This is a genomic window from Streptomyces aurantiogriseus (genome assembly GCF_014649375.1).
Taxonomy (GTDB): domain Bacteria; phylum Actinomycetota; class Actinomycetes; order Streptomycetales; family Streptomycetaceae; genus Streptomyces; species Streptomyces aurantiogriseus.
Genome location: NZ_BMSX01000015.1, coordinates 227,653 through 284,126, shown reverse-complemented (window position 1 = coordinate 284,126; position 56,474 = coordinate 227,653). Strand labels below are relative to the sequence as shown.

The window sequence follows — 56,474 nt, the reverse complement described above, 5'->3', positions numbered from 1 at the left end:
AGGGTCCAGGTGGCGAGGGTGCTGTGCGGGTTTTGGGCCGCGAAGGCGTCGAACTGGACGCCGGCGTCGGCTTGGAGGGTTTCCCAGCGGATCCATCGTCCGTCGACGGTGTGCCTCCAGCCCGCGTCGGTGAGGGGACGGGTGGCTTCGGTGACGGTCTTCTCGGTGGCGGGGCTGCCGATGGCGGTCTCCCAGGCGTCTCCCTCGGCGAGCCTGTTCAGCAGGGTCTGGAGGACGGGTGCTGGGGTGGCGCCGGAGAGGGTGAGGTGCCACATCCGGTCGGAGACGGGGGTCTCGTAGGCGGCGATGGTCCAGGCAGTCTCGCGGGGATCGGCTTCGTGGACGAGTTCGGCTCGCAGGGTCTGTTCTTCGTGGATGGCGTGGGTGGTGTCGTCGGACCAGGTGCGCCACTTCTCCCACTCGTCGTGCTCGGCAAGGAACTGGTCGAGGATGGTGTCGTGGTCGCCGGGGGCGGCGGCGTAGGCGGGAACCGTTTCCGTTCTCTGGACGGGCTGTTCGGTCTTTACGGCGGCCGGTACGCCAAACGTGGCACGGGTTTCGGCGGTCTGGCGTTCGGTGTCGGTCATGGGTGCGGGACCGGGGCGCATGGTGTCGCCGTGGAGACGTTCAAAGGCTGCGAGGGCCTGGGCGGGTGAGTCGAAGGTGTCGGCGATCTGCCGCAGGTGGTTCTCGCCGTGGAGGTAGACGCTCTTGCCGCTGTCGCGGTAGGTGCCGACGGCGACGGTGGTGCCGCTGTCGTCGGCGTGGACGTGGATGATGAGCCGGCCGTGGCGGATGTCGTCGTGGATCTTCTGGGCTTCGTTGGAGACCTCCCGGATCTCCGTCCGGGTGCACCAGGGCATCGGGTAGTTGGCCCAGGTCCACTCCTCGTCGATCGCTTCGTGGAGCCGGGGGGTGATCTCGGTCGTGAAGCCGTCTGCGGTCAGGGCCTGTGCGGCCTTCTCGGCCCAGTGGGGCTCCTCGTGGTCGATGCGGGCCATGACCAGGGTGTCTTCGTCGAGGGCTTCGAAGCCGCGGGCGATGAGCAGAGCGCGGGCCGGCTCCTGTTGAGGGCCGGTGATCGTGGCGGTCACGGCGCTGGTGTGCGTGGGGTGGGTGTCGAGGCGGACGTGGGCGTCGGCGGAGGGGGTCGTCACGAAGGGGTGCTCGCTTCTGCCGGTGGCCGGACCCTTTCAGGTCCGGCCACCGGCGGGTTCGGGGTCAGCGGGAGATACGCGCGGCGGGTGGAGCCGTGGTCCGCGGCGGGCCCGCTCGGGGCGATGCCGTGGCCCTGGTGCGCGCGGGCGTGGTGGTCGGCGCCGGTGAGGTGGCGTGGTTCCAGCGGGTGCGCACGGCGGACAGGTCGGCGAGCGCGCGGCGGCTGCCGACGACGAGTTGATACGGGGTGGCCGCCGGGTCGTAGGTGAACGCCTCGATGCGGCGGCCCACTTGATGGGCGGTCGCGAGGACGGATCGCTGGAGGATCCGCTCGCCCCAGTGCTGCGGGGAACCGGCAGGTGTTCCAAGGAGGTTGAGCAGCTCGGTCGGCTCGGCCCCGGATGCGAGGAGGCCGCGATGCTGGGCCTCCCATAGGACCGTGACCGGGTCGACGGGGGCACGGCGCCGGGTCAGTGCGTGCAGGCACTGCCACAGCCCGGCGTGCACGGGGTGGGTGAAGTCGTCGGTGCTCAGCCACTGCATCTGCTCGACGTCAGCTGCGTGCGCCGTCGCGGTCGCGAGCAGCAGCCGTTCCTCGTCGACCGCTTCGTCGGCGTTGTAGGGGGACGCGCTCGGTGTGGGTGTCGGGGTGCGGGGCAGGGAGGCAGAGTGCGGGGGGAACCGTGCGGCGATGTCGTCCACGGCGCTGGCGAGGGCGTCGGCTGCGGCGAGGGTGGTGGGCACGGGGTGTGGGAGCGTGACGTCCGTCGCGGTCTGCGCGAGGCGCTCGGCGTGGGCGCGCAGGGTGCGGCGGGCGTGCTCGGTCTCGATCATCCGGGCGTAGGCGGACGCGTGCCTGGGCCACGGGCAGACCTGGATCAGCGTGTGGAGGTACGAGGCGGTCAGCCCCCGGGCCTGCTCGCGTGCGGCGGCGAGCACCGCGTTCAGCCAGCTGGTGTCCTGTGCGTGCTGGACCGGGTCGGGGGCCGGCAGATCGCGGATCGCGGCGAACAGGGCCCCGTGCGCGTAGTTGGAGAACGAGTCGGGCTCAACCCCGACGACGTCGTCGAGGCGGTGGGGCTCGAGGAGGAGGGCGCCGAGGAGTGCCTGCTCGGCGTAATACACGAGCTGCGGCGGATGCGTGTCGGGCAGGTCGTCGAGGTCCTCGTCCTCGTCGGGGTTGGGGGTGCGGGGCATCAGGCTGCCAGGGTGAAGTCGTCGGGGTTGAGGGGCACGCACAGGTGCGGGGCGAGGAGGTGTCCGGCGAGCAGCGGGGGCACGGCGTTGCCGATCTGGGAGAACTGCTGGCCTTTGTTGCCCTGCCACGGGTAGTCGGCGGGGAACGTCTGGAGGACACCGGCCTCGCGCGCGGTGATCCGGATCGGCTCCGGCGCGGCCTCGGTTCCGTTCTCCGGCTGTGTGCTGGCGGGTTCGGCGATCCAGGTGCATTCATTCGCGCGGTGCCCGAAGAACAGCGTGCCGGCCGGCTCTGCGATCGATCTGACGGTGGCGTTGGCCTGGTTGTTGCTGCGCAGGGACCAGGACCAGCGGTGGGCTTCCGCGGTGAAGGTCGGCGCTGGGGCGTCGGCGGGTCGGTTGTCCCGTGCGCCGTACAGAGCGGCCCAGCCTGCTCCTTCCCGGCGGGAGTGCAGGACGATCCCGTCGGCGCGGGGTGTCCAGGTGCCTCGGTCTCGGGCGTCGGAGAGGGTCTTGCGTGAGCCGGAGGGGAAGGGCTCGGGGCCGCCTCCTGGGCCGCCGCCGGCACACACGGTGGGGACGGGTCGGTCGGTGGCGCCCCAGCCGAGGGCCTCGGCCATGCTGACCCATCGGGCGCGGCCTGGCCCGAACAGCGACTCGGGTTCGGCGATCTGAGCGTGGGTGGGAGCGGGTGGTTCGGCCGTACGGACCCGGGAGGCGAGCAGGATCGCGCGCTTTCTCGTCTGCGGTACGCCGTAGTCGGCGGCGTTGAGGATGCCGGTCCACACGGAGAATCCCCACCGGCGGAGGATGGCCGCGTACTGCCGCCATAGCGGCAGAACGTCGGGGACCTCTTCCATGGCGACCCACTCCGGTTCGCCCACCGTGTTCAGAGCGTGGAGGTAGCGCATGGGCTCGGCGGCCAGCAGACTGCGCTCGTCCCGGCAGGCCGCTAGCAGCTGCTCGCGGGTGTCGCGCCCGGCGGCGAGGTCCGCGACCGCCTGGTGGACCAGAGGTTGGTCCACCAGGCCGAGGCGCTTGCCGGCCATCGACCATGCCTGGCAGGGCGGGCTCGCGATGAGCCCGACGGTTTGTCCGAGGAAAGGCCGGACGGGATACAGCGCTACGTCTGTGCGAATGGTCAACTGCCCTGCTGCCGCACGGGTCTTGCAGGCCCATTCGTCCCATTCCAGGCCCACGTCCCGTACGCCGAGGACGGTCAGAGCGTGGCTCCAACCACCCGGCCCCGAGAACAGGTCCAGGATTATCAAGAGGCCAGTCCGAAGTCGTCCTGTACGGGCTCGACTTCACTTCGGCAGGCCCATGGGGAGCAGCCGTCGATGACGCCCTGCTCAAGGTCCGCCAGGTCCGGCCCAGTGTCGGTGAGTTCCTGCTGCATCGCCGCCCATTCGGCGGCGGTGATGTGGTCGATCGGAGCTTCGCTGAGAGGGACACGGGAGCGGTGGAGAAACGCTTCGCCGAGCAGCTTGTTGCCGGTGGCGTTGGCGCGGGCGTTTCCCTGGCGGATGGCGGCGTCGAACTCCACCACGTCCTGCCATTCCTCTGGGGAGTTGTCGCGGATGTGGCGCCATTGGGCGTTTCCGTGGAACGGGCATCCGAGGCAACTCGATTTCGGGGTGTCGGCCAGTCCGAGCGAGGTCAGGTAGCGGACGCAGTCGGATCGCGACCAGCCCATCTCGATGAGAGGATGCCGATTGCGCATGTAGCGGACGTCGGCGTCCTTGGCTCGGTGGAATTCGTCGGTGGAAATGCCGACCCACTGCTCGACGAATATACTCTTGGGGATGCGTGCCGGGTAGGGGTAGCCGAGGAGTTCTCGGACTTTCTTTTTGATCGGTTTTATTTTGTATTCCCCTGTGCATTGGCGTCGGGTCATCCCGGGTTTGCCGTCCTTGTTGAGGACGTAGAGAGGCATGGACGCGAAGCGGTGTTCCGGGTCCAGGGCGTCCTTGCGGATGTTGCCGGAGGAGACACGGAGGACAGGTATTCCCGCGGGTTCGGCTACCTCGCGTTCCAGGCGGTCCAGGTGCGCATAGACAGCCCTGGGCTCCCATCCCGTGTCGGCGAAAATGGCATAGTCGACCTTCGGGAGAATCCGTCCCGCCGACAGGGCAAGCATGGCGCTGGACTGAATCCCCGCGCCTAGTGAAATTGCTCGGAAATAGGGGAGTTCGGAAATGAGGGATCCTTGGTGAGGTGAGGGCGGGGCTTTGGCCCGGCGGCAAGGCGGGCGATGCGGGCGCTGATGAGCGCGGGGTGGCGGATGGGCAGGGCGTGCGTGGTGCGGGGGACGATTTCCAGGCGGGCGGCGGGCAAGCGGTGGGCCAGCTGCTTGGTGTGGGCGGCGGGGATGTGCTGGTCGTCCGCGCCGGCGATCAGCAGCAGCCGCCCGCCGAGCTGCTCCAGCACGGCCAGGCGGCGGGCCCGGTAGCCGCGCAGGGACTGCCAGAGCGCTGCGAGATCCGCGGTGGGCGTGTGGCGTACGGCGTGCCGACACGGCGGCGGTCCGTCGTCCGCCCCGGTGGCAGTGCGGGGTATGAGGGTGTAGCGGTGGGTGTCGGGCAGCAGGCGCCGCACCCGGTCCACGGCCCGGGGCGCGTGGGTGCAGGCCAGGGCGAACAGACTGCGTCCGGCGGCCAGAAGCAGGGCGCGCGGGCCGCGGCCGGGCAGCACGCTCGCCCCGTGTGCGGTGGCCGACAGCAGCACCATGCCCCGGATCCGGGACAGGAGCTGGGGACGTAGGGCGGCGAGTTCCTGCAGGACGAGTGCGCCCAGGGAATGGCCGGCGAGCACCAGCGGCCCGGTGGGGGCGAGGGCGCGCAGGATCTGGCTCAGGTCGTCGGCGAGCTGCTCGATGGTCATCGGCGCATCGCCGCGCGGAGTGCGGCCGTGCGCGCGGTGGTCGTAGCGCAGGACTCTGAAGCCAAGGCCGGTCAGATGCCGGGCGTGGAGGCGCCACAGGTCCGCGGTGACCGACGCGCCGTGCACCAGCACGATCGTCGCGCCGTCGGACCGCGGGCGGGCCGGGGTGTCGAGGTAGACGGCCAACGGGGTGCCGTCAGCGGCGGATGCCGACAACACCTCAGTGGCAGAACGCGAATTGAGCACAGGGGGACTCCGGAGGGGATGCGTAGGGTGCAGCCGTGCGCTGTCCAGACAGCGCTGGCGATGCCAGCCGTTCGGCCCGTACTGCGGGCGGCCCACCTGATGAGGGCGGCCGGACGCCCAGTAGCGGCCTGGGCACTCGGGCGGTCAGCGGCGACGGGCACGGGGTCCCCGGACCTCTGGGACGCTGGGGGGTGAGGTGAAATGCGCTGGTGGAGCGGGTGGCCAGAGTTCGGTCGCCGTGGACGGGTACGTGGCCCGGGCGAGGTGGTTGAGGACGGCCAGGCCCTTGGGGGTCAGTGCCAGGCGCTGACCCATGAGGGACGCGGGGTGGGCGGTGTGATCGCGGTAGGCCAGGCCCTTGCGTTCCAGCGCGTGCCACGTTGTGATCGCGATGTGCGACGAGGTTTGGGTGTCCACAAAGTGCGAGCCGTTGCTCCGCTGTCGCACTCGACTGGGCGTCCGTGCGAGAACCCGCAGGGCGGCGCGCTGCTGCCAGGTCAGACGCCGTATGGACGACAGCTCGGGCGTGGAGAACGGCAGTTCGGCAGGACCGGAGGGCTGGGGGGCCTTGTGCCGCGTGGAACGAGACGGTGGGTTGGTGCCGGTCATCGCGTGTGTCCCGGGGACTGCTTTGTCGCAGGAGGCGTTGCGGCCGCTGCTGGTGCGGGGGCCGTGGTGTGCTTGTGCTGGGCGAGGGCACGATGGCCTTCGGCGGTGGCGTGAAGGTGCTGGCCCTGGTGCAGGGACGTCGTGGTGTTCACCTCGACGAGTCCTCGTTTGATCAGGGCGCTGAGGGTGGCGACGTTCACGGTGGCCCGGTCCTTATCGATGGCCTTGAGCACGCCGTAACGGCTGATCACGTAGCGGGTGCCGCCACCTACGGACAGTCGGGCGAGGACTGCGTACTGGCTGTCCGTGATCTTCGGCGCCGGTGTCGCCTGGTTCTGTTCGGCGTGCTGCTTCAAGTCCCGGGTGATGCCGCTCGCGAGGTAGTAGCAGCCGGTGTAGGCGAGGTCGAGCTGGTGGGCGGCGTTCGCGAGGTGTTCCGCCATGGCGGGGACCGCCTCCGCGTGCCGCGCCGTGCGCACGGCTGCTTCATCGGCCGGCGAGCTGGGGAACGGGGCGCCCGGAGGGCCGGGGAAGGGGGCGCCCTCCAGTGGGTTGGCCTCCAGCGCGCAGGCCAAGTCGCATGCGGCGAAACTGGCGGCGGAGACGACGGAGGCGAGTAGTTCCAGAGCCGGGCGGCTGCCGGGTACGGCGGTGTACTCGCTGCCGTCGAGGGCGTCGAGGCGTTCTATGGCACGTTGGACCAGCTCGTGCGTGGCCAGGACCTTCGAGGTGAGCTGCTGCCGGGCATCGGTGCCGGGCGTCAGGGCGAGCGAGCGAATCTCGCTGTGCAAGTTCTCGAAGTCACCGCCGAGTTGCCGCAGTCGGGCGATCTCGGCGTGCAGGTCGATCTGACGCATGGTGCTGTGCTCCGGGTGAGGGGGACAGTGGTCAGCGGCTGCGCCGCTGCACCTGTGTGGTGGGCGGTGATGCGGGCTCAGCACCGGGGCGGGATGGTGCCGGTGGGATGTCCTGCGTGGTCGCGATGCCGAGGTCGATACGCACGCTGATGCCGTCGGCGTAGAGGTGGGCCTCGGCGCGGACAACGGCGCTGAGTGCGTCGCGTTCACCGAGCCTGGGCGGTAGGCCGTACTGGCGCTTCGCCCCCGCTGACGTGAAGCCATGCCGGACGAGGATGGCGGCGGCCTGGTCCGTGGCCGCGGTCGCGGTGACCTTGTCGTCGGTGAAGCTGATGGACACGTCGGGCTGGGCTGCCGGGCTTGCGTCGTGCTGGCGTGTGGTCCAAGCGAGGTCGACGAGATCCAGGGTGTAGGCCATCAACCCGTAGGCCGAGACGCCAGCGCGCTCGTGCGCGTCCTCAGCAGTCTCGGGCGGCAGGAGGAAGAGCATGCGGCCCTGGTGCTCGCGAGCGGTGAACCCCGCCCCGGTCAGGATGCGGGCGGCGTTGCGGATACGGCGGTTGAGGACGACGAAGGTCCATCCGTCGCCGGTCGAGCCGATGAAGACGTCGTGGTGGTCGGTTAGAGCCATGGTGCTCCAGGGGGTCAGGGGCGGTGAGCGCGATCCGTGCGCGTGGCGCCGCCCGGTCAGGCAGCCGTGCCGTAGTCGCCCTGCCCGGGCGCGTGCTTGGCGACGGCGCGGGCGGTGATGGCCTTCGAGGCGCGGGCGGAGGCGGCGGACAGTTCGTCGGCGCCGGGCTCCAGGTACCAGGGGCGCAGGTCGAGCATGGCGGCGCGCATGCCGGTGGCGAAGCACAGGGCGGTGCCCTTGGGCAGGGCGCGGATCGCGTCGGCGGGCAGGATCCGCTCCTGGCGCATCGACACGGAGGTCGATTTGCCGGATTCGGAGTGGGAGGTGGAGGTGGTCTCCACGTCGTGGTCGCCGATCAGCCGGGAGAGTTTGTCGGCGAAGTCCGGGTCGTCGATGCCGGAGCCGATGACCTTCACGGTCGAGGCGGACCACATGGCGTCCATGCCGGCGTCGCCCCAGACTTTCTGGCCCTGGCGGTAGGACTGGAGGATGGTGATGGGGATGATCCCGCGGCTGCCGAGGTGGGAGTACAGGTCCGGCAAGTCGCTGATCTTGCAGACGTTGGCGGCCTCGTCGAGGATCGCGAGCATCGGCGGATCGAGCCGTCCGCCGGCGCGCTCGGCCTGTGTGGTCGCGGCCCGCATCACGGAGTCCGCGCACGCGGCAATCAGCGCTGAGGCGCCGCCTCCGCCGTCCTTCGACAGCAGGTAGAGCGTGTCGGTGGAGGTGACGAACTGCGACGGGCGGAATTCGGGGACGTCCTTTTGCGGGGTGACCCACGCGGCGATCTGGGAGTTCAGCAGGGCGGCTGCGTACTGGCGGGCCGTCTCGTAGATGCCGTCCCTCGTCTCGGGCGGGCCCTCCACGGTGCCCTTGAGCTGCGCGGCGACGGCCGTGAAGTCGTGGTCACGGAGGATGTCGAGCGGGGTGCGGTCGGCGGGGAAGGCGAGCCATTGCATGACGTCCGTGATCGGGCGTTCGTCGAGGGCGGCGGCGAGGAAGAGCTGGGAGAGGATGTTGGATCCGGCTTTGGACCAGAAGTCGCCCTGCTGGCTCGCGTCGACGCTCGCGGCGAGGAAGTGGCCGGCCAACCGGCCGGCGCCGTCCAGGGTCTTGGCGTCGGCGAGGGGGTTCCACCACATCTGGCGGGCGGCGTGCGCGATCTGCTGGGGGTCCATCGACCAGACCCGGCCCGCCTCAGAGCGGGCGTCGAGGGTGGCGGTGTAGGCGTCGCCGGCGGCCTTGTTGGAGGTCAGCAGGACCGGCCCGGGTGCAGCCAGGATCGAGGGGATCGCGAGGCTGGTGGTCTTGCCGGATCGTGGTGCCATGATCGCGACCGCGACGTCCTCGTACCCCATACGGACCTCGTGTCTCGTCCCCTGAAGGTTGCCGAGGAGGACGCCGGTGTCCTTGGCGTCGATGTGCTTGGCGGTCTTCAGGCTCGGGCGCAGGGAGCGGGCCTTGGCGGTGATCGCCTTGGCCATCAGGGGCTCGATGTCCTTCGGCTTGGCCATCCCGGCGATCTTCTTCTTCCGGCCGCCGCCACTCGTCTTGTGGCGGGAGGCCAGAACCCCGACCACGGCGCCGAGCGCGAGCAGCGCTGCGATCGGGACGATCCGGGCGCCTACCAGCAGGGACGTTTCTCCGGCCGTCGGCCAGAGCTGGTCGGGGTGGAGCAGGGCGGCGGTCGGCTGGTAGGGCGCCAAGTCGTGGCCGGTCAGCCAGGCGGTGACATTGCCGGACAGCCAGGCGAGGTGGGACAGGGGGATGACGACGGCGAGCACCCCGAGGAAGAGGCGGAAGGCGATGTCGTACCCGTCGGATGAGCTGTTGGTGGGAGGAGGCAAGGGCGGTGTGCGCTTCTGGGAGGGAGCGGGCGGCGGAGATCAGCGGGTGCGGCCAGGGCCGGTCGGAGGACGTCGCGGGGTCGGCGTGTTCGTCTGCGGGGCAGCTCGTCGGGCGGCGAGCGACCGGACGCGGCCCTCCAGCGCGGAGGCGACCTGGGCGGCGGGCAGTTCCCGGAAAGTGCGGGTGATGAGCTTGGTGCCGTAGGCGGGGATGCTGAGCGGGCTGCCGGTGCGCGGGAGTGGGCTTGGGTCGGCGAGGGCGCGGGTGAACGCAGTGATCAAACGTGGCGGGGCGTGCTCGCCGAAGCGGGCCTGCCACACCGGGCCCTGGGTCTCGCTGAGCGTGGTGGTGGCCCACCAGCAGTCGGACGTGGCGCTGACGTAGTGCTCGACGTGGGCCTTGCCATCGGGTGAGACGAGCCTGTCCTTGTCGGGAGCGGGCGTCCAGCCGGCCATCATGAGCGGTTCGTACGGGTCGGTTTCTGAGGCGGGGGCGTAGCTCGGGTCGGTCAGGGCGTCGGTGACGGCAGCGATGATCTCGACCGGGGTGCGGGCGCCGAAGCTCGCGTACCAGGCGGGCCGGTCCGGCTCGGGGGCGTGCTGCAGGTTCCACCACTGCCTTTCGGGGGCGGGCTCCAGACGCAGGAGGCCCTTCTGGTCGGGGCTGGAGAGGATGACGCGTGGCATCAGGGGGTCGTGGCTGTAGCTCCAGCCGCAGGCGCGGTGCAGGGGGACGGTGACCCATGCGGGATCGCCGCCGCCTGCCAGGTGACGCGGGGCGACGAAGCCGACCTCCACGGTCTCGGGGGTCTTGGGCACCGTCAGCTCCGTACCTTGCCGGCCCGGCCGGTCGAGGGGGCTGCAGTCGCGGTCGGCGGCGGGGCCAGGGGCGAGGGGGCGTGCCGGGCGGCGGCGTTGATGTCACGGATGGCGTGACCGTGGGTGGCCCAGTCGTCGAGGGAACTCCACGCTTCGGCGTGGTGCACGGCGAGCGCGTCGTCGAACGTCTCGGTGCCGGGGCGGGCGTCAGCAGGGAGACTGTCGCGGGTCTGCAACCACTTCTCGTGCAGGGCGTCGAGGCGGTCGAGCGCCTCGTGCAGGACGCCCAGTTGCCACACCCAGCGGTTCTGCACCGTGTGGGCAGGCAGGTGCGTGAGCTGGGTCTGGGCAGTGGCCAGGAGATGGTGCGCGCCGTCGCGGACGTTCTCGAACGCCTCGGCGGTGGCGGCGTCGCGCAGGCTGGCGCGGCGGCCGTAGGCGTCATCGTCGTAGGGCCACCCGTCGAGGTCAGTGGCCTCGTCGGAGTACGCGTTCCAGGAGTCGAGGATCTTCTGGCTGTCGCGCAGGAAGCGGCCGAGATGGTTGAGCAACGCGCGGTGGGAGTCGGGAGGTGTGGGAATGGCGGGTTCCTTGTAGGAGGCGGGGGCTTGAGCCGACTGCGGCCGGTTGGTCAGCGCCGGAGGGGAGATGCCGAGGTCGTGGGCGACGGCGCCAGGGCCTTGTTGGTGGCTGGCTGCTTACGGCGGCGAGCGGCGCGTGCCTGGGTGCGGAGAGCGTCGAGCCGGGTGGTGTGCGCGTCGACCACCTGCTGTGTGGTCAGCGGGCTCGGCTCCTGCACGGCGCTGTAGTGAGCGGTGCGGTCGTACATGCCGCGCTGGAGCGGGGTGGTGTCGGCGAGCGCGGTGACGAATGCGCTGACCAGGTGTGAGGGTGTGTGGTGGTCGAACCAGGCGTGCCAGATGCGGGGGCCCACGGGATGGCCGTGGCCCTGTTCGCGCGTCTCGATGTGCCAGGACGGCGTATCCCGGTCGCCGAGGGGACGCAGCTCGATATGGCACTTGGCGTCCGGCGAGTGGGCGCTGTTGTGTGCGTCGAGCAGCCAGCCGGCCGAGGACAGCGTCTGCCAGGGATCAGGACGCCCGGTGCGCGGTGGGCAGACGAGGGCGTCGGTGACGCTGCTGAGGATCTCGGCGGGCACGAGTTCACCGAACTCGGCGTACCAGCCCCGTTTTGTGTCTGTGGCCTCGGCCCGCAACCGCCACCAGGCGGAGGTGGCGGACTGCGGGTCGAACTGCAGGCTGTGACGGCCATCGGGGCTGCGCAGGACGATTTCCGCGCTCAGGAGGTCGGAGGTGCGGGTCCATCCGACTGCGGCGAGGCCGTGGGTGACCTGGCGGGCGTCGCCGGGGCCGGCGAGGTGGCGGGGACTGGTGTCGAACGGGATCCGCCAGGCGTGCTTGTCGGCGAACTCGGCGAGCTGCCGGTCGCTCACCGGCATCGGCTGCACTCCGGCATGTTCGGCGAGTTGTTCGCGAGCAGGGTGCGCAGGTCGTCGAGGACGTAGTGGAGGGTGTGCTGGTCGGTCTGCTCCCACGCGGCGGTGCGCAGCTCGTCGACCAGGCCGTGCAGGTTGGGGGAGCGCAGTGTGTCCGGGTGGTCGACCACGGCGCGGGCGAGGGCGCGCAAAGTGTCGCCGAGCTGGACGGGGATGCCGGTGTACTCGTCGAGCAGCGGCTCGACCAGGGCGAGCGCCTCGCTGGGGTCGGGGTCGTCGCGCAAGTAGTCGGTGAGCCGGGACAGGGTCTCGGTGGCGGCGTGGATGTCGTCCGGGGTCAGTGCGGGCACAGGGCTCCTTGGGAACGGTTCGGTTGGTCAGCGGCGCGCGCGGGCGTGGCTGGCGGTGGCGTGGGGGCGGGCTGTGGTGCGGGGCCCGTTCGTCGTCCAGGTGCGGGCCCAGGTGGCGGCGCGGGCGGCGGAGACGCGGGCCTGCTGCCAGGCGCTGAGCTGGGAGGGGAGAACGGAGACGGAGGTGGTGCGGATCTGCGTGCTGTGCGGGACGCGGCCGCGGGGCCGCATCACGGGTTCGGGGCTGGCGAGCGCGGTGGAGAAGGCCTGCACGAGGTGCATGGGGGTGGAGGCGGTGAACATCGCGGTCCAGCCGTTGCCCTGCTGGTCGTGTGCTCCGGACCACCACATGGCGTGGCCGGGCTGGTCCTCGCGGAACTGCATCCACGCAGTCCCGTCCGGGCTCCGTGCGGTGAAGTGCTCTGCGTCGCGGGTGGTGTCCCAGTGCTGTTCCTGAAGCGGGGCCCAGACGTTGGGGGCGTGCGCGGAGCGGGGACGGGTGAGGGCGTCGGTCAGCCCGGCGACGATCTCCACGGGCGTGTGCCGGCCCAAGGACACGGTCCATTCGTCCTGGTGTGCCGTAGCCTTGCTGTGGATCGTCCAACCGCCCGGCTGGACATAGGGGTTGTATCCGATCCGTATGGTGCGGTCGGGGCTGTCGAGGACGAGCGGGCCATTGCGTTTGGACTTGTCCTGCCATCCGCAGGCGCGCAGGAACTCCGAGACATGTCTCAGGTCGCCGCCTCCGGCGAGGGAACGGGGCTCAACGAGGTAGTGCTGCTCCGCCTGCTCACCGGGTCCCCAGCCCTGCCAGTGTTTCCTCTTCACCGGCGCCGCCGTACGACGAGCGGGGCAGCGGTCGGGGGCTTCGCGGTGGTGGTGGGGCGTGTGCTGAGTTCGGTGAGGGCGCCGGCGTGTTCATCGAGGTCCAGGCCGATGTCATGGAGTTCGTTCGCGGCCCGGCCGAGGGCGAGCCACACCTCCGCTGGCAGGGCGCCGTGTTCGGCCTGGGTCTTGGCGAAGACGCTGCCGGTGGCCATGAGGCCGGTGAATCGGCCGAGGATTCCCTCCTCGGGGTCGAGCACGCGCGCGAGGGCCCGCATGGTTGCTTCTGGCGAAAGGCCGGGCTGGGCGAGGTACTCGGTGAGGTCGCTGAGCTGGCGGCCGATGCTGTCGGTGAGGGAATCGGCGTAGGTCTTCTGGTGGGCGCGGGGCATGGTCCTCCTGGGCGGGGCCGGGGCCGGGGTCAGTGGTGGTGGCGGTGGCCGATCCGCTGGGCCTCGTCGAGCGCGCTCTCGGGGCGTGCGCCGGACAGCGGTGCGCTCCGGTCAGGGCCGGTGGCGATGCAGGCGCGCAGGTAGTGGCGGAACAGGGCAGTTGCCAGGCGCGGTTTGAAGCGGCGGGACATGGGCGGTGGTGTGCGGGGGGTTACGGGTTTCTCCGGTGGGCGGTGCGGTCTGGGGGGTGGCCCCGGCGGGCGCCGGGGCCACCGTTCGGGCTTACGCCGTGTGTCGAGGCGAAGCGTTGGCTGAGGTTGCTGGGGCGGGGGGTGTGGGCCTAGGGACCTGGGGCCGGGAGTGCCGGGCACATCAGGGCGTGCGCGGCCGCGGTGGTCTTGAGGCGCTGCTCCTGGGCGTGCAGACCGTGCGGAAGACAGTGGTAGTCGCTGCGCGGGCCAGGCGCGTTGAGGAATCCCCCGGCCGTCTGCAGGATGCCGGCTGCTTGCTCGGTGCCGCCGAGCGCGACGACCAGCCCGGTCCGTGCGTCCTTGGTGATGGTGATGTACTCCAGCACCCCCGAAGTCGGGCTCGGAGCTGTCCTGCCTCATCGGCTCCGCGCGGTGGAGGTGCGGGTCTGGGGCGGCAACGCCGCCGACGCGGAGGCCGTGGGAGCGAACCGGCCCGAGGGGTGCTGGAGCGCGGTGGCGATGCCCTGGGCCGCGAGCTGCGCGCCGGCCCCGCGGACGGCTCGCGCCTGGGCTGCGGTGTCGTCGCCGCTCAGCCGATAGACATCGGTGTGCTGGTCGTGGACGAACCCGTTGGCGATCAGGACAGCGGCGGCCGTGTCGCTGGCGGGGGCGGTGGTGAGACTGCCGTCGGCCTGCCAGGTCAGGACGACCCGCTCCGGCTGGGACGGCCGTGTGGTGGTGGGCTCCTCGGACAGGTCCGTGGCGTTCTGGCGGACCTGGGCGAGCGCGGCGTCGTACCGGGCCAGCAGGTCGCCGGCGACCGCCTCGGCGCTCAGAAACGGATCGTCGCTCAAAGAGATCCCGTCCGGCTCCCGTATCCCCCGGAACGCCTCCCCGGGGACATCACGCGGGGCGACGGCGGCGATGAGAAAGCCGTCCCGCTCGTCGTGGCGGTCGAGGAGGACGAGCTGGGCGCCGTCCTCGCGGGTCAGGACGGCTCCGTGTTCCAGCGGGTGTTCGACAAGGGACTCGGCGACGAGATCCATGTCCCAGACCTGGTCGCCAAGTTCGGCGAGGTCGTCCTTGTGCTCCGGCGGGTGGTAGGTGCTGCTCCAGGCACCGGGCAGTTCCCCGGCGAGTACGTCGGCGAACGACGCGAGGCGGCCGGGATCGTAGTCGTGGTCGTGCATGTCTTCCTTCGCAAGGTGGGAGGGGTCAGCGGCGCGGGCCGGTGACGGCAGGGGGCGGGACCGGCACGGTGCGCGGCAGCGGAGGGCAGGCGCACACGGCCGAGGCTTCGCGCTGCGCGCCGGAAACGTCCCGCGTGCAGGCGCCGCGGCCGGGGTGTGGGGCATGCCGGTCGGCGAGCGCGTTGCGCGTATTGGCGAGGTCGCCGCGAATGACGCCGAGGCGCTCGTCGGCGAGGTAGCGCAGGCGCCGGGCGACATAGGTGTCGGCCGGGTCGCCGAGACCGTCGTGGAAGTCGGCGGTCGCGGTGAGGACCGCCTCGATGCCCGCGAGGATGCCGTCGTGGGAGGCGGTCAGCTCGGTGAGTACCTCGACCGCTTCCTCGGTCGTGGTGACCTCACGGATGCGGTCGGCGAGCTGGGCGGCCTGGGCGCCGAGGGGTAGATAGCGGGGCGGGTGCCGGTCGGTGTCGAACTGTGGGTCGCAGTCGACGTGATAGCCGGCGGCCCGCAGCCGGGCCACGGCGTCGGTGGCGAGGCGGATTTCCTCGGCCTCGGCGAGATCCACGGGTGCCCGGTGGTGGGTCTCATGGACACGGACTTCGGGCACGAAGCCGCAGCGCTGGAGAATGCTGTGGGCCTCGGGGGCTCCGCCGCGGGCGAGGACCTCGCCGGAGTGGGGATCGCGGTGGACGCCCAGAAAGCGATCGGCGAGAGGCAAAGAGCGTGTCTCCTACGGTGATGGCCGAGCGGCGTTCCGCGGGGCCGGCGGCGTTGCCGGGACGCCAGGTCGGCCGGGCGCGGGGTCGAGCTGGGCGGCGGCGTCGTCGAGGTCCTGCTGGATCCCGTGGAGGCGGCGGGCGATCAGCTCCAGGCGGTGCGAGGAGTCGGGGCCGACGGCTCCCGGCAGCCGCGCGAGGCGGTGGGCGGCGTGCTCGACGAGCCCGCGAACTGTGGCCAGCGGCCCGGACCGCTCGTCGGCGAGCTGGGCCAGGACTGTCGCGAGCTGAGCCGACGCGCACGGGGCAGGGGCGGCGGCGCTGACGCGGCGCTGTGGAGTGGTGCGCACGGGGATGAGGCGGAGATCCGTCTCGATGCGCCTGGCCTCGGCAGCGACCCGGCGTGCAAGGTTGGGGTGCCGGGGCTGCCAGGTCCCGTCGCGGCGTATGAGGTTGGCGATCAGATCGATGCGGCCGGGCTGGGCCTGGACGGCGATCCACCGGCAGCCGTTGTCGTCCCCCGGCTGGTCGATGCCGGCCGCGCGGGCAAGCCGCCGGACGATCTCGGCCCATTCGGGTCCGGTCAGGGCGCGGTCGCCGAGGTGAAGCCGGACGTCGAGGTGGAAGATCGCGTGTCTGTCGCCCAGGGTGCTTGCGGTGAAGGGGTGTTCGACGAGCGGGTCGTCGAGATGCTCGGCCCACTGAGCCGACGTCCACACCGCCTGTTCGTCGTCCAGCGTGTAGAAGTCCAGCGGGGGCGAGTAGGCGACGATCGTGTGGTCGGTCAGCCCCTCCTGGTCGGAGACGGCGCGGCCGAGGGCACTCTCCAGGGCCTCGCGAGCCTCGGCGCAGCGCGGGCGAAGGTACGGGATCACCTTGGGACGCCTCCGCCGGTTCGTGCGTGCTGGTCCAGGTCGCCGACGGCGGCGATGAGAGAGCGCTCGCGGACTAGATCGGCGTGCACCGATACATCGCCCGGCGGCAGAAGGTCCAGGGCGCGGTCGATCGCCTCGAGTCCGTCGTTGTACCGGCCGAGCTGACGCAGCGCGTCGGCCTCCCTGAAGAGCACGAGCGGATCCGTACGGTCGGCGAACGGCGGGCGGGCGGCGAGGTCGAGAATGCGCGCGGCGCGCTGGGGCAGGCGCTGGCCGAGCCACAGGCCGTGCAGCAGCACATGCAGGGTCTTGACGTGCTCCCCGGCCTGGTCGAGGACCTCGTCCATGAGGGCCAGGCCCTCGGCGCGGGACTGGCCCAGCAGCGCGAAGGCGTACAGGGCGCGGCTGTAGCAGTCCAGCTCCGCGCGTGCTGTCGGGGGGAGTTGCTCGATGAGCGCCTGCAAGGTGGGGCAGCGGAAGTCGTAGCGCAGGGCGCTCAGGCAGAGGTGCCGGTATGTGCGGGCGGCGACCGGGTCCGAGTCGGCAGCGGTGACCTGGTCGGGACGCAGCAGACCGAGAACGCTGTGTCCGGAGGCCCGGGCCGCCCAGGCGGCATCCGCGCAGACCTCCGCCGACTCCCGCCAGTCTGCGTCGAGTTCACGTAGATCGGCTGCCAGGCGGGCGGGCCAGCGCGGGTCTGCCGGCGTCAGGGCGGCCCGGGTCCGGGCACGGACGAGGGCCAGGGCGCGGCCGGGGCGGCGGGTGGGGAGACTCACCGGCCGCCCCGGGCGTCGTTGACGTGCACGAGCTGGCCGAGGGCCGTGGTGGTGTACCAGCCGCAGTCGACCACGTGGTCACTGGCTGGGTACTTCGGCAGGAGGTAGTCGCCCATCGCGCGTACGTAGATCATGCAGTCCGGGCACGGGCGGGAGAGGTGGGCAAGGTAGCGAGGGTGGGCCGTGATGTAGGTCTGCCGGCCGCCGTCCGGGTCACGCAGCCGCCAGCCATCCTCGTCGGTAGGGGTGTGCCAGGACGGGGTGACGACGCGCATCGAGTCGCCCCACAGATCGCCCCCGACAACGCCCTTGAGGACGACGACCTGCTCACCAGGCCGGAAATGCCGGTGGGTGATGTCCCGTTCAGGCGTGAGTGGGTCGGGCGTCGGCGCGACGACGGTCGGTGTGGTCGGGGGCCGGGAGGGCTCGGTCATGCAGGTCCTTCCACGCAGAGCGGGCGGCAGTGGGAGGATCAATGGTCCGCAGGATCGCCGGTTTGGCTAACCGGCGATCGTCGGCTATGTTCCGGCCGCTTGTCAGTGGAACGGGTTCTCCGTCCCGCGGTCGGACTCGCTGGCGGCGTCGAGGAGTTCGACCAGGTCAGAGCCCTCTGCGTCCCGTTGGTCGATCCACCATCCGGCCCGGGTGATTGCGCGGGCCTTCTCTTCCAGCTCGGCCCAGTCCGCCTCGTCCCAGGTGCCTTCGGCGACGAGGGCGGTGTGCGCGGCGGTCACCAGCTGGTGGCGGGAGCGCTCACCCCAGTCCAGCGCCTTCTCGGGTCCTTCCAGCGGCGGCATGTCGAACTTCTCGGCCCACTCGGCTGCGGCGTGCTGCTCCTCGGCGCGCTTGGCCGCGAGCCACTGCTCCTTGGACACGGTGTCGGCGTCGCGGGCGGCCTTCCAGCAGTCGGTGCAGTCCCGGCCAGCCAGCCAGCGGGCGAAGCCCGCCCGCTTGTCGGCGGGGCGGTCGGACAGATTGTGGACGATCTCATGGCCACACAGGTGTTCGATAGTCCACTTCGTGCGGACTGCCATAGATGAATCTCCTCAAGTAGACGGACGCGGGGTGAGGTTGGGGTTGTGCTTCAGCGCTGGCGCGCGGGTGTCGAGCCACGGGCAGGGGGCGTGGGAGGTGTCGTGTCCAGGGCCGGGCGCGGGCGGATCCGTGGCCTGGGGGTGCGGTGCGGCGGCAGGACGGCGACGGTCGCGCCGAGGTCTTCGGCCGCCTCGTGCACTTCGCGGGTGAGGAAGTCGATCTGTCGGCCGAGCGCGGCGAGCCGGGCGGCGATCTGCTGGCCGCGCACAGTTTCCAGGGCCTGGGCGAACTGGCCGGCCGTGTCGAGGAGTTCCTGGAGGCGGACCAGTGGTCCCGCGTCGTAGCCGTGCTGGGCGGCGGTGAACAGGGCTTCGGAGACGTCACCGGCGCCCTGGGCCTCGGTGACGTCCCGGATCAGCTCCTGCAGCGACACCTCGGGCGCGGGCTCCGGGCGGTTGAACCGGGAGACGTCCGGCCGCAGCACGCCGGGCGGGACCGCGGACGGCAGTGCCTGCCCGGCGACGTATTCGTTGGCATAGTGCCCGATCACCTGCCAGCCCGGTGCATCCGGATCGCCGGACAGAGCGATCACGGTCGAGGCGTCGTCCTCGATCAGGTGGGCGAGCGTGATCGGCCGGCCGTCGGCGGCGTACCACGACTCGATCAGATCCAGCTCGCCGCGGCGCTGCGCCGCCCGAGCCGTGTCGGTCCACATCTGCTGTTCCTCGGCGGTCAGCGGGATCTCGGGCTGGTGGCGCTGGTCGGCGAGATCGGTGGCGAGATAGCTGTGGTCCGCCCAGAAGGCGAGGTGCGGCCACACTGCCGTTTGCTGCTCACGCTCGGCGGTAGAGCCAGAGACGGCGGGCCGGCCGAGGACCCTTGCGATCTCCGTGTGGGAGACGGCGAGGTCCTCGAGCAGGGTTCGCCATCCGGCGGTGTGCCGGGCAAGAGGGAGCTCGTCGAGGGCGCGGCGGGCAGCGGCGAGCAGTTCGTCGGCGTGCGGGACCAAGTAGGTGGCGTACGCCTGGAGGGCTGCCTGGTTGCGGTGGGCGCGGGCTGCGACTGCGGCGTGATGGTGGACGGTCCGTCCGTGGCGGTCCCGGGTGGTGTCGAGCGCAGCCTCGACCTCACGGCCGATGTCAATCATGCGCAGCCGGAAGTCACGTGCTTTCCAGGCGAGTTCGCTCGCGGCAGGAGTCGGCGTGTTGGGGATCGGTTGCTCCTGGCGGTTGAGGTCAGTGGTGCGTCCGGCGTCCTGCCGGTGGTGCCTGCGCGGTCATCGCCGGTCGGTGTTTCGGGGCGGACGGGGCGGATTGGCCGGGGCGCGAGACACGGAGGTCGGGGTCGAGGCGCACCGGGTAGCGGGCGGCGGCCAGCATCTCGGCAGCCCAGCTCGCGTGCTCGTTCTCCCAGGCGCGGCCAAGGTCGAACGGGAGGCGGATCCAGTGGCCGCGCAGCGACGGTTCGAACAGGAATCCCGCCCGGCGTAGGACCTCTGCGGCGAAGACGTCGTACGGTCCTTCGACTTCGACCTCACCACCCTCACCGCGGGTGATGCGGATCGGCTTACTGGTCGTGTTCACCGGCCCCGCCCCCGCTGCGCGTCCGCAGCACCGACAGTGCGCGGCGCTGCCGTCGATGGGGCGGTGGCCAGGGCGCTGATGCGGGAGGGACGTACGGCGGCGGCCTGCGCGATGCGGGAGCGCCGTTCAGCCTGGTCGTTGCTGGTCGGCGGCTGGGGCGGAGCCGGTGCGTGGGCGGGGTCGAGCGTGTTGTCGGCTTGCACTCGGTAGCCGAGGCTGCGGATGTCGTGGACGGCTTGGCGGGTGCGGCGCAGCCCGTCGCGTTCCGGCTCGGTGAGCCGGTACAGGCCCGGCGAGAAGGGGACGGGCTCGAATTGCTCGCGGACGAGGAACCATTCGGCCAGGTGGGGGGTAAAGCTCGGGTCGGCGGTGGCGACGAAGCCGTGTTCGGGATGGGTGCGGAAGCGGAAGTGGTCGGACAGAGAGGGATCCTTTCTGCTGGTCAGCGGCGAGGGGTCGGTGGGTGGGAGGGGCGGGGTACGGCGGACTGGGCGGAGGGAATGAGCTCGTCGGCGTGCGGCCGGGCGGGGCCGCCGGGCTGGGCGGAACGGGCAATGCGTACGAAGGCACCGCGCTGGGCGAGCCAGGTCTCGATGGCCGGTACCGCCTCAAGTCCGAGCCGGGTGCGCACCTCGGCCGGCGGCAGCAGGCGGGCGGAAGGCTGGGCGGTGGCGGGGTTCTGGCTGTGCCGCCAGGCATCGAGTGCCGCCTGGCTGGAGGCGAGAGCCTCGCTCAGCTGGGCCACGATGTCTGCGTCGGCGGTACGGTCCGCGACCGCGGCACCGCACTGTTGCAGCAGGCCCGGCGCGTGGGTGAGGACGGCCCGGAAGGTGCGCCAGGCGCGCTCGGCGAAGGTCCTGCTTGCCTCCATCACACCGCGACCGTCGAGGAGGGTGCCGTCGCTGGATCGGCCGGATACCCAGATTGCCGTCAAGTCGTCGTAGTCGGCGCGCAGTTCGTCCAGTGCGGTGACCACGGCGTTCAGACGCCGCGCGTGCAGGGCCCGGTGGTAGGCGGGCAGGAACGCATCCGTGATGGTCTCGGCCGCCCGGTCCGGTTGGGAAGGGATCACGATGCTGGACGGCGCGTAGGGCTTGTCGTAGCTGTCGCCGAACTCCCAGTGGGAGGCGAGCGCCCCGACCAGATAGCCGCGCCGGGGATCCTCGCCCCGTTCCGCGAGCAGCAGTTCGGCGCCGGTGTCGCTGGTGAGCTTCGCCGCGTACGGCACACGCTGGTTCTCCACCGTCCGGACGAGTTCACCGCGATCCCACAGCCAGGGCAACAGATCCCCCTGCCAGACGGGATGGGCGTAGATCTCGACCTGCGCGGTCCACGTCCCAGGCAACTGCGCGGCGATCCGGTCGGCGATGTCGCCGAGGAACGGACGAGGGCTGACGTTCACGGTGGCGTGGTGGCGGTGGGCGAGTGGCAGCAGCTTCGCGGCGGCAGCGCGGACGTCGGGGCCGGGCGTGCTGTAGCTTCCGTCGTCCCGTTTGGTGAATCCAGCCTGTTCCAGGGCGGTGTGGGCCCACCGGTACTGCTCGCCGTGGGCGATGGCGACCAGACCGGCGGCGCGGCTGTAGGCGAGCTGGATCTCGGCAGGAGGGTTCGGGGCCATCTCGGGGGTTCCTTCGACAGGCTCAGTGGCGGTTCGGCTGCCGTGGCTGCGGGCCAGCAGCCGGCAGGGTTCGTAGGCCGGTCGTTCGCGGCGTGGACGGCCCGGCCGGTGTGGATATCGCACGCAGGGCGGCGGCGGTCTGGCGCAGGCGGGCGCGGGTCGCGACGTATTTCTCAGCCGTCATGATCCGCAGGACCTCGGGATCGTTGTGCAGAGGCGAGTGGACGAGGTCTGGCAGGCCCTCACGCTGGAACCCGGTCGTGGCGTAGGTCAGGGCCTCGGCGAGTGTGCCCAGAGCTTGCGCGATACCGGCGGTGGCTCTGGTGAGCCGGACCAGGGTGGCGCGTTCGGGCGGGTGGACCGTCTGTGGTGCGGTGAACCGTTCCTGCGCGCGTTCGGTGGCGTGCTGCAGATGGTGGACCAGCATGCCGATGTCGTCGGTGAGCGTGACCAGGTCGACGGCGTCGGGGCTGGCCGGGAACTGGTCTGCAAGCTCGTCCAGGCACCGGGCCAGGTAATCGAGCGTGGCCTGGGTGACGGAGGATGACATCAGACCACCCCGGTTGCATCGCTCGTCTCCCGGGCGGAGAGGGCAGATCGCAGGCTGCGTCCGTAGTTCCACGCATGCCGCCGAGCCCCCGGCTCCAGGGCGGCATAGGCGTCCTGGCGGGTCATCTGGCCTGGGTGTTTGCGGTACCGGTAGACCGGGACGGGCAGCAGGATGCCCGCCGCGAGGCAGGTGACGCCGACCGCGGCCATGTAGTCCTCGCCCTGGATGAGCCCGCCCATCGGGGCGGCACGCACGAGATCGGTGCGCGCGAGAATCGTGGTCGGCCCGATCGGGATGGTGTCCTCGGGCTTCTTCCAGTACGTCCACACGTCGCCGGCTTCGTGCCGACCGGGCGGAGTCGGGCACCGCCACAACGTGGTCGTGCCGTCCGGGTGGAGGTCTTCGCTGTATCCCGCGCACCAGCCGAGGCCGGTCGTCTCCAGAGCGCGCAACCGGACGGCCATGGCGTCGTCGGTGAACTCGTCATCATCGTCGGCCCAGTTGACGTACTCGGTGCGCACGTCGTTGAGGGCGAGGTTGCGGGCGCAGGCGGCGCCGACCGGCCAGGGCAGCGCGAGGACATGCACGCGCGGATCGTCGGCGAGGGGCGCCGGCAGGCGGGTGGGGTCGGCGCCGTCGAGTGCGATCACCGCCTCCCACGGCACGCTCTGCCGGGTGAGGCTTTCGTGCAGGGCGGTCAGGTAGCCGAGCCGGTCGGGCCGGAGCCGGGTGGCGATGACGACTGTGATCTTGGTGGTGGGGGAGTTCAGGCGATTCTCCGCGGCAGAGGGGCGAGAAGGGGTCAACGGCGAGACGCAGTCCGAGGCGTGGCGGCCGACACGGGGGCGGGCGAGGCGGACGGTGTGCTGGGAGCGGTGGCCCGGGGCGGCAAGGTCGCTGGCACCGGGTGGCCGATTCGCCAGCGGTAGGTGCCGTTGCTGAACCGGGCGCGCGGGTCGGTGTCCCAGGCCACGACAGGACCGCGGTGCTCCGCGTGGAGCGAGATGACCTCGATGCCGTGCGGGCGCAAGACGTATCCCCAGTCCAGGCCCCCGTTGGACTTCTCGGTGACGGTCCACGGTTCCGGCTCGGCTGCGCCGACGGTGATGATGTGGACGTTGTCGAGCTGCTTGCTGGGGTGTTCGTCGCCGCCGACGAGTTCGGCGCGTAGTGGCTCGGGGGCGCCGTCGAGGAGGTCGGTGCCCAGCTGGGACCAGCCCTCGGGCGCCTCGTCGATCAGATGCCGGCATAGGGCGTCGAGGTCACCGCCGAAGCGGTACTGGTAGGCGCCGAGCAGCAGGGGCAGATGGTGGCTGGGGTAGCCGTCCCAGTGAACGTAGACGCCGGCATACCCGGTGTCGGTGGGGCGTGCGATGAAGGAACGGGTGGCCAGGGAGTCCTTCAAGGACGTTCGGACGGTGGGTGGTTGACGCCGCTGCTCAGGGACGGCGGCGTACGGGGATGGACACTGCGGTGTCGGCGGCCCGGCGATGCTGCTCGCCGACGGTCGGCATCGGGAAAGACGCCGGGCTGGGTTGAGTGTCAGGGAGCGCGCTGGTGACGGCTTCAAGAGCACGCTGAAGGCTGCGCAGCGCGGCGGCGTGGCCGAGCGTGATGCTCAACTCGCTCTCGACCCGGGCGGCGGTACCGGGCCGGGGAGCGTGCCGATGGATGTCGGCGAGGCCGACCACGGCCGTGCTCAGATGGGTTGCGGCCCGGTTGCTGTGCGCGAGCGCGGTGGCCAGCTGGGCCAGATATGCGCGTCCCGCGGCGGTCGTCGCGAGGGAACTGTCTGCGGACTGGCGCAGATCCGCGACGAGGCCGGAGGCAAGGTTGTACACGGCGACGAGCTGGTCGAGCACGGGCACGAATGCTGCCTGTGCGCTGCCGGTCTGCGGCGGGACCACGTCGGCGGCGGTGTTCTTGATGCGGCGCTGCCAGGTGGTCAGGCGGGCGTGGACGAAGGCGTCGTGGCTCTGGCTCATCGGCGGTGCGCCTTGCGTGGGTTGACCCGTGGAAGGGGCGGGTGGTGGGAGCGCGGGCCGTCAGTGGAGTGCACGGTGATGTGGAAGTCGCGGTGCCGCAGGCGCTGCAGGCTCCTGATCAGCTGGCGCTTGGTCTGCTCGGGGGTGAGGGTGTCCGGCAGGTGGCACTCGCCGGTGGCGGGGTCGAGCAGGAAGCCGCCGTGCGTGAGCAGCTCGATGAAAGCGCCGATGTAGCCGGTGCGGATCCGCGGACGCCGCTGGGCGTCGAAGGTGACGTGGACCTGGAAGTGGCCGGGGCTGCTGCGCCGGATCGCGGTGGGGGATGACTCGAAGCGGTAGTCCTCCAGCAGCCGGCGCTGCAGCAGGGCCGCGGCCCGGACGGGGTCTGCGGGCACGGCGATGCCGCGCGGGGCTCTGAGGCCGTGGACGTGCTGGTGGCTGGTGTTGGCGGGCAGCATCGGCAGCACCAGGTACTCGCCTGGGCGGTGGGGACGGGGCATGACGTACAGCTGCAGGCCCCAGTGGTGGGTGAGCACGCTGCGCTGGACGTCGCCCGTTTGGAACGCGGCGTACGGCAGGGGGCCGCTGTCCCAGATCCGGTTGCTGGCCGGGTCGTCAGCGATGGCGACCGCGGTCCGGGAGGGCTGCCAGCCGGGCAGGCGGTCGGCGAGCGCGTGGGCGAACTCCGTTATGTGCAAGGGCGGTTCCTCGTGTGGCCGGTCGTTGGGATGGTGACGATCACGAGGAGTCGGTCATGCCGTGGGCGTCGGTACGGCGGCAGGTGTAGCCGATCAACGTCGCCTTGCCCGGCGCGGTGGGAACGGTGGCGACGTCCGAGCAAGTGAACGTGTACGTGAAGGACGGGGAGTTGGTGGTGCCAAGCCAGGCGCGGTCCTTCTTCTGTGGCACGATCTGAAGCCCGGAGTAAGCAACCGCGTCGCGCTGGGTGTGCGTGTGCGCGAAGACGACGAGAGCGCTGCCGTCGGCGGTCTTGAGGGCGTAACTGTTGGTGAACTCCGGGGTGGCGGCGGAAAACACGGTGGTGCCGCGGCTGCCGAATTTGTGGACCGTGCTGTCGTGCGCCTTGATCTGCCTGGCGGACGCCTTGGACGAGGTGAAGACCTTCCGCCCAGTGGTGTCGCCGCCGGTGGAGAAGTTGTCGCCGACGGCCCCGCGCAGGACGTCGACCGGGGCGGCGACGTTCTTCGTGGAGGTGGCGTCGAGGGCGGTGGCATAGCCGTCAGCGTCGAGAGCGATCTTCGGGACCTGCTCCTTGTCGTCGAGGTCGACGGCGGCGACCATCTCCCACTGCTTCGCCCCGGCCTGCTCGGTCATGATCAGGACGCGGGCGTACTTGTCGTTCTTGCCGCTGTGGGTGACGGCGGCGAACCATCGCTGCTGGCCGGCGGTGAAGCGGGGGATGTAGACGCTCATGGACGCGAGGTCGTACGACCAGGGCTTGTACTTTTCGCGGTCGGCCTTGGGCAGGCCCGCGTCCTGCTTGTAGTCCGCGACCGACATGGCATACAGCGGGCCGTCCTCGATTGTGTCGAGGAGTGTGTGGTTGTTGTCGGCGTTGGCCCGGTTGTTGATCTTGGAATAGTGGGCGATCTGGGCGAGGGCCTCCTTCTTCGTCAGCGCCGGTACGGCGGCCGGCGTGGGAGAGGAGGTGCGCGTGGCCTTGGCCTTGGCGTGGTCGTCGGCGCTGCCGATGGTGGCGGAGGAGGAACATGCGGTCGCGGTCAGCGTGACCGTCACGGCCGCGACGAGCCAGAGGGCGGTGCGGCGGGCGGAGGTGTGCAGGGGAATGAGTTGCTCCGGAAAGGAAGGGGTGGTCAGCGGTTGCGGGAGGCGGCGGCGGAAGCTGCAGGCCGAGGCGGTGTGGTCGCGACCGGTGTCGTCTGGGTGTCGGCGGCGGCACGAAGCTGCTTCGCGGCGCGGGCCAGATGCGTACGGACCTCGACCATGCGGTCCACCAGCCCCTGGTGCGCGGTGGCGGTCGCCCGGGCGCGGGCGGGGCTTGGGGCCTGGTGGGTGAGGTCGGCCAGGTGGCCGAGGTGGTGGACGGCGGCGCCGAGGGCGGCGAGCGCGGCACCGGCGGGCTCGGCGGCGGAGGCGAGCGCGAGGGCGGTGCGCCGGCCGGTGGCCGTGCGCCGGCCAGGGTAGCGGTCAGCGGCCCGGTGACGGAACGCGTGCTCACCGGCCAGGTAGCCCAGCAGGCGGGCCAGGTGTCGGACCTCGTCGTCCAGGATCTCGCTCAGCGCGGGATCCGGGTGGATCTGGTCGGGGAGCGGCAGGTGGTCGGCGACGGTGTTAAGCCGGTCGGCCACGGTGTGCAGCAGCATCCGCTGGTCAATGTCGGACAGCGACAACTCCGGGATGCGGGAGTGGAGGGGCTACCGTCGCGCTGTGGACGGCGGGTTCGCGGGCGTCGGCGGTAGGCCGGGCCCGGTCGTAAGCGGGCGGGCCGGCCGGGCGGGGATGTCCGGGGCGGCGTGGCGGAAGTTGACGCCGATGCCCTGGGCGGTGAGCAGCCGGATGGCGGTCTGGATCAGCAGGGCACGCTCAGCGTCGCGGTAGGAGGCAGGCAGCATGAATGCGTACTGGTCCGGGCTGTAGGAGAAGTGGCAGCTGTACAGCACCATGTGGGCTTCCTTGGGCACCGAATCGTACGGTGCGCCCACGACGCCGTCGGGATACCAGACCAGCGTGACGCTCTGGGCGACCTCCGGTGCGGGAGGGCGGTGCGGAGGCTCGGGCCGGGCACGGGCGTCGCGGCGTACGGCATCCAGGGCGCGCAGATAGCGCGGCAGCAGCCGACGCGCGATGGACGATGCGGCACGGACCGGATCGTCGGTGACACTGATGCCCATCGGGTCGTCCACCACGCTGATGTTGTGCCGCTTGACGCCCTGGGGCTTCAGCGCCGCCACCAGGAACTGGCGCGGGTTGCGCGGCCGGGCGGTGACGGAGAGCCGCGCGTTGCCGGGGCCGTGGAGCACCGCACCGTGTTCGAGGTCGTAGTCCAGCAGCGCCGAGTGGGCGGGGCCGCAGTCCCAGAGCCGGTCGGCGGCCGGGTACTGGTCCTCGAAGGTGGGATATGTCTGGTCTTCGCTGCGCCATGTGCCGGGCAGGCGTTCGGCGAGTGCGGCGGCGAAGGCGGACAGGTCGGTGCGCTGGGGCATTCTCTCCTGATACGTGGTCAGCGGGCACGGCCGCAGGACGGCCCGGTGGGCGGGGCTGCCGGTGCCGGAAGGCCGGGCGGGCGATGGGCGGGGTAGTGGCCGGCCACGGTTTCCTGCGGGCTGTGGTGCCGGGGCGGACCGAGGGCCTGCATACGGTCGACGGCGACGTGCAGGTCTTCGCCGAGGGCCCGCACCGTGGCGGCGGCGTCCTGGAAATCGTAGGACAGGTCGAACCCGTCGTCGGTTTCGGACGCTCTGGCTTGCTCGGCTGCCGCCTCGAAGAACTCGGCGAGGCGTTCGAGGAGTCCGTCAGTCGGTTCAAGGACGTGGTCGACGAGCTGGGCGGCTTCCTCGTACGACCCGGCAGCGTTGAGCCGGTCGGTCAGGTCAAGGACGTGGCGGCCGTATACGTAGTGGCCCGCTGGATCGGTGGGCGTGCTGGGCTGGGTCATCGGCGGCGTTTCGGGGTCGTGGCGGGTGGTGGGGGTGGCGTCGGCGGGACAGGCTGGTCGGGGCGGACGTTCATGCCGAAGCCGTGATCGGCGAGACGGCGCGCGACGGACTGGATCCGCGAGAGGCCCTCATCGACTCCGTCAAGGACGGCGGGCAGGAGGAGGGCGCTGTCGCGGGGGCAGTACTGGAAGCCGTAGCCGTACAAGAGATTGCGGACCTCGGCGGGCACGCTGTCGTACGGGGTGGCGAAGGTTCCGTCCCGGTGCCAGGTGAACATGACTGTTTCGGTGACCGCGTGCGGTGCGGTGCGGTGTACGGGGCTGTGCAGATGGCGGGCGTTGTCCCGTACGGCAGCCAGCGCGTGCTGGTACCGCGGCAGGAGACGGCGTACGACAGCGACGGTGGCTCGGACCGGATCGTTGGGGACGGCGATGCCGTTCGGCTCACGCACCGGGGAGATCTGGTGGAGTGTGAAGCCCTTGGGCTCCAGGGCGGCCACCACGAACTGATGACGGTACAGGGGCCGGTCGGTGACGTAGAGCTCCTGCCCATGTGGGCCGTGGAGGACGACGTCATGGCCGAGGACGTGCTGGCTGACGATGTAGTCGACGTGGCCGGCGTCCCAGAGCCGTTCGACGCTGGGGAACTGGTCCTCGTAGGCGGTGTGACGGTGATACTCGCTCGTCCAGGTGCCGGGCAGGCGGTCGGCGAGTGCGGCGGCGAAGGCGGACAGGAAGGTAGCGCGGGGCGTGGGCATGGGTTACTGAGGTACTGCGGCGGGGCGGGATGCCCGGGCGTGCGGTTGGTACTGGTCACGATCGGCGGAGGTCGGTCTGATCGGCGTGGTCTTCCGCCCAGCCGAAGACCACGCGCTCCAGGTCGCCGAGGTAGACGACGTCGGCATGGGCACGGAAGGCGTCGATGCGCTGGTCCACGTAGTCCTGGACCTCGGCGTCTGCCAGGTCGACGCGCGCCCGGTTCCGTCTCGACAGTCGGCTCCACTCCAGCAGGTCGGAGTCGGTGGCGCGGTCCATCCACACCCAGATGCCCGTGCCCAGCTTCACGATGTCCTGGGGGTGGAAGAGGGTGCCGGACCGTCTGCGGCGCGGGTTGCGGTGTTCGCCGAACCCCGTGACGAGGCTCTGGGCGAGTTTGTCCAGGGCGGCGGCCTTGACGTGCGGGTCGAGGTCCTCGCGTGCGAGCTGTTCGCGCACCGCATCGGTGAGGTGGCGTTTGTGGAAACGGCCGTCGGCGTCCGTGAGAGCAACAGCACTCTGCTCGACGATGTGCCGCAGACGGACGTCGGCGGTGGTCGTCACGGCAGGTCACGCTCCTGCCAGACCCGGTCCATCTCGGACAGCGCCGTCATGGCGTGCCCGATGGTCTCGCGGGTGATGGGCGTACCGCTGGCGTACGCGGGGTCGTAACGGCTGAACGTCCGGGTACCGCGGGCCTGGGCGAGCGGCGGGACCAACTCGTCCAGCAGGCGGGTGGCCACCCGGCGTTGCCGCTTGTCCTCCTCGACGCGCTCGGTGCGCTCTGCCCACGCGCCGGCCAGCGTCAGGTCGCCCTCGACGACCCGTTCTGCCAGTGCGGGGTCCTCCTCCCGCAGGCGGGCGAGCTGGACCTCGGCGGAGTTGGCCTTGGCCTTGTTCTCCTGGGCGACCGCGTACGCCTCGTTGAGTCCCATGGCACCGCTGATGACCGGGTCCACGAGGTCGGGCGCGTGCTGCAGAACGGTGCTCGCGCGCCCCATCACAGCCACGGCGACTCCGAGCTGTTCCCCGAGGGAACGCGCGGTCTGTTCCTTGGAGGAACGGCCTTCTTGTTCCTTGAGGGAACGGGCCTTGACGGTGATCATCGCGGCCTGTCCCTTGGTCAGGCTGCGGCGTCGGAGGTTGACGGACAGGATGTAGGTGTCCGGGTCGTCGCCCTCGTAGGTGATGAAGACCGGGTCGGTGCCGACGCGTTCGCACGCGGAGAGTCGGCCACGTCCGTCGAGGATGCGGCCCTGACGGTCGATGACGATGGGCTGCAGAAGCCCGTTCTCCTGGATGTCGTGGGCGAGAGCGGTCAGGTCGTCCTCGTCGAGCAGGGGGAGGAGCGAGGCGGTCGGGTGGGGTTCGATGGGGGTCTCCTGGGGGCAAATGGAGGGGGTGATGCGGCTGGTGTGCCCGGCCGGGGTGGATGGGGTTTCAGTGCATGCGGGCGTCGGTGTCGAACAAAGCCAGCTCGTGCGGGTGGAGGAGGTGCTGGACGATGAAGGACCGGCCGGCCACCTTCCACAAGCCCCTTCCTCGGTTGAGGTGGGCGATGGCGTCGGCCTCGACCGAGGTCAGGCCCAGCAGCGAGGCTGCGGCGTGGAGTTGGTCGGTCTCCTGGCGGTAGATGATGCGGGTGGAGCAGTCCGCCAGCAGGCCCTCGGCCAGGGCGCGGCCCTGCGAGCCGGCGTCGCCCGCGGTGAGCAGGTCGGACAGCCGGTGGATGACCATGAGGTTCGCGATGCCCAGGCCGCGGGAGAGCTTCCACTGGGCCTGCATGCGCTGCAGCAGTCCGGGATGGCGCATCAGGCGCCATGCCTCGTCGTAGACGATCCAGCGCCGACCGCCGTTCGGGTCGGTGAGCGCTGACTCCATCCATGCGGAGGCACACGTCATGGCGAGGACGAGGGCGGTGTCGTCGCCGGACCCGCCGAGCCGCGACAGATCGATCGTGAGCATCGGCGAACCGGGATCGAACGTCACCGTGGAGGGGGCGTCGAACATGCCGGCCAGGTCACCGTGAACCAGGCGGCGCATGGCGTGGGCCAGGTCGCGGGCTGCCTCACCGAGCCGTCCGGACATCATCCCGGCCGACTCGTCGAGCCGCTCGGGGTTGTTGAGAGTGGCGGCGACGTCGCCGAGGAGCGGGGTGCGGCCTGTTTCGGCGGCTCGGGTGACTACGACGTCCAGGGCGACGTCAAGAGCCGTGTGCTCCATCGGCAGCAGGTCCCGGCCGAGAATGGTCCGGGCCAGCGATCCCAGCAGCAGGAGGCGGCGCTTGCGGATCTCTCCGACCCAGTCGGCCTCGGCGACGGAGGCGGGCCGCGGGGCCGCGTCCAGCGGGTTCAGCCTGCCGGGCAGTCCGGGGCCGAGGGCGACGGATGTGCCGCCCAGGGCGTTGGCGACCGGCGTCCACTCGCCCTTGGGGTCGCACGGGACGTAGACGCGGTAGCCGAAGGCGATCGACCGGAGGGCGAAACTCTTGGCCAGTGCGCTCTTGCCCTGGCCGATCACGCCGGCGAGAAGGATGTTGGGGTTGGTGAATCCTTCGACCTTGCCGTACAGGGCGAACGGGTCGAAGACGAAGGATGCTTCGGCGTGGACGTCGCGGCCGATGTAGACGCCCTCGGCGCCGAGCCCGCCTTCGGCGAGGAACGGGTACGCGCCGGCGGCGATGGCGGTGGTCATGCGATGGGCCGGCAGTTTCAGCCGGTTCCCGCGAGCCGAGGCAGGACCGGGGCGCCCGCTCGGCGGATAGAGGGCGGCGGGTGATGCGTGCTCGGCGGGGACCGGGCCTGAGGGGTGGTCGGTTGTTTCGGCGCGGGCTTTGGCGGCGGCTTCGACGAGCTGGCGGCGGGCTGCTCTGCGGCTGGCCCGGTCGGCGTCGTGCGGGGTGAACAGGGGGCTGGCGGAGGCGCGGCGGGCGCGACGAGCGGGCCGGTGACTCAACGGGGGCCCTCGATTCGACGGGTGGTGCTCATCGCACGCATGCGGTGGTGTGCGGGCGGTTGAGGTCGGTGGGGGTGGTCTTGCGGCGGACGATGTGTCCGGCGGCCAGGTGACGCTGGCAGATGGTGAGAACCGGCGGTCCCTCCGGGAGTCGTTCCGGGTGGCATTCGGTGCCGTCTGCCGAAGCGACGGGGAGGAGGTGGAAGGCGGAGTGGACCTCGGCGGTGGCCTGCCACAGCCGGGTGTGCGCGGTGGCAAGGTGCCGGCCTGCGGCGGGATGTGGCGGGCGGGCGGATTCGGCGAGCTGGTCGAGGAGTTGATGCAGGGCGGTCAGGTGGGCGTGCAGCACGTCGAGGTGCACGCGGTCCACCACCGGCGGAGCGGTAGGCGCTGAGCGGGCCAGGGCACGGGTGTGATGGCGAACTCCGGCGCTTGCGGCGCGGAGGTAGGGGTGCGCGTCGTCCAGACGCGTACGAGAGGTCAAAGGGGTGCGTTCCTTCCTGTCGCCGTGTGGGGACAGGGGCGTTCTGTGAGCGGATTCCTCACAGAGCGGTGCGGGCGAGGGGCAGCGCGGCGAGGGCGAAGGCGTCTGGCTGCTGGTAGTTGAGGCGGCGCAGGTCGACGCCGGCGGTGACGGCGGCGGTCTCGATCTGGGCGCAGGCCGCGTCGAGGAGCGCGTCGGTCTCGGCGGTGACGGTGACCAGGCCGGTCAGGGCGACGTCGGCGTGCCCGGCGATGAGCTGGCGCTCGCGCTGTTTGACGTCGGCGTATTCGACGGAGTCTTCCTCGCTGTCGACCTGGCCGCGGCGGGCGCGTTCGTTGGCGTCGGCGATGATCGCGGCCTTCTTGCGCTGGACGTCCCGCAGCGCGGACTCCAGCACCTGCGGCACGTAGACAAGGGAGAGGCTGCGGCGGACGCCGGCGGTGAACATGATCCCGTGCAGGAACCCGGCCCCCATCTCGGTCCGCGGCCAGTTCTCGACCCAGTACGTGGCGTGGCGGGCGGTGTCGGTGGCGAGCCGGTCGTACTCCTCGACCTGGACGACGGGCCCGGCAGCTGCGGGGTCCGCTTCGGCGCGACCGGTCTCGGACCACTGCTGGAGGGCGGCGAGCGCCTTGGGGTCGTAGGCGGTGCGGATGACGGCGGCGATCTCCTGGGCACTCAACCATCCGGTGACCATGAGTCCGGCGTTGCGGGCGGCCTGGGCGATGGAGGCGGTGGTCTGCTCCATGACGGTGAATGCGCCCGGAAGCCCGCCTCCTGCCTGCGAGATCAACCGCTTGGCGGCCTTGAGGTCGAGGGAGATGGCGAGGTAGGTCTCGTGCGGGGCGGCGGCGGGGCCGGCGGAGGAGACCAGTTCGGAGTAGATCTGCCCGGCGACGGGTGTCTGGGGCTGGCCGTGCTGGGACCAGTGCCGGGTGAGGGTGTCGCCGGAGTCGGGGACGGTGCGTTCCAGGACCTGCACGGTGGCGACGTGCCCGGTGCGGGCGATGCCCGCCAGGGCCCGTCCCCAGCCGTTCACGTGGTGGTTCTGCGTCGCGGGGTCGAGCAGGGCGAAGGCGCGGGAGGTGACGCGCGCGACGGCGGTGAGGGTCTGCTGGTGCGGGTCGTGGACGGCGGCGGCGCCGTTGGCGGAGTCGCCCGGGGTGACGACCTTGAGGGAGGCGGCGGTGCCGGGTAGGTGGAGGACGCCGTCCTGGCGGGGCCGGGTGACGGGCTTGGCGAGCCAGAGGGTCTGCCCGGTGCGGCGGCGGTGCGCGTAGCGGGTGACGATCGGCGCCCAGTCGATCAGGGAGCGGCCGTGACGGCGGATCGTGACGAGCGCGGCGACCGCCGCCCACAGCGGGGTCAGCGCTATGGCGCCGAGGAGACCTGTGGAGACGACCGTCACCAGCAGAAGAGCCAACGTGCTTGATACGAGGACGAGTTGCGGGAGGGAGAGACCGAGGAGAATGCCGCGGCGGGACCGGTGCGGGAATTTCACCGTGACCGGGGCGACGGAGAGAGCAGACAAGGGGCTGGTCCTGGAGGCGCGGGCGGGGCCCCGGGGGCGGGAGGCGGTGGGCGCGTCCTGCCCCCGGGGATTCGGTCAGATGGTCAGAGGCCGGTCGGGGGCGGCGGCGGGGATGCCGTGCCGCTGCTGCCAGCGGTCTGCGGGCCGGAGGACGGCGGAGCGCCCAGCGGCGGCGGGGTCGTGGTCGGCGGGGCTGACTGCCATCCGCCGGCTTGGCCAGCTGCGGCGCCTGCTCCCGGGCCGCCCGTACCCGGGGTGCCGCCCACCTGGCTGCTGGTGACGCTGGTCGGCGGTGGCTGTACAGCCTTCTCCAGGCCGGACTTGGCGGCGTCGCCGCCAGGTGAGGCACCGGTCCCGCCGCTCTGGAAACCCTCCTGGCCTCCGCTTCCACCTGCCGGGCTGGACGCGATGTCGCCAGGGAAGCCGCCGCCTGGAATCGTGTCCGAGCCCTGCGGGGCGGCGCCGGCTCCCGCGGCAGCGCCGCCGGTTCCTGCGGTAGCCGCCATCGCGGCTGCCTTCTTGCCCGCGCGCTCGGCATGCTGCTTGGCGAGCTGGGCACCGGCGCCGCCAGCGCGGTGAAGGGACTCTCCGTCGCTGCCCTCGGCCGCCCAGTGGACGAACTTGAAGGTCGCGTACGGGCAGAGCAGCACCAGGATCATGATCACGATGCCTGCGAGGACGTCGGCGAGCGCGGCCAGGCCGTCCTTCGCCTCGGTCTTGCCCATCGCGGCGATCCCGAGGACGAAGATGATCGTCATCAACAGCTTGGAGACGACGAGGGTGGCGGTGGCCTCGATCCAGCCCTTGCGCCAGCGGCGTGCGACTTCCCAGCCGCCGCCGGCTCCGGCGAAGACGGCCAGGGTCACCATGACGAGGATTCCGACCTTGCGCACCATCATCACGCACCAGTACAGGACGGCGCCGATGGCGGCTCCGAGGCCGGCGAAGACAGCCACGAGCCAGCCGAGTCCGGAGAGTCCGGGAAGCTGGTTGACCTTGACGATGCGGCGGACCGCGGAGGCGATGTCCAGGTTCGCGGCTTTGAACAGGCCGGCTGACAGGGCATCGACCACTTCGATCGCGACGGTGGTCAGGGCGATGGCAGCGAAGGCGAAGATCACGCCGGACGCCGTGCCGGTGAACGCCTGCGTCAGGGCTTGCCCGTCGCGTCGGATCGCGGCGCGGACGAGCTGAGCGCAGAACGTGGCCACGAGAATGACCAGGCCGATCGGGAGGATCGTCTCGTAATTGTCGCGGAACCAGGATGCGTTGAGGTCGACGCGCGTGGTGGAGTCGACCGCCTTGGCAGCGAGGTCGGCCGAGGCGGCGGCGAGTTCGCCGGCGCTCTTGGCCATCCAGTCGCCGATCGCCTTGCCGGGGTCGGAGGCGAAATCCACGGCTTCGCCGACCGCGCAGACCTTGTCCGCGAGGGGGAGGTCACAAAACCCCATGAGGACTCCTTCCGGTCAGGGCGCGACGTGCGGGGCGATGGCGACGAGTGAGCAGTCCTGGGAGGGTCGGCACTGGACGGCGAGGGTGATGGAGCGGTCCTCCGTCCCTTGGCCGCCCTTGGCCCAGGTGATCTGCTGTTTGCCAGTGACGGTCACGGCGTAGATGTACGCCTTGGTGATGGCGGCCGGGTCGTCGGCGAGGGCCTGCTTGAACGCGGCCGGGTAATGGCCCTCGGTGATGGTGGCGGTGGCGTGCTGCTTCTGGTCGGCCATCCGCGACCACAGCGCCGGGTCCGGCATCTGCGCGGAGACCGAGGCCCAGTCGCCGTACTCGCTCTCCGTGGTCATCCACGCCTCCATGCCGGCGAGCTGCTGCTCGTGGCGGGTGTCGCGGGTGTCGTAGGACCAGAGCATCGCCGCGGCAGCTTCGGCGAACGCGACGGGGTCGGAGATCCGTGGCGGCTGAGGAACCGAGCCCGTCCGAGCTGCCGGCTTTCGCGTACCGCCCGAAGGCGCAGTGCTGGGCGACGAGGACGCTGTGGGGCTGCTGGAGGAGGGGCGATGCTGGTCGCCGGGGCCGGTGAAGTAGGCGGTCGCGCCCGCGACGGCGAGCAGGCAGGCCAGACCGATCGCCACCAGGGTGAGGCGGCGGTTCGCAGACCAGCCGACGCCGTAGCCCGACGGGGAGAGGAATCGGTTGCGCATCAGCGGACCTGGGAGCCGAGGGCGGAGAAGAACGCGACGATGCCGTTGGCGGCGCCGAGGCCGAGCGCGGCGCCGGCCGCGACGACCGCGCCCTTCTTCCCGTTCGCCTCGGCCTGGTGGCCACCGGTGTGGTGGCCCCACGCCCAGACGCCGAGGGAGACGGCGAGTGCGCCGACGACGGCCACGATGCCGAAGAGGTTGATGCTGTTGACGACGTTCTTCAGCACGGACAGGCCCGGCAGGCCGCCCCCCTTGGGGGAGATGCCCGGGTCGTAGGCGAGCTGGATGAAGCGGTCGGCGAGAGGGGTCATGGGTATGGCGAGGCTCCTTGCGTGCGCAGGCCAAAGGGCCCGGCAAACGGGAAGAGAGAAGAAGGCGGAGGGGCGCTAAGGGCGCGAGAAGGGGGCGGCGTCAGACGACGCGGCGCGCCGCCAGGACGGCCCAGTCCTTGATCGCGGTGATCCGGACCGGTTTGGATGTGCGCGGGGCTTCGATGACGAGGCCCTGGCCGAGGTACATGCCGACGTGCTCGGGGTGTGCGGCACTGCCGCGACTGAAGAGCAGGTCACCGGGCTTGAGGGACTTCGCGGAGACGGCCTTGCCCTCGTTGACCTGTGTGTATGTGGTCCGGGTGAGCTGGATGCCGGCGTGCGCGTATGCCTGCTGCGTCAGCGAGCTGCAGTCGCAGCGGCCCATCGGATCAGGTCCGTGCGGCGCGGTGCAGCTGCCGCCCCACTGGTACATCGTGCCGAGCTGCTGCATCGCCCAGACGATTGCCTTCCGGGCCCGTGGATCGGTGTCCTTCGGGATCTTGTAGCCGTTCGGGATGGCACCCTCGGGGATCCGCCCGAAGGACGAGCCGTCGTCCGGCGTGCTGCAGCCGGACGCGGAGGGCGTGGCCTCGGTGTCCTTACCCGTGTCGTTCTTGCCGGCGCCGGGGAAGGTTGCGGCGATGGCCTTCTGCAGAGCGGTCGCGAGCGGCTCCCACTGCGCGTACGCGTCCGGATAGCCGGACTTCTGCACTGCTTGGGCGGCCTGCGTGAGCGTCATCTGCTGCCAGCCGCTCACGTCGAGCAGCGCCTTGTAGAAGCGCTCACTCGCGTAGACGGGGTCGCGGATCTGCTCGGCCGTGCCCCAGCCCTGGGACGGACGCTGCTGGAACAAACCGAGCGAGTCGCGGTCCCCGGATGAGAGGTTGCGCAGCCGGGACTCCTGCATCGCGGTGGCGAGCGCGATGATCTGGCCCTTCTTGGGCACGTCGAGGCTGATGCCGGTGGCGACGATGGTCTGGGCGTTGGGTATCTGCTCGTCGGGCAGAGTAAGACCCTCGATATGGACGTCCTTGCCGGAGGCACCGTCGAGGATCTTGGTGACCTGATCGGCGACGGCGTCGGTGTCCATGTCGGTCAGGCATTGAAGCGTGCTGGTCTGTGCGGCGGCTTCGCTGGAGGAGGCCATCATCATGGCCGCGCCGCCGAGGAGAAACGGGGAGAGGAAGACGACGCCGATACCGGCGGCGAGCGTCTTCAACCGGTGCGGCCCGCTCGCGGGGCGACGTTTTGGGGCAGGGGAGGGTAACGAGGCGTCATAGACGGGTCCTTCGGGATGCGGTGTCCGGCGTGCCGCGCACGCGGGGAGTGGTGGAAAGGAACGCGGCGGCCGGTGGTGGGCGATGGGGGCGGGCCGGCGCGGGCGAGTTGCCGCTCGCTGAATGGGCCGGGCCGTGAGCTAGGTGTGCCGGGGCAGGGGGAACCTTCGCGAGGCGTGGTGGGGGATGGGCCAGCGGCGGTGTGCGCCGGGCGGTTCCAAAACAGTAGGCCCGGATCGCCGGTCGACCAAAAAGTTGGCGCGAGGGGTCGGAATCCGACCCCTCGTCAGTGCGCTTTTTGGTCGACCGGCGTTATGCGCCTACAGTTTTAGGACTCCCCTCGCCTTCCTTGGTCTGCGGCCTTGGGCTTCTGCATGCCCGAATCCGGCCCGCCAGGATTTCTTTGCGCGACGGGACTTTCCTCCCGCACGTTCACACCCGAATCGGGGTACCTCTTTGCCTTTTTCCCTGCACCAGGGCGACGCCCTCAGCGTCCTCGCCGGCCTGCCGGACGACTGCGTCGACTCCGTGATCACCGACCCGCCGTACAACTCCGGCGGGCGGACGGCGAAGGAGCGCACGTCGCGCAGCGCGAAGCAGAAGTACACCTCTGCCGACGCCGACCACGGCCTCGCCGACTTCACCGGCGAGAACATGGACCAGCGCAGTTACGGGTTCTGGCTCACGCAGATCATGACCGAGGCCCACCGCCTGACGAAGACCGGGGGGACGGCGCTGCTGTTCACCGACTGGCGTCAGCTGCCCATCACGACGGACGCGATCCAGGCGGCCGGCTGGCTGTGGCGCGGCGTGCTGGCCTGGCACAAGCCGCAGGCCAGGCCCCAAAAGGGCCGGTTCACCCAGAACTGCGAGTTCATCGTCTGGGCGTCCAATGGGGCGATCGACGCCGCGCGCAATCCGGTCTACCTGCCCGGCCTTTACAGCGCTTCGCAGCCCTCAGGTGCGAAGCGCCAGCACATCACGCAGAAGCCCGTCGAGGTGATGCGCGAGCTGGTCAAGATCGCCCCGTCGGATGGCACGGTGCTCGACTTCTGTGCCGGCTCCGGCTCCACGGGTGTGGCCGCGCTGCTGGAAGGCCGCGACTTCATCGGCGTGGAAAAGACCCAGCATTACGCCTCCATCGCTGCTGACCGACTCTCGGAGACCGTCCGTCAGAACCTCACCCAGGACGACGTCGTCCTGACCGCCTGAACTTTCAACGCCGTTCCAGCGAACGGTATTTGGGGCGCGTCATGGATTGCGGTCCAGCGCCTGGAGTGGGGCCCTTCCTGTCGCTGTCTGCGTGGCGGCGAGGCCTCGTCACCTTTTCTTCCACGGCTTCAAGGAGGCCCGTCTTTTCCATGCCTGAATCCGTAGAACCCCACGAACCTGGGGAATTGGAGCCGATTCGGGTTCCGGATCCTCACCTCGAAGGGATCGAAGCCAGCGTCCGGAAGCTGATGGAGCAGTCCGCGCAGCAGGCCCAGCAGCTCGACCACCTCGCCGCGACACCGGCCGCCAGCCCGTCGCCCTTCGCAGCGTTCGGTCTGCCGGGGCTCGGCGGGCCTCCTTCGGCCGCTCCGCCCGAGCCGCGCCCGATTCTGGAGCTGGAGGGCGAGGGGTACGAGGACGAACTCGACTCGTTGTCGGACTGGGTCGATGACTTCCTCCTGCCGGTTTATGGGGCCGAGGTCACCACGGCGGCGCCCTGGTGCCTGGAGTGGCAGGAGCACGACGACGTCGTGGCCTGGCTGCACGCCCTGTGGCTCGCCTACGAGCAGCACAAGGACCCCGAAGCCGGTTTGAGCGGGCTGTTTGTCTGGCATCGGGACTTCCTCACGCACGCCCTCGCAGCCGTCCGGGCACCCGGAGGTCCGCTGTCGGCGTGCATGACCTCACCGGAACGGCCCGCGCACCGGCTCCTGCCCGGCCCGCCGCCCTCCGCCCGCACGGAGAAGGCGAACACGGCGGAAGCCGACACGCCCGGTTCCGGTGAACCAGGCCAGCCAGCGTCATGAGCGTGGGGCAGCCGGCCTTCGGTCTCAGTTTCGACCCCCGGGCCCTGACCGACCTCCTCCAGGCCCCAAGCGACATCCGCGACCTGGCACTCGCCCAGCTCCAGGACGTGGTGAACGCCGACCTGTTCGGCACCAAGCTGACCGGAGATCTGTCCGGCTACCGCAAGCTGGTCGTGGACGCACGCAAGGAATGGCGCGTCGTCTACGCCCTGCGCCCGGCGCCGCCGACATCCGCGCACCGCACCGAGATCCAGGTTGTGGCCGTACGGCCACGGGCCGGCAACGACGTCTACGACACCGTCGGTCAACGCCTGGGGATGGCCCGCCGGCCCCTGAGCGCCCGGACCCATGCCGCCCGCTCCCGCTCCCCGCAGCTCACGACCCGAGGGCCCGTACCGAAGCCGGGCCCGCTGCCCTCCGCGATGCCGGGCCTGCCCCAACCGGCCCACGGTTCCTCGCAGCGCCACGCCCGCTGACACCAGGAGAACTCGCCTATGCCTCCTGATCCCGCGCCGGGAACAGCCCGGCGCGCGGTCTCCCCACTCGACCACCGAGTCGAGTCCGCGACCGGCCACGACGTCGACACCCTCTGGGCCCACCGCGACCGTGGCGTCCTCGACGAGCCGCACGCACGCCTGGTGGACCTGCACCGCGAGCTGGCCAAGGCCGAGACCAGCGTGACCTTCCACCGAACCCTCCTGCACCGACTCAGCAGCAGCGAATTCCCCGTGGATGCCGCCCTGTTCGCGCGGATCGGTCGGACGGTGGCCCAGCTGGCCGAGGCAGCCGGGGAACGCGACACCGCCGCGGCCCGCGTGATCGCCGCCCTGGAGCCGATCGAGACCGCCACCCGCAGTGCTACACAGCCGGACGGCTGTCGGGCCCTCCTTGTGGCTGACCAGGCGGCGCTCCTGGCCATCGCTGGCGGCGCCAAGCTGCACGAGCATCTCCTGACCGGTCGGATGTCCGTGGCCACCGCCTCCGGCACCCGGATCCCGTACGTCCACCTGCAACGGCTCGAATCCTGCGGGTTGGTCTCCCGGGACACCAGCCATCCGGTCCACGCCGGGCAGCCCGTCGCGTCGACCGACGCGGGCCGCACCGCACTGGCCGGCAGCCACCGGCCGAGCGCAACCGCCGCCCCGGCCCGTGGTCGGCCCGGGGCCTGGCCGACCACGGCCAGGCCCCGCCGCTGACCCCCGCCCACTTACCGAAGGGCCCTATGCCCCCACCTGAACTGGACTTTCGCCTGGACGACTTCGAGGCCGCCGACGAGCGGATCGAGGAGAAGTTCTGGCATGCGATCGAGGTCGAGCAGGACATGCTCACCGCACTCGCCGAGTACCACTCCCCCGACGGGGCGCACAGTTTCTACGTCCTCCACAATGGCGCCGTGACCTGGGGGATCCCCGGCGAACCGCAGATCGTCGCCCTGCACCTCCAGCGGGACTTGGAGCGAGGGACGTTCCGCTTCGAGCACGCCGAACTGCCCCTGCCCGCGATGGCCCAGTCCTGGCTCATCCACCGCGGCTGCCCGCGAGACGCCATCGGCCTTCTCCCGGACGCGGCAACCGCGCCCGCGGACGAGACGACCCGCGCGTTGGAGCAGCGCCTCATGGACGACGGGGACCACTTCGCCCTCCTGCACAGCTACACCCGGGACGACCCCGACGACTTGACCACCGTCGTGGTCCTGCGCGCCCTCGGCGAGCGCAGCCCCGCGCCTTTCCGTGTGCTGCACGAAGAAGTGGACGGCGACGCGTGGACCCACACCCTGCGCGAGGGCGGCTTCGCCACCGTCGACGAAGCCGTCCAGTGGTGCGACGACCGCCTCATTGGAGAGGCCGCGCCTTTGCCGCCCGTCCGGCTCGCGGCCCGGTCCACCCGGATCTCGGGCACCGTGCCGGCAACTCCTGCGAAGCGCCCGTCAGGGCGAAACCGCTGAACGTCAAATCCGCTCAGCGGGCCGCAACATAGCCGACGATCGCCGGTTAGCCAAACCGGCGAATCCATGGACTCTTGTACAGCCGACGGGGCGAAAGCCCCCTTCCGCATCTCTCAGCATTCCCACTTCCCCGTACGGAGGTTACTTCCGCATGCGCTCCGCCCGAATAGCGATATCCGCCGCGATGCTTGGAGCAATCGCTCTGCCGTGGCTGTCCGTCCCCATCGCCAGCGCGACAACCGTCGCCACCGCAGCGACCGTCTCCAGCGCCAGCAGTTGCCGGACCAGTCCGCCGCTCCCCTACACGGTCCACACGAAGGCTGTGACCATCCGCTCCAAGGCGTCGGTGAAGTCCACCAGCCTCGGCATCCTCTACCGCGGCCACAAGTTCACTGTCCACAAGACCAGCGGGAACTGGCACTACATCACGGACCGGACCACCGGTGTGAAGGGCTGGGTTTCCGGCACCTATGTCTACCGCGACGTCCGTATGTGCCTCGACTAAGAAAAGCCTTCAACTCCGCTCCGAAGTAGACGAGTTGCTCCGTCCCCTTCTCGTTGCTCGTCTCCATGGAAGACGAGCATTTCCCGTGCCTTTTGGAAGGAGTTCTCTGTGTCCGACGGCATAGAGGATGTCGTGGGCGTGCTCACCGAACAGATCGAGCGCCGCTTCGAGATGAGCATGGACGAATTGACCGCCGCGGTCGCCGCAGCGCCGGACGCGAACCCCGAAGCCACCGACATCGTCAAGTGGCACGGGCTGCTCACCGAGTCCCAGGCGGCGCTCCAGCGCGCAGAGGACGACCTCCTCGCCGCACTGGAGGCACAGCCCAGCGAGGTCGACGACCCGACGATGAGCCTCGCCCACCGCGTCAACGCGGCCGTGACCGCGCGTGACGGACGGGCCATGGTCGTGCGCTGGCTCCTCGACCCCAACGCTCCCGGCAAGAAGGACCCCGCTGCCGAGCGTCTGGGCCGCGGGGCCCGCCGAGGCCCGGCCGTGCACACCAACGCGCCGGCGCGACCCGCGACGGCGCCCGCAACAGGCCGAGGAGCCTTGCGGTGAGCGTTCGCGACAAGCCCTGCACCCAGGACGCCCGGCTTCGGGAGGTCTTCGGCGCCCCGGTCGCCAAACTGTACGCGACGGCCGTGAGCCCGGACGCCTCCGCGGCGCTGACCCGGGCGCTCGAACTGCGCTCGTTTCTGGCCCTGGCCGAGGAACAGGTCGCCCGGATCCGCGATCGCGTGCACGAGGCGATGGCGCCCGAGCGCGACATGGACGAGTTGTCCGCGGACGATCTGCGGATGGACACGCAGTGGCTGGAGGCGGCGCTCCACGCCCGCGACGGCTACCGCGCAGCCCTTGGCGACCTGCTGCGCAGCATGCCTCCGCCAGGACGGCACGCCCGCCCAGTCCGCATGACCCAGCAGACGATCACGACCACCCTGCCCCCTGCCACCACCGCCCCGGCACCCCAGCGTGCCGGGGCGGCCCAGGCCCGCCGACCGTGAAAGCCCTCGCCGATTGCCCCACCCCACGTCCGCTGAGATCGCCGCACGGATCGAGGAGTTGTACGGCGCTTCGCTGAACGACCTCGACGCCCACGCCAAGGACCATCCGCCCGGCATGCTCGCCGCCCTCCTTGGCAGCCACGACCAGCTCGCCTTCGCCGAGCAGAGCATCACCGTCCACCGCCAGCGGCTCCAGCAACTCGTCCACCCCGAGCGGCAGATCGGCACCCACGAGGTATCGCACATCCTCGACTGCGCCCGCCGCCTCGCCGAAGCCGTCGCCGTCCGCGACACCCAGGCCGCCACCACCCAGGCGGTTCTGCAGAGCCTCGGCCGCACCCCAGCACCGCAGCCGCCCACCACGTCCGCGCCTGCCGCCGTTCCCGCTCCACCCGTACCGACCATGAGCGCCGCCCCGAGCCGCTGAGCCGATCGGGCCCCGCCCTTTTCGCACCAGGAGTTCCCCCTTGGCCACGACCGGTCTGCCACCCGCCGCGGATGCCGACATCGCCCGGGTCACCGAAGCCCTCCACATGATCACCCCGCGCTGGAACGTGCGGATCCTGCTGGCGCTGAACGAGCCCCCGCAGCGCTACACGGAGATAGCGAACAAGCTGCCGTTTCTCCAGAACGGCCAGCTACACCCCAAGATCCGCTCGCTCTGCGACGCCGGCCTCGCCCAGCGCACCGAGCAGTCCGCTCGCCATGTCTTCTATGGCCTCACCCAGCGCGGCCGACAGCTCCTTCCGGTGCTGCCGTTGATCGCGGCCTGGGCCGAGGAGCACTTGGAGAAACCGGAGCAGCCGCTGTCCGCGATCGAGCAGGTCGAGGACAGCCTCACCCTCCTCACCCGCAGGCAGTCTCCGGCGATCTTGTGGGTGCTGAAGGCGCGCCAGGAGGCGAGCGCCCGGACTCTGGCCCGCATGGTCATCCCCGGCAGCTACTGGACCAACATTTACCCGCCGCTGCGTCAGCTCATCAACGACGGCCTGGTTGTGACGGTGGGCAGGGGCCAGCCCTACCGCCTCTCGCCGGGCGGCGACGGACTCGGCCACGTCTTCGGCGCGCTGTCTATGTGGGCCGCCGGACGACCGGTGGACCACGCTGCGAGGCACCCGCTCTGGGGCCGGCCGGACCCCAATGCCACGACCGCTCCTCGGACGTGGGTCAGCCACGAGTCCCGGCTTCCGGCCCCCTCCGCCCTGCCGGCACCGGCTGTACGGACCCAGCCCGCCCGTTACCCAGCCTGGCGGAACGGCGACCTGTTCTCCCACGCCACACCGGCCCGCCCCACACCCGCGCTGCTGGCCGGAGGAGTTCGCCGATGATGCTCGTCCCCTCTCCCCAGCAGCTCCAGGCCGCGTGCACGGCGCTGTCCTCCGCCAGCCTGATTCGCCTGATCAGCGAGATCGACGACCACGGGGCCATCCCACTCCGCGCACTGGCATGCACCCTCACGGACCTCACCACAGACCAGATCCGGAAGGCCACCAAGCAGGCAGACGCACTCGGACTCCTCGACCGCCCGGGCTCCGGTCTGGGCCTCACCCCAGCCGGACAGGACCTCGCCGACGTCTATGACGCGACCGCCCGCTGGGCCCGACGCAACAACTACCCGGCACCGATCAGCGACTTCGCAGGACGGATCCGCCACACCTTCGCCCTGCTGGGCCAGTTGGCCGCGGCGGATCCTCGCCCCAGGGACGACGAGGCCGACGCCGAACTCAGCCGCGTCCACCGGCTGCTGGCCGAGTGGATCCACACACACCAGTCCCCGCAGATCCACAGCGCCGACGGCGTCGCCGCGTGACGCCGGGCACGGTGGCCTGTTCCACCGCCGGCCTGAAGCGCAGGATCTATCTGCCGCGCGGGGCGGATGCCGCCGCGTTCGCGATGACCACCTACGGCATCCCCCTGCTCGTCCTGGCCATCACTGGCTCGGCGGCCCTGACCGGGCTGGCCTTCGCGCTGGAGTGGATCCCGAGGATCGGGGCGTTCACCGTGGCCGGCACCCTCGTCGACCGCTACGGCACGGCCCGCATCTTCCGTGCCGCCTGCCTCGCACGGGCCCTGGCCGTACTCGCCGCCACCGTCGTTCTCACGGCCCTCGAAGCCCGAACGCCGGCCGCGACGGTCACGGTGATGCTGCTCGCCGCCTCGACCGGTGTGCTCACCGAGTTCAGTTTCGTGGCGGCTGAAACTGCCGGCAGTGAGGCGAGCCGGAAGGCAGGCACCCGGGCTCACCGGGTGCAGTCCGTCCTGCTGGGGATCGACCAGACCGCCATGCTGGCCGGGCCTGCGGTCTCCGGCCTGCTGCTGGAGAACGGCGGACCGGCCGTCATGCTCGGAGCACTCGCGAGCCTCTCCCTCCTCGCCGCCGCACTCGGCCCCCGCGTGCGGACCGAGCCGCTCGACGTGGCTACTGCCAAGCGGGGGCTACGGGCGGGCTGGGCGACGCTGCGCTCGCTGCCGGCCCTCGCCTGGCTGGTGGGCGGCCTGGTTGTCTCCAACGGAGCCATGGCTCTCCTGCAGGCCGCCGTCCCGGTCGTCGTCGTCACCGAGCTGGACCACTCCAGCGCGGATGCCGGACTCATCTGGTCGGCCGCAGCCGTCGCCTCCCTGCTCGCCATCACCGCATCCCGCGGCGCGATCGACCGCTGGGGCCTGTGGCCGGTCGGCGCCGTTGCCGCCGCGGTCGCAGCCGGAGCGACGTTCGCTGTCGCGCAGGCCGACACCTACCGCGGCTACCTCCTGCTGATCGCCGTCGTGATGGCCGGCGAAGGGAGCCTCACGGTCGTCTTTCGTACCCTGCGCTCCCGCCTGATCCCGCCCGACGTGTTCGGCAGCACCCTCGCGGTAACGGTCCTGCTGCTCCTGCTGCCCTTCCCCGCAGCCGGCCTGCTCGTGGCGGCCGTGCCACCCGCCCAGCTCGGGCACGCCGTCACCGTCGCCGCCGTCCTGCAGGCCCTCGGCTTCGCGGTCGCCTTCACCCGTCTGCGCACCCTGCCCGCCGCGCCCGCCTGATCGTCCCGGTACGAGAGAGGCCTTCGTCGCTCATGTCCACCGTCAGGCAAGCCGGACCTCCTCCCGCACCAGGGTGTCCGGCCGACGAGCACCGAGCAGTTCCACGCCTTCGATACCAGCCACCCCTGGGCGTAACGGGCCCTGGAGCTGCTCGTCGCGTCCAGCGCCTCTCTGTCGGCGCGACACGGGTCGGCATGAAGGCGCTGTTCGAGGCCCTGCGCCGGCCCCACCCGCACGGCGTGAAGGGCCTCAACAACAACCACACCGCGCTCTACGCGAGAAGGCCGCTCGCCGAGCACGCCCGGAGTGGGCCTGCGCCATCGAGGTCCGCCGTCGGTGCAGCCCATGAGCACCGGCCAGCCGAATCCTTCCTCCACTTGATTCTTCGAGGAGCACCCTCTTGTCCGACCGTCCTGTCGTACTGGCCGTGGCCGCAGCCGACATGGAAGCCGAGGCGTATCGCGGCTACTGCCTTGAGTCCGTGGCCGCCGCCTACGACATCGTCCTGATCACCAGCGAGGAACCCTCGTGGGAGGTGCCGTTCATCCGGGACTGCGTGGTCGTGCCTGACCCCACCGACCAGGCTGCCCTGTCCGCCGCAGGGCGAGCCCTCGCCGACCGCTATGACCTGGCCGGCGTGTTCACCTGGACCGAGTGGTACCTCGTCCCGGTCGCCCGCCTGGCACGCCAGCTCGGCCTGCCCACCACGGCGCCCGAGGTGATGCAGGCATGCCGTAACAAGGGCACCGCGAGGAGCCTGTTCGCCCGCCACGGTGTCCCGTCGGCCGCATCGCTGAGCGTGCGCACCCGCCAGGAGGCGCAGGCCGCGGCCGAACGGATCGGCTACCCGATCGTCCTGAAGCCCGCCGCGCACGCGGCCAGCATCGGCGTGATCCGCGTCGACACCCCCGAACAGCTCCCGGCCGCGTACGAGTTCGCCGCCGGGGCCGCTGTGCTGGGGACGGAGAGCACGAGCGTGCTGGTCGAGGAGTACCTCGACGGACCTGAGGTCTCGGTCGAGTGCGTCACCTACCAGGGCGAGACCACCGTCATCGCGGTCACCCGCAAGACCGTCAGCACGCCCCCGTACTTCGAGGAACTCGCCCACTCGGTGGACGCGTCCGACCCACTCTTGGGCGTGGTCGCCCCGGCGGCGCGAGCCGCGATCGGCGCACTCGGCATCACCGACGGCGTCAGCCACGTCGAGATGCGCCTCGTCGACGGTCGGCCGCGACTCGTCGAGGTCAACGGCCGCATTGCCGGGGACATGATCGGCCATCTGGTGCGCCTCGCCACCGGCATCGACCTGCCCCGCGCCGCAGCCGACATCGCCTGCGACCGCGCCCCCGACCTCACTCCCACCCGGTGCTCGGCCGCCGCGATTCACCTGATCTACCCAGAGACCTCCGGCACCCTCACAGCCCTCCACTTCGATGGACCCCGGCCGCCGTGGCTAAAGCGGATCTCCTTCCAGCGCAGCGTCGGCGACCGGCTGCTGCTCCCGCCTGAGGGAGACATGTTCTCCGCCCGGATCGGCTTCCTGATCACCACGGGTGCCTCTGCCGACGACGCTCGGCGCCGCGGCCAGGAGGCGCTGGGCGCCCTCACCCTCGACGTGGCGCCCCACAACAGGGCCGACCAGGACACCGGAGCGGATTCCGTCGTATGAAGACGGCACCCCTCACGGCCCGCCGCAGCCGTGGGCTGCTGACTGGCTACTTCGCCGGCCTCGGCGTGGTGATGGCTGTCTGGGGCGCCCGGATGCCGGCCGTTCAGCAGGCCGCACACCTGAGTACCGCGCACCTGGCCCTGGTGCTGCTGGCGGCAGCACTCGGGATGGTCGCAGGGCTGCAGTCCGGAGGCCGTCTCGCCCGGCCAGCACGCCTTCCTGCCCTGCTCACCTCCGGTGCAGCTGGCCTTACCGCATGCCTTGCCTTCCTGGGCCTGTGCGACAGCCTTGCGTTGCTGCTCGCGGCAGCCCTGGCCTTCGGTATCGCGCACGGTGTGCTGGACGTTGCCGCCAACTCGGCGGCAGTGCGCTGCCAGAATGCCTACGGCAGGCCCATCATGTCCGGCCTCCACGCCGCCTACTCCATCGGCGCCCTCGCGGGAGCCGCCCTGGCCGCCGTCACCGCCCACACCGCGCACAGCACCCTCTTCCTCACCACCGGCCTGGTCCTCACCGGGGCCGCGCTCGCAGCCGCACCGGCAACCCGCTCCCCGAACGGCACCGATCAACCGCCTGCACCCGCCCACCCCGGGCCCGACGAGGCCCGGCCGACGCTCTCGTCGGCGAAGCTGTGGCTGCTGGGCGCGCTGGCCGCTGCGACTCTTCTGGGAGAGGGAGCAGCAGCCGACTGGGCCGCCGTCCACCTGCACAGCCTGCATGCCTCGACGGCCGTGAGCGCCGCCGCGTTCGCCCTCTACAGCGCGGCCATGGCCACCGGCCGACTAACCGGCGACCGGCTCACCACAGCCTTCGGCGCCCCCGGTGTCGTACGGGTCGGCGCGATCCTCGCCGCAGCCGGGCTGACCACCGGCGTCGTCACCTCCAGCACCCCGTTGGCTCTGGCCGGCTGGTCGGTCTTCGGGCTCGGCCTGTCCATCACTGTTCCCTGCCTGATCAGCGCCGCCGGAGTCGGCGGCCCAAGGGCCGTGGCCACGGTCGCCGTCACCGGCTACCTGGGCCTGCTCGCCGGGCCCGCCCTCATCGGCGCCCTCGCCGCCGTCACCACCCTGCCCACCGCACTGCTGCTGCCCGCCCTGCTCGCAGCCGCCGTCGCCGCTCTGTCCCACCGTGCCCTGGAGAAACCCTCCCCTTGACCCTCACCACCGCCACCGCGACCACCGCCCTCGATGCCCTGATCCTCGACTACAACGGCGTCATCGGCCTGCAGCCCACAGGCTCGCAGTGGCGTCACCTCGGCCGCCTCGCGGCCTGGCCTGACGACGATGTCGCCTCGTTCCAGAGCGCTTTCTGGAGCGCCCGCGAGGCGTATGACGCTGGCCAGCTCAGCGACCTCGCGTACTGGGCCCGCGTACTCGGCTACCATCCCGGCCCACGCATGCTGCGCGAACTGCGCGCCGCCGACACCGCGATGTGGACGCACACCGACGACCGTGTCCTCGCTGTCTTGCACCGCGCCCATCGACGCGGGCTGCCCATGGTGCTGCTGTCCAACGCGCCTCACCCTCTCAGCGACGTGCTCGACACCCACGACTGGTGCCGCCGGCTGATGACCCGGGCCGTGTACTCAGCCCGGCTGGAGGTGTGCAAGCCGGACCCGGCCGCCTACCGGCAGGCCCTGGAGGCCACCGGCGTCGGCGACCCGCAGCGCGTGCTGTTCGTCGATGACCGGGCGGACAACTGCCGCGCCGCCGACCGCCTCGGGCTGCGCACGCTGCACTACACCGGCCGGCCCGCCGACCTGGAAGCAGCACTGCTGCCCAGCACCCGCTGAGCCGCTCCCCAACGCCTACCTCTCAGGACCTGCGTGCCACCCCACGACGACCTACACACCATCGACGGGGACGTCTACGTCTCCCCGCGCTACCTCGCCGCCACCACCGCGATCGGCGACCCGGGCCTTGCCCCGCTCCTCGACCTCGGCTGGGATCTGGAGCACGACGACCTCGGCAACGCCTACGTCCACGCACCCGACCGCAAGGTCCGCCTCGGCTACCTGCCCGAAGGCGAGGACGACGGCCTGTGGCGCATCAACGCCTACCAGGATCCCTTCGGCCCGCCGACCTGGGGCGTCTGCTTCAACAACTCCTGCCCCACCGAGTTCGTCACCGCGTTCACCACCGCGCTCGCCGAGGCGTACGAGCAGGGCCCCAACGCCTACCTCGCGACTCCGAAGCCGGGCAGCGCGGACCGCGACCCGTTCCTCGCTGTCGTACCGCTCATCAACCGCGGCTGGCAAATCGAACATCCCCGGTGGGGCGTCTTCGCGATCCAGTCGGCCGACGGCCTCGCCGGACTGGAGTTCACCACCGGGCGCCTCGACCCGGAAGCGGAGCTGACCACCCGCGACGCCCGCTGGCAGCTGTGGGCCGGCACCTCGATCGAACGCCCAGCCTGGTACGCCACCGCCAGCACCGACACCCCAGTGGCCCTGATCAAGGCCGTCACCGAGTGCGTCTCCGATCCCGCTCCGCTGCCCCGCTGGCGGGAAGAAACGTACAGCTATGTCGAGGGCATGGCCCAGCTCACCCGGGTCATCCCGCCGCGCCCGTCGGCCCCGACACCGCTCGACGTCCAGCGCGCCGCTGCCCGACGCCCCGCCGCGCTCCCCGCCTCCAGCGTCCCGCGCTGGAGCACAACCAGTCGGTCGGCCCTGCCCGGGCCTCGCCGTTGACCATCCGCCGCCTGACCGCTCGACCGGAGGCATTCGCTTGGCCCTGTACGCCCGCGAGTTCTTCATGGAGCACCTCAAGCTCCCGTTCGCCGATGCCGCTGTCGTCGGCAACACCTACTACGCGACGCCTACCCCGGGGGGCCCGCTACGGCTGCGGATCGACTTCGCCCGGACCATCCGCGCAGACGAGTACGACGGCCTGCGGCTTGCGACCATGCACCAGGACACCGGTGAACTCGACGCCGTGGCATTGCGGTTCGAGGATCACAAGACCTTCGACCACCGCGACGCGGCCCGGGGCCGCAGCCCGCGGGAATCGGGGTACGGCACGATCTGCGAATTCCGCGACCGGCCCGACTGGGTGCCATGGGAAGGCGCCCACACCAGCGGACTACGTGCCGCCGTCGAGCAGTACACGTCCGTGTGGTTTCCCGGTGCCTGGAAGACGCCCGCTCCATCGCGCACCTCGGGCCGCACCGCCCGGAAGACCCCGTCGCCGCCGACCGCCCGCAGCGGCAGTCGCTCCCGCTGAATCTCCGCAGCCCCGAGCGGCAGCCCCTTCGTCATCCTCTTCTTCGTTCAGGAGTTCCTGCTTGCGTATCAGTTCTGCCCGCAGCCTTCCCGTTGCCGTCGCCGTTGCCGCGGCGGTGACCGGCACCCTCACCTGGGCCCCGGCCGCGACCGCCCAGATGACCGAGCCGACTCCCTCCGCCGCTGTCGCCGACACCCCCCAGCCCGACGCGGGCGGCATCGCCATCGTCAAGAAGGACCCGGCCGGTGACGTCCTCGAAGGCGCCGCCTTCCTTCTCCTCGACGCCACCGGCCAGGAGGCCGGCAGCGGCAACACCGATGCGCAGGGGAAGCTGACCTTCACCGGTCTCGCCCCCGGCGTCTACCGGCTGAAGGAGACCACCTCCGGCAGCCCACTTCACGATGTCGTCGCCGACCAGGACGTCATCGTCACCCCCGGGGCCACCGCCCGCCTGACGATCGTCGACCCGTTCAAGCCCGCCCAGGTCCTCCTGAAGGCCAAGGACGACAAGACCGGCAAGCTCCTGCCCGGCTCCACCGTGAACATTGGCAGCGGCGAGACGACCCTGCTCACTCTCACCACCGGACTGAAGGGCACCGCCACCGGCGAACTCCCTGTGTCCAGCCGCAAGGCCGAGTTCTGGGTGAAGCAGGTCAAGGCCCCCGACGGCTACAACCTCTACAAGCCGACGAAGACCTTCACCGCCGGGCCGGGCGCCCCGGTCACCGTGACCGTCACCAACGCCAAGACCGCCACCACGCCGAAGCCCACCTCGACCGAGAAGCCGACGGACAAGCCGACCGACACCCCGTCCACGCCCACCGACAAGCCGACCGAGAGCGCCTCCGGCGGATCAAAGACCAACCCGACGGCCACCGACTCTTCGATCGTCCCGTCCTCGGACGGGACAGACTCCGCGTCACCGAAGACCCCGGCCGGCTCCCTCGCCCACACGGGCGCCGACGCCACCCCGTGGATCCTCGGCGGCGCCGGACTCCTGCTCGTCGGCGGCATCGGCGCGGTCGTCGCCGCGCGCCGCCACAAGGACTCCGAGCCGGATCAGGACGAGAACGCCGAGACCAACTGAGCGGCGTTCCCCTCAAGCAGCAGGCCCCCAGGACCCAAGCTCCAGTCCTGGGGGCCTGGTGCGTATCCGTGCTCCTCCGCCATCACCTTCGCGGGGCGTTAGCGAAGGTGTGTCTCCGCACCTCAGAATGGGTGCAGCTCTTCCCCTTGAAACGCTGCTTCCGCCTGACGGGGAACGCCCGACGCCGCAGAGCTGGTGGCCACCTCCGAGGGAGCTCCCAGACTCCCGTCCCGTACGGGTGGACTCCCGCCGTACCGGCGCGGCCCATGATGACATTCGCGGTACGCCCGATCCGCAGCGCGATGAACGCAGTAACGCCGCTGGCGAGCGCGGACACCGCGCTAAGACCGTCGGCCCAGGACACGTCTGTCATGGCAGGGCAGGCTAACGGAGGCTTAGGACGGCCGCGGTCCGAATCGGAAGGCACGACTAGGTTCGCTGGCAGGGAAGCCGACCACTGGGCTCGCTGCTGTCCGCTCTCAATGAAGAGAGTCGACCGCGGGACCCCTGACCAGAGAGGACTACGTTGAGACGGCCGCTCATTGAGTGGTCCGCTCGCTCCCGGCCGTTGGCCTGCGTCGACTCGATTCGGTGACACGGGACGTTTCCCGAGGGAACGCGTCGTCTGTTCCTTGGAGGAACGCCCGTCCTGTTCCCTCGGGGAACAGCTGTGATGTGCTTGCACTCCCAGCGTGTTCACCTCATGCGGCTAGGTTCGATGCCAAATGCCTCGATGGAATTGTAGGATCTCGTGGATCATGTTACGAGACAGCCCGCTGACCTGATGCTCTGCGACCTGTCTCACCGTGTGGCACGGAACATCTGTCTCACGAGGGTGGCCATTTCTTGAGCGCAGACGACAGACTCCAGCGATGACCTCGATTTCCCCGCGACCCGCTCGACGCGAACCCGCTACCGCCGACCTGATCTCTATCCGGATCTTGCGGTTGTCCGCAGTTTAGTTGCGGCCCTGGAGCTGGCTGCTGCTGAGCAAGGGCACCACCTGGATGCGTGGGACAGAGCCGGTTGCGGGACAGAGCTGTTCGTACGACAGACCCGGTGATGGCGCGGCTCTCTCCAAAGAGCCTTCTTCACCTGCGGCTTCACGAAAGAGAATCTCTGCTTCGCTCGCCGGGTGCGGCTCACGCTTCTGGTTCCGTTGCGGGTCACAAAACGCGTACTCTCTGCGGACATGAGCGGGGTGGGTGCTGTAGCCGAGGTAGGCAGAGGCGGGAGCCGGTACCCCTGGATACGTGGTGTGCATGAGATCAGCTCTCCACCCGAAGTCGACCACTTCGGGTGGGTGCTGGAGACTCCGTGGGCGGGGGCCGGAGTCCCGCTGACAAAGCGACGCGAGGACCCACTGCTCGTGGTACTGGGCGAGCGGGGATGCGGTAAGAGCGACCTGTTCATTCAGGAAGCCGCGGTGCTGAAGTCCGAGGGGCACACCGTGGACCTGATCGATTTGAAAGCGCGGGGCCGGTTCTACGAAGCGGGTCGTGCGGGTCAGGAATTAGGTGCTGTCTTCGAGCGGGCTTCAGAGGCCGAGCCAGGATACGTCCTGTTGGACAGCCTTGATGAGGGCCTGGACCGGCTTGGGGTCTTGCACGACGTCCTGGTCGCCTGTCTGGAGGAGCTCGGCCGGGAGCGGCGAGGGCGACTTCGGTTGCGCATCGCCTGCCGTTCGGGTCGGTGGCCTCGGGGTCTGGAAAGAGACCTTGAGTCGCTGTGGGGGCCTGGGGCGGTGTCGGTTGTCGGTGTGACGCCGCTGAGCCGTTCGGACGTGGAGATGGCTGCCGCCTGCGATGGCCTCGACGGCCGTAAGGTCGCCCGGCGGCTTCAACGGAAAGGTGCGGTGGCCCTGGCCCGGTCCCCGATCACCTTGAAACCGCTGCTGGAAGCCGAACGAGAAGGACGGGGCCTGCCCTCCACGGTGGCCGACGCCTACCGCCTCGCCTGCAGGCAGCTGTGTTCGCATGGCCACCGAGACAGGAACCCGCTGGGGCCCGATCATCTGACGGCCCTCGCCAACCGGGTCGCCGCGTCCCTGCAGTTCGGCCACTACGAGGCAGTACACGACACCCAGGGTGCCCCCAAGCCGGACGACGTGGCGCTGCATGACCTGGAGGGCGGCAACGAGCCCGGCCCTGCCGGGACGCCCTTCCACTGTGGGGCGGCGGAACTACTGGCGCTGGTGGATTCCGGGTTGATGGTCGATGTTGGGCTGCGGCGCTGGGCATTCGCCCACGGCAGCTACCAGGAGTACCTAGCCGCCCAGTTCTTGGCCCGGCACGGCTTGCGCGGGGAGGCGCAGCGGCAGTTGCTGTGGATCGGTGACGGCGCGTCCCGGCACGTAGTGACGCGGCATCGTGAGGTCGCTGCATGGCGGGTGGTGGACGATCCTGAACTGTTCGCCGAGGTCCTGCGGGACGATCCTGAGGTGTTGCTGCTGGCGGACCTTACCGCTCTCCGCGATGAGCAGCGCGGGGATGTGGTGGACCGGCTCTTCGGCCTGGTGCGCAGCGATGACACGGTGCGTCTGGACCGGTGGCCGCTGCACCGATTGAATCATCGAGGGCTGGCCGCCCAGCTGCGGCCCCTCCTGCGCCCTGACACAGCTGATCCTGTGTTCTCCGCGGCGCTCAGCATCGCCCGCGCCTGCCGACTGCCGGAGCTCAACGATCAGTTGCTGATCGTGGCCGAGGAGCAGACGGTCGATTCGAATCTGCGCCAGCAGGCCGTCGAGGCACTGAGCGAGGACCTGGAAGCGAGCCACGTGACCCGGCTGAGAGCGTTGGCAGAGCACAACGACGCGGACCTGGGCCGGGTGCCGGTCCAGGAGCTGGTTCCGGAGCGAGTGGCCTGGTTGAGGGCGTTGGCTTGGCGCGGTGATGCGGACTTGGCCGCGGCGGCGCTGGAGCGGTTGTGGCCGCGGCACCTGCGACTGCCCGACTTCCTGGACCTGATCCCACCCTCGGGCGACCCCACACGAGTCCGTGCCGCGTGGCTCCTGATAGAGCGAGCTCCGCACGTGCTGAGGCCGGAAGACATCGACGACGCTGTGGTTTGGGCGACACGGGTTCTGGGTTCCCGGCACCCTCGAGCTGGCCTGACCCCCGCCGGTGAATCACAGCTGTCCGTACAGCTTCCAGTACGCGTTCTCGCCGGGGCGATCGCACTCCTCGACGAAGCCGCGGATACGGACCGTGCGCATCGCGACCGGCGGCTCGCCCAGGTTGCCGAGGCTCTCCACACCCTGGCAGGACGTGCCGATTTCGATGACCGGTACCAACTGGCCCAGGCGGTGGGCGAGGTACTGGAAGACCGGCCGAACCTGCGCCGGGAGCTGAGCCGCTGCGTCCTGGAACGAGCCGATGACCCCCAGATCGCCCGGCTTACATCCCGACCGGGCAGTCCCGCCTTGTTCGCCACCGACGAGCCGGTGTACTGGGCCCTGCAGTGGCCCACGCTCGCCCCCAAGGCTCGCCGACACGCTGCACTCCTAGTAGCGGAATCGCCGGACCCGGCGGACCCGGATCTGCCGCGCGCTCTTGAGCTGCGCGAGTACGACCCGGAGCTGAAGGCCGCCACCGCACGGTGGGACACCCGCGCGTCAAAAGCCGAGCAGCAGCGCGAGCACGAAGAACAGCTCCACCGCCTGGCATTCGACGAGACCCGCATGCGGCAGGCACTCACCGCAATCAGCGCCAGTGAGGGGCCACCGGAGCTTCTGTGGCAGGAGATCGTCGGTGAGCTGTACCGCACCTCGGACGGCAGTGAGGCGGCGGCGCAGCACGGTTGGCTGGGTGCCGTGGCGGCGGCTCCGTCGTTCCCGCCCGAGGGCAGCGAGCTGCATCACCTGCTACTGGACGCGGCTACGACTGTCGTTCGCCGCTCACCGCTTCTCAGCGCAGGTGCCTCCGACCCAGTCGGCACGGAATGGAGTCAGGACGTCAACACCTGGAGCCAGGCCGTCACCACACTTACGGCACTCGCCGTGCTGAACCCATCTCGTCTGGCGGACGCATTGAACGATCCCCGACGCGCGGCCGCAGCCTCGATCGCGGCCGCAGCCAGCCACTGTTATACACAGGACGACATCGCCTTGCGGCGTACGCTGATCAACCGCTGCAACAACCTGGCTGGCCGAGAACTGCCGAATCTGCTTACGCATGCGCTGGACGGATGCAGTTATTCAGTCCTCTTCTCTCTCACCGGCATCTACGAGAGAGCGGACGCGACCTCTGCCGTCGACGCTGTCCTCACGTGGGCACAGGCTCCCGCACGTGAGGTCTGGCAGTGGAACACGGTCCTCACGTCTCTCGCCCTCGCCGGCAACCAGCAGGCCGACGAAGCCTTGGGCGCAATCGTGGCGGACTCGGAATTGCAGCGCAGCGCCGCCGAGTCCCCGCGGTGGATCTGTGCCGCCACCGCAGTCTTGGCAAGCCCCCGGCTGCACAGCCTCTGGCCCACCCTCAAGAACGTTCTGCTACAGCCTGGTGTCCTGGCGGCTCTGCTGGATCAGTTCTTTGCGACTTTTGACGAATGGCCGCCCGAGGTGGCAAGACTCCCGGAGGCTGACCTGGCGGACCTGTATGCCATAGTCACCGACCGCGTCGGCCCACCAGCCGATACCCGTGCCTCCGCAGCAGGGGGCGTCCGTGACCCTAACCGCGAACTGCAAAACAGCCTGCTCGCCTTGCTAATGGACAAGAACACCATGGCAGCAGCCCGGCAATTGGACGCCCTGGCAACCCGTTTTCCGGATCTTGCTTATCTGCGCAGGCATGCCAAGGAGGTCGCGTACGCTGCCGCCGACCGTCAAGCCGTTTCCGTGGCCCCGTCTACTCTTCTGCGTTTGGCCGGGGACGCCAGCATCCGGATCATCTCTGATGAGCGCCACCTTTTGGACATCGTGGTGGCCAGCTTGACAAGACTCGAAGCGGTCCTCCGAGGCCCCAACGGCCTGGTAGTGGCCCTGTGGAACCGCCAGAAGTGGCAAGTGGACCACGCTGAATGGTGGCCGTGCTGGGAGGAAGACTTCAGCGACCTGGTCGCCGCCTTCCTACGCCAGGACATCGGCGGCCACCGCGTAGTGA

The 56,474-nt window shown here is 70.6% G+C and carries 63 protein-coding genes (2 of these 63 only partly in view); 19 read left to right on the top strand and 44 right to left on the bottom strand.

Annotation, left to right across the window (positions count from 1 at the left end):
• The 44 genes from IE263_RS29830 to IE263_RS29615 form a co-directional block, all read right to left on the bottom strand.
• Positions 1–1,157, bottom strand: partial view of an SPDY domain-containing protein gene (locus IE263_RS29830; RefSeq protein ID WP_189940916.1) — the 5' portion only. It extends 217 nt beyond the left edge of the window; 1,157 of the gene's 1,374 nt are visible here — the first part of the coding sequence; its start codon is at positions 1,155–1,157; its stop codon lies beyond the left edge, outside the window.
• 64 nt (positions 1,158–1,221) lie between these two features.
• Positions 1,222–2,355 (bottom strand): DnaB-like helicase N-terminal domain-containing protein, encoded by a 1,134-nt coding sequence (locus tag IE263_RS29825; RefSeq protein ID WP_189940915.1) that lies wholly within the window; start codon positions 2,353–2,355, stop codon positions 1,222–1,224.
• Entirely contained in the window at positions 2,355–3,623 is a 1,269-nt protein-coding gene (locus IE263_RS29820; RefSeq protein ID WP_189940942.1) for a DNA cytosine methyltransferase, read from the bottom strand. Before IE263_RS29820 ends, IE263_RS29825 begins: the two co-directional genes overlap by 1 nt.
• Positions 3,623–4,495, bottom strand: a complete 873-nt coding sequence (locus IE263_RS29815) for an adenine nucleotide alpha hydrolase family protein (RefSeq protein WP_189940914.1) — start codon at positions 4,493–4,495, stop codon at positions 3,623–3,625. The genes IE263_RS29820 and IE263_RS29815 overlap by 1 nt, the downstream gene beginning before the upstream one ends.
• Positions 4,496–4,518: 23 nt before the next feature.
• Positions 4,519–5,457, bottom strand: coding sequence for an alpha/beta fold hydrolase (locus IE263_RS29810; protein ID WP_189940913.1), 939 nt, complete (start codon positions 5,455–5,457; stop codon positions 4,519–4,521).
• 632 nt (positions 5,458–6,089) lie between these two features.
• Positions 6,090–6,950: a hypothetical protein gene (locus IE263_RS29805; RefSeq protein ID WP_189940912.1), complete on the bottom strand. Its 861-nt coding sequence runs from the start codon at positions 6,948–6,950 to the stop codon at positions 6,090–6,092.
• 31 nt (positions 6,951–6,981) lie between these two features.
• Positions 6,982–7,581 (bottom strand): hypothetical protein, encoded by a 600-nt coding sequence (locus tag IE263_RS29800; protein WP_189940911.1) that lies wholly within the window; start codon positions 7,579–7,581, stop codon positions 6,982–6,984.
• Between the two features lie 56 nt (positions 7,582–7,637).
• Complete coding sequence (locus IE263_RS29795) at positions 7,638–9,428, bottom strand: TraM recognition domain-containing protein (RefSeq protein WP_189940910.1); 1,791 nt, start codon at positions 9,426–9,428, stop codon at positions 7,638–7,640.
• Positions 9,429–9,467: 39 nt separating this feature from the next.
• Positions 9,468–10,247, bottom strand: coding sequence for an SPDY domain-containing protein (locus IE263_RS29790; protein WP_189940909.1), 780 nt, complete (start codon positions 10,245–10,247; stop codon positions 9,468–9,470).
• Positions 10,248–10,249: 2 nt separating this feature from the next.
• Positions 10,250–10,798: a hypothetical protein gene (locus IE263_RS29785; protein ID WP_229911232.1), complete on the bottom strand. Its 549-nt coding sequence runs from the start codon at positions 10,796–10,798 to the stop codon at positions 10,250–10,252.
• 80 nt (positions 10,799–10,878) lie between these two features.
• Complete coding sequence (locus tag IE263_RS29780) at positions 10,879–11,706, bottom strand: SPDY domain-containing protein (RefSeq protein ID WP_189940908.1); 828 nt, start codon at positions 11,704–11,706, stop codon at positions 10,879–10,881.
• Positions 11,697–12,053 (bottom strand): hypothetical protein, encoded by a 357-nt coding sequence (locus IE263_RS29775; RefSeq protein WP_189940907.1) that lies wholly within the window; start codon positions 12,051–12,053, stop codon positions 11,697–11,699. Before IE263_RS29775 ends, IE263_RS29780 begins: the two co-directional genes overlap by 10 nt.
• A 27-nt stretch (positions 12,054–12,080) precedes the next feature.
• Positions 12,081–12,881 (bottom strand): SPDY domain-containing protein, encoded by an 801-nt coding sequence (locus IE263_RS29770; protein ID WP_189940906.1) that lies wholly within the window; start codon positions 12,879–12,881, stop codon positions 12,081–12,083.
• Positions 12,878–13,270, bottom strand: coding sequence for a hypothetical protein (locus IE263_RS29765; RefSeq protein WP_189940905.1), 393 nt, complete (start codon positions 13,268–13,270; stop codon positions 12,878–12,880). Before IE263_RS29765 ends, IE263_RS29770 begins: the two co-directional genes overlap by 4 nt.
• Before the next feature lie 29 nt (positions 13,271–13,299).
• Positions 13,300–13,461, bottom strand: coding sequence for a hypothetical protein (locus IE263_RS29760; RefSeq protein WP_189940904.1), 162 nt, complete (start codon positions 13,459–13,461; stop codon positions 13,300–13,302).
• A 149-nt stretch (positions 13,462–13,610) separates the two neighbouring features.
• Entirely contained in the window at positions 13,611–13,847 is a 237-nt protein-coding gene (locus IE263_RS29755; protein ID WP_229911231.1) for a hypothetical protein, read from the bottom strand.
• Positions 13,848–13,877: 30 nt separating this feature from the next.
• Positions 13,878–14,651 carry a hypothetical protein gene (locus tag IE263_RS29750; protein WP_189940903.1) on the bottom strand — a complete coding sequence of 258 codons (774 nt, stop codon included), beginning with the start codon at positions 14,649–14,651 and terminating at the stop codon, positions 13,878–13,880.
• Between the two features lie 25 nt (positions 14,652–14,676).
• Positions 14,677–15,369, bottom strand: a complete 693-nt coding sequence (locus IE263_RS29745; RefSeq protein WP_189940902.1) for a hypothetical protein — start codon at positions 15,367–15,369, stop codon at positions 14,677–14,679.
• A gap of 12 nt (positions 15,370–15,381) precedes the next feature.
• Positions 15,382–16,242 carry a relaxase/mobilization nuclease gene (locus tag IE263_RS29740; protein ID WP_189940901.1) on the bottom strand — a complete coding sequence of 287 codons (861 nt, stop codon included), beginning with the start codon at positions 16,240–16,242 and terminating at the stop codon, positions 15,382–15,384.
• Positions 16,239–17,018: a tetratricopeptide repeat protein gene (locus tag IE263_RS29735; RefSeq protein WP_189940900.1), complete on the bottom strand. Its 780-nt coding sequence runs from the start codon at positions 17,016–17,018 to the stop codon at positions 16,239–16,241. Before IE263_RS29735 ends, IE263_RS29740 begins: the two co-directional genes overlap by 4 nt.
• Positions 17,015–17,452 (bottom strand): hypothetical protein, encoded by a 438-nt coding sequence (locus IE263_RS29730; protein ID WP_189940899.1) that lies wholly within the window; start codon positions 17,450–17,452, stop codon positions 17,015–17,017. Before IE263_RS29730 ends, IE263_RS29735 begins: the two co-directional genes overlap by 4 nt.
• Before the next feature lie 102 nt (positions 17,453–17,554).
• Complete coding sequence (locus tag IE263_RS29725) at positions 17,555–18,052, bottom strand: hypothetical protein (RefSeq protein WP_189940898.1); 498 nt, start codon at positions 18,050–18,052, stop codon at positions 17,555–17,557.
• 50 nt (positions 18,053–18,102) lie between these two features.
• On the bottom strand, positions 18,103–19,200 hold the full coding sequence (locus IE263_RS29720) for a hypothetical protein (protein ID WP_229911230.1): 1,098 nt from the start codon (positions 19,198–19,200) through the stop codon (positions 18,103–18,105).
• An 88-nt stretch (positions 19,201–19,288) separates the two neighbouring features.
• Positions 19,289–19,636, bottom strand: coding sequence for a hypothetical protein (locus tag IE263_RS29715; protein WP_189940897.1), 348 nt, complete (start codon positions 19,634–19,636; stop codon positions 19,289–19,291).
• A gap of 442 nt (positions 19,637–20,078) precedes the next feature.
• Positions 20,079–21,254 carry a hypothetical protein gene (locus IE263_RS29710; RefSeq protein ID WP_189940896.1) on the bottom strand — a complete coding sequence of 392 codons (1,176 nt, stop codon included), beginning with the start codon at positions 21,252–21,254 and terminating at the stop codon, positions 20,079–20,081.
• A gap of 22 nt (positions 21,255–21,276) precedes the next feature.
• Complete coding sequence (locus tag IE263_RS29705; RefSeq protein ID WP_189940895.1) at positions 21,277–21,804, bottom strand: hypothetical protein; 528 nt, start codon at positions 21,802–21,804, stop codon at positions 21,277–21,279.
• Positions 21,804–22,553: a glycosyltransferase family 2 protein gene (locus IE263_RS29700; RefSeq protein WP_189940939.1), complete on the bottom strand. Its 750-nt coding sequence runs from the start codon at positions 22,551–22,553 to the stop codon at positions 21,804–21,806. Before IE263_RS29700 ends, IE263_RS29705 begins: the two co-directional genes overlap by 1 nt.
• A 53-nt stretch (positions 22,554–22,606) precedes the next feature.
• Complete coding sequence (locus tag IE263_RS29695; RefSeq protein WP_229911229.1) at positions 22,607–23,209, bottom strand: hypothetical protein; 603 nt, start codon at positions 23,207–23,209, stop codon at positions 22,607–22,609.
• A gap of 34 nt (positions 23,210–23,243) precedes the next feature.
• Positions 23,244–23,789, bottom strand: a complete 546-nt coding sequence (locus IE263_RS29690) for a hypothetical protein (RefSeq protein ID WP_189940894.1) — start codon at positions 23,787–23,789, stop codon at positions 23,244–23,246.
• A complete protein-coding gene (locus tag IE263_RS29685; protein ID WP_189940893.1) occupies positions 23,786–24,487 on the bottom strand; it encodes a hypothetical protein in 702 nt (233 codons plus the stop codon). The genes IE263_RS29690 and IE263_RS29685 overlap by 4 nt, the downstream gene beginning before the upstream one ends.
• A 40-nt stretch (positions 24,488–24,527) precedes the next feature.
• Positions 24,528–25,547: a DUF8094 domain-containing protein gene (locus IE263_RS29680; RefSeq protein WP_229911228.1), complete on the bottom strand. Its 1,020-nt coding sequence runs from the start codon at positions 25,545–25,547 to the stop codon at positions 24,528–24,530.
• 77 nt (positions 25,548–25,624) lie between these two features.
• Positions 25,625–26,134, bottom strand: coding sequence for a hypothetical protein (locus tag IE263_RS29675; RefSeq protein WP_189940892.1), 510 nt, complete (start codon positions 26,132–26,134; stop codon positions 25,625–25,627).
• A 51-nt stretch (positions 26,135–26,185) separates the two neighbouring features.
• The gene (locus IE263_RS29670) at positions 26,186–26,974 is read right to left on the bottom strand and encodes a hypothetical protein (protein ID WP_189940891.1); all 789 of its coding nucleotides are present in this window, start codon (positions 26,972–26,974) and stop codon (positions 26,186–26,188) included.
• Between the two features lie 17 nt (positions 26,975–26,991).
• A complete protein-coding gene (locus IE263_RS29665; protein WP_189940890.1) occupies positions 26,992–27,426 on the bottom strand; it encodes a hypothetical protein in 435 nt (144 codons plus the stop codon).
• Entirely contained in the window at positions 27,423–28,184 is a 762-nt protein-coding gene (locus tag IE263_RS29660) for a hypothetical protein (RefSeq protein ID WP_189940889.1), read from the bottom strand. Before IE263_RS29660 ends, IE263_RS29665 begins: the two co-directional genes overlap by 4 nt.
• Positions 28,185–28,239: 55 nt before the next feature.
• Complete coding sequence (locus tag IE263_RS29655) at positions 28,240–28,746, bottom strand: hypothetical protein (protein WP_189940888.1); 507 nt, start codon at positions 28,744–28,746, stop codon at positions 28,240–28,242.
• Positions 28,743–29,288, bottom strand: coding sequence for a hypothetical protein (locus tag IE263_RS29650; protein ID WP_229911227.1), 546 nt, complete (start codon positions 29,286–29,288; stop codon positions 28,743–28,745). The genes IE263_RS29655 and IE263_RS29650 overlap by 4 nt, the downstream gene beginning before the upstream one ends.
• Before the next feature lie 334 nt (positions 29,289–29,622).
• Positions 29,623–31,137, bottom strand: coding sequence for a VirB4 family type IV secretion system protein (locus IE263_RS29645; RefSeq protein WP_189940887.1), 1,515 nt, complete (start codon positions 31,135–31,137; stop codon positions 29,623–29,625).
• A 28-nt stretch (positions 31,138–31,165) separates the two neighbouring features.
• The gene (locus IE263_RS29640; RefSeq protein WP_189940886.1) at positions 31,166–31,621 is read right to left on the bottom strand and encodes a DUF6238 family protein; all 456 of its coding nucleotides are present in this window, start codon (positions 31,619–31,621) and stop codon (positions 31,166–31,168) included.
• Positions 31,622–31,679: 58 nt separating this feature from the next.
• The gene (locus IE263_RS29635) at positions 31,680–33,152 is read right to left on the bottom strand and encodes an SCO6880 family protein (protein ID WP_189940885.1); all 1,473 of its coding nucleotides are present in this window, start codon (positions 33,150–33,152) and stop codon (positions 31,680–31,682) included.
• Positions 33,153–33,235: 83 nt separating this feature from the next.
• Positions 33,236–34,603: an SCO6881 family protein gene (locus IE263_RS29630; protein WP_189940884.1), complete on the bottom strand. Its 1,368-nt coding sequence runs from the start codon at positions 34,601–34,603 to the stop codon at positions 33,236–33,238.
• A 15-nt stretch (positions 34,604–34,618) separates the two neighbouring features.
• The gene (locus tag IE263_RS29625) at positions 34,619–35,308 is read right to left on the bottom strand and encodes a hypothetical protein (protein WP_189940883.1); all 690 of its coding nucleotides are present in this window, start codon (positions 35,306–35,308) and stop codon (positions 34,619–34,621) included.
• A complete protein-coding gene (locus IE263_RS29620) occupies positions 35,308–35,619 on the bottom strand; it encodes a DUF6112 family protein (RefSeq protein WP_189940882.1) in 312 nt (103 codons plus the stop codon). The genes IE263_RS29625 and IE263_RS29620 overlap by 1 nt, the downstream gene beginning before the upstream one ends.
• Positions 35,620–35,719: 100 nt before the next feature.
• Positions 35,720–36,838 carry a C40 family peptidase gene (locus tag IE263_RS29615; protein ID WP_189940881.1) on the bottom strand — a complete coding sequence of 373 codons (1,119 nt, stop codon included), beginning with the start codon at positions 36,836–36,838 and terminating at the stop codon, positions 35,720–35,722.
• Between the two features lie 514 nt (positions 36,839–37,352).
• Between IE263_RS29615 and IE263_RS29610 the strand changes: the two genes are divergently transcribed.
• The 19 genes from IE263_RS29610 to IE263_RS29520 all read left to right on the top strand — a co-directional run.
• Positions 37,353–38,108, top strand: coding sequence for a DNA-methyltransferase (locus IE263_RS29610; protein ID WP_189940880.1), 756 nt, complete (start codon positions 37,353–37,355; stop codon positions 38,106–38,108).
• A gap of 248 nt (positions 38,109–38,356) precedes the next feature.
• A complete protein-coding gene (locus IE263_RS29605) occupies positions 38,357–38,914 on the top strand; it encodes a DUF4913 domain-containing protein (RefSeq protein ID WP_229911226.1) in 558 nt (185 codons plus the stop codon).
• The gene (locus tag IE263_RS29600; protein ID WP_189940878.1) at positions 38,911–39,390 is read left to right on the top strand and encodes a hypothetical protein; all 480 of its coding nucleotides are present in this window, start codon (positions 38,911–38,913) and stop codon (positions 39,388–39,390) included. The genes IE263_RS29605 and IE263_RS29600 overlap by 4 nt, the downstream gene beginning before the upstream one ends.
• Positions 39,391–39,408: 18 nt before the next feature.
• On the top strand, positions 39,409–40,110 hold the full coding sequence (locus IE263_RS29595) for a hypothetical protein (RefSeq protein WP_189940877.1): 702 nt from the start codon (positions 39,409–39,411) through the stop codon (positions 40,108–40,110).
• Positions 40,111–40,136: 26 nt separating this feature from the next.
• Entirely contained in the window at positions 40,137–40,859 is a 723-nt protein-coding gene (locus tag IE263_RS29590; protein WP_189940876.1) for a hypothetical protein, read from the top strand.
• Between the two features lie 184 nt (positions 40,860–41,043).
• Entirely contained in the window at positions 41,044–41,364 is a 321-nt protein-coding gene (locus IE263_RS29585) for an SH3 domain-containing protein (RefSeq protein WP_189940875.1), read from the top strand.
• A 108-nt stretch (positions 41,365–41,472) separates the two neighbouring features.
• Positions 41,473–41,925 carry a hypothetical protein gene (locus IE263_RS29580; protein ID WP_189940874.1) on the top strand — a complete coding sequence of 151 codons (453 nt, stop codon included), beginning with the start codon at positions 41,473–41,475 and terminating at the stop codon, positions 41,923–41,925.
• The gene (locus tag IE263_RS29575) at positions 41,922–42,371 is read left to right on the top strand and encodes a hypothetical protein (RefSeq protein WP_189940873.1); all 450 of its coding nucleotides are present in this window, start codon (positions 41,922–41,924) and stop codon (positions 42,369–42,371) included. The genes IE263_RS29580 and IE263_RS29575 overlap by 4 nt, the downstream gene beginning before the upstream one ends.
• Before the next feature lie 13 nt (positions 42,372–42,384).
• Positions 42,385–42,798, top strand: a complete 414-nt coding sequence (locus IE263_RS29570; RefSeq protein ID WP_189940872.1) for a hypothetical protein — start codon at positions 42,385–42,387, stop codon at positions 42,796–42,798.
• A 40-nt stretch (positions 42,799–42,838) separates the two neighbouring features.
• Positions 42,839–43,699, top strand: a complete 861-nt coding sequence (locus IE263_RS29565; RefSeq protein ID WP_189940871.1) for a winged helix-turn-helix transcriptional regulator — start codon at positions 42,839–42,841, stop codon at positions 43,697–43,699.
• Positions 43,696–44,181 carry a hypothetical protein gene (locus IE263_RS29560; RefSeq protein ID WP_189940870.1) on the top strand — a complete coding sequence of 162 codons (486 nt, stop codon included), beginning with the start codon at positions 43,696–43,698 and terminating at the stop codon, positions 44,179–44,181. Before IE263_RS29565 ends, IE263_RS29560 begins: the two co-directional genes overlap by 4 nt.
• Positions 44,182–44,264: 83 nt before the next feature.
• A complete protein-coding gene (locus IE263_RS29555; RefSeq protein WP_189940935.1) occupies positions 44,265–45,395 on the top strand; it encodes an MFS transporter in 1,131 nt (376 codons plus the stop codon).
• Positions 45,396–45,837: 442 nt separating this feature from the next.
• Positions 45,838–47,064: an ATP-grasp domain-containing protein gene (locus tag IE263_RS29550; RefSeq protein ID WP_189940934.1), complete on the top strand. Its 1,227-nt coding sequence runs from the start codon at positions 45,838–45,840 to the stop codon at positions 47,062–47,064.
• Positions 47,061–48,218 (top strand): MFS transporter, encoded by a 1,158-nt coding sequence (locus IE263_RS29545; RefSeq protein ID WP_189940869.1) that lies wholly within the window; start codon positions 47,061–47,063, stop codon positions 48,216–48,218. Before IE263_RS29550 ends, IE263_RS29545 begins: the two co-directional genes overlap by 4 nt.
• The gene (locus IE263_RS29540; protein ID WP_189940868.1) at positions 48,215–48,856 is read left to right on the top strand and encodes an HAD family hydrolase; all 642 of its coding nucleotides are present in this window, start codon (positions 48,215–48,217) and stop codon (positions 48,854–48,856) included. The genes IE263_RS29545 and IE263_RS29540 overlap by 4 nt, the downstream gene beginning before the upstream one ends.
• 33 nt (positions 48,857–48,889) lie before the next feature.
• Entirely contained in the window at positions 48,890–49,756 is an 867-nt protein-coding gene (locus IE263_RS29535; RefSeq protein WP_189940867.1) for an SPDY domain-containing protein, read from the top strand.
• 37 nt (positions 49,757–49,793) lie between these two features.
• Positions 49,794–50,288: a hypothetical protein gene (locus IE263_RS29530; protein ID WP_189940866.1), complete on the top strand. Its 495-nt coding sequence runs from the start codon at positions 49,794–49,796 to the stop codon at positions 50,286–50,288.
• 61 nt (positions 50,289–50,349) lie between these two features.
• Positions 50,350–51,375 carry an MSCRAMM family protein gene (locus tag IE263_RS29525; RefSeq protein ID WP_229911225.1) on the top strand — a complete coding sequence of 342 codons (1,026 nt, stop codon included), beginning with the start codon at positions 50,350–50,352 and terminating at the stop codon, positions 51,373–51,375.
• Positions 51,376–52,744: 1,369 nt separating this feature from the next.
• Positions 52,745–56,474, top strand: partial view of an NACHT domain-containing protein gene (locus IE263_RS29520; protein ID WP_189940865.1) — the 5' portion only. The gene runs 434 nt beyond the window's last position; only the first 3,730 of its 4,164 coding nucleotides appear in the window; it begins with the start codon at positions 52,745–52,747; its stop codon lies beyond the right edge, outside the window.

Bases quoted from the DNA above. Each gene is read 5' to 3' on its own strand.
- IE263_RS29825 (WP_189940915.1), bottom strand. From the start codon at position 2,355: ATGCCCCGCACCCCCAACCCCGACGAGGACGAGGACCTCGACGACCTG.
- IE263_RS29815 (WP_189940914.1), bottom strand. From the start codon at position 4,495: ATGCTTGCCCTGTCGGCGGGACGGATTCTCCCGAAGGTCGACTATGCC.
- IE263_RS29805 (WP_189940912.1), bottom strand. From the start codon at position 6,950: ATGCGTCAGATCGACCTGCACGCCGAGATCGCCCGACTGCGGCAACTC.
- IE263_RS29800 (WP_189940911.1), bottom strand. From the start codon at position 7,581: ATGGCTCTAACCGACCACCACGACGTCTTCATCGGCTCGACCGGCGAC.
- IE263_RS29780 (WP_189940908.1), bottom strand. From the start codon at position 11,706: ATGCCGGTGAGCGACCGGCAGCTCGCCGAGTTCGCCGACAAGCACGCC.
- IE263_RS29765 (WP_189940905.1), bottom strand. From the start codon at position 13,270: ATGCCCCGCGCCCACCAGAAGACCTACGCCGATTCCCTCACCGACAGC.
- IE263_RS29760 (WP_189940904.1), bottom strand. From the start codon at position 13,461: ATGTCCCGCCGCTTCAAACCGCGCCTGGCAACTGCCCTGTTCCGCCAC.
- IE263_RS29750 (WP_189940903.1), bottom strand. From the start codon at position 14,651: ATGCACGACCACGACTACGATCCCGGCCGCCTCGCGTCGTTCGCCGAC.
- IE263_RS29730 (WP_189940899.1), bottom strand. From the start codon at position 17,452: ATGACCGAGCCCTCCCGGCCCCCGACCACACCGACCGTCGTCGCGCCG.
- IE263_RS29725 (WP_189940898.1), bottom strand. From the start codon at position 18,052: ATGGCAGTCCGCACGAAGTGGACTATCGAACACCTGTGTGGCCATGAG.
- IE263_RS29720 (WP_229911230.1), bottom strand. From the start codon at position 19,200: ATGATTGACATCGGCCGTGAGGTCGAGGCTGCGCTCGACACCACCCGG.
- IE263_RS29710 (WP_189940896.1), bottom strand. From the start codon at position 21,254: ATGGCCCCGAACCCTCCTGCCGAGATCCAGCTCGCCTACAGCCGCGCC.
- IE263_RS29705 (WP_189940895.1), bottom strand. From the start codon at position 21,804: ATGTCATCCTCCGTCACCCAGGCCACGCTCGATTACCTGGCCCGGTGC.
- IE263_RS29690 (WP_189940894.1), bottom strand. From the start codon at position 23,789: ATGAGCCAGAGCCACGACGCCTTCGTCCACGCCCGCCTGACCACCTGG.
- IE263_RS29675 (WP_189940892.1), bottom strand. From the start codon at position 26,134: ATGCTGCTGCACACCGTGGCCGACCGGCTTAACACCGTCGCCGACCAC.
- IE263_RS29670 (WP_189940891.1), bottom strand. From the start codon at position 26,974: ATGCCCCAGCGCACCGACCTGTCCGCCTTCGCCGCCGCACTCGCCGAA.
- IE263_RS29665 (WP_189940890.1), bottom strand. From the start codon at position 27,426: ATGACCCAGCCCAGCACGCCCACCGATCCAGCGGGCCACTACGTATAC.
- IE263_RS29660 (WP_189940889.1), bottom strand. From the start codon at position 28,184: ATGCCCACGCCCCGCGCTACCTTCCTGTCCGCCTTCGCCGCCGCACTC.
- IE263_RS29650 (WP_229911227.1), bottom strand. From the start codon at position 29,288: ATGATCACCGTCAAGGCCCGTTCCCTCAAGGAACAAGAAGGCCGTTCC.
- IE263_RS29630 (WP_189940884.1), bottom strand. From the start codon at position 34,603: ATGGGGTTTTGTGACCTCCCCCTCGCGGACAAGGTCTGCGCGGTCGGC.
- IE263_RS29625 (WP_189940883.1), bottom strand. From the start codon at position 35,308: ATGCGCAACCGATTCCTCTCCCCGTCGGGCTACGGCGTCGGCTGGTCT.
- IE263_RS29620 (WP_189940882.1), bottom strand. From the start codon at position 35,619: ATGACCCCTCTCGCCGACCGCTTCATCCAGCTCGCCTACGACCCGGGC.
- IE263_RS29605 (WP_229911226.1), top strand. From the start codon at position 38,357: ATGGAGCAGTCCGCGCAGCAGGCCCAGCAGCTCGACCACCTCGCCGCG.
- IE263_RS29600 (WP_189940878.1), top strand. From the start codon at position 38,911: ATGAGCGTGGGGCAGCCGGCCTTCGGTCTCAGTTTCGACCCCCGGGCC.
- IE263_RS29595 (WP_189940877.1), top strand. From the start codon at position 39,409: ATGCCTCCTGATCCCGCGCCGGGAACAGCCCGGCGCGCGGTCTCCCCA.
- IE263_RS29590 (WP_189940876.1), top strand. From the start codon at position 40,137: ATGCCCCCACCTGAACTGGACTTTCGCCTGGACGACTTCGAGGCCGCC.
- IE263_RS29585 (WP_189940875.1), top strand. From the start codon at position 41,044: ATGCTTGGAGCAATCGCTCTGCCGTGGCTGTCCGTCCCCATCGCCAGC.
- IE263_RS29560 (WP_189940870.1), top strand. From the start codon at position 43,696: ATGATGCTCGTCCCCTCTCCCCAGCAGCTCCAGGCCGCGTGCACGGCG.
- IE263_RS29555 (WP_189940935.1), top strand. From the start codon at position 44,265: ATGACCACCTACGGCATCCCCCTGCTCGTCCTGGCCATCACTGGCTCG.
- IE263_RS29550 (WP_189940934.1), top strand. From the start codon at position 45,838: ATGGAAGCCGAGGCGTATCGCGGCTACTGCCTTGAGTCCGTGGCCGCC.
- IE263_RS29545 (WP_189940869.1), top strand. From the start codon at position 47,061: ATGAAGACGGCACCCCTCACGGCCCGCCGCAGCCGTGGGCTGCTGACT.